Genomic DNA, 57671 nt, shown 5'->3' with positions numbered 1-57671 from the left:
GATGGAAAGACAGGTGTCCCTGAAATTGGAGCCGCTGTATACGTTGAGAACCCCCGAATCAGTACTTATACCAATCAATTTGGATATTATACCCTGGTTTTACCGCGCGGACCTCATATTCTTAATATTAAAGCCCTCGGCATTCAGGATACCAGGCGTAGTTTAATGATCTATTCAGACGGAAAGCTGGATGTTGAGATCCAAACACAGGTTCTTTCATTGAGGGAAGTTGTTATTTCTGCGGAAAAATCTGCCAATGTAAGGAATGTGCAGATGGGGGTTGAAAAGCTGAGTATAAGTTCCATTAAACAGGTACCTGTGGCCTTTGGGGAAGCAGATATTGTCAAAGTAATGCTGACTCTTCCGGGTGTAAAATCGGTCGGGGAGGCGAGTAATGGATTTAATGTCAGGGGAGGGGCAGTAGACCAGAACCTGATTCTGTTCGATGATTTGACTATTTACAATCCTTCTCATTTTTTTGGATTCTTTTCTGCATTTAACCCGGATGTGATCAAGGATGTGGAATTGTATAAAAGCAGTATTCCATCCCGCTATGGCGGCCGATTATCCTCTGTACTTGATGTAAACAGCAGGGATGGTAACACCAAAAAGCTAAGTGGAACTGCCGGAATAGGGCTTTTAACGGGACGCTTGAATATTGAGGGGCCAATTATTAAGGACAAAACTTCCTTTATTCTTGGTGGAAGAACAACATACTCCAACTGGTTACTCAAAATGCTGCCTGAAGAATCGGGATATAAAGATGCTAAGGCTTCATTCTCGGATTTAAATTTGAGAATCAGCCATGAAATCAACAATAAGAACAATTTATACTTATCAGGATATCTGAGTGATGATGATTCAAATCTTGGTAGTGATACCAGCTTTGCCTATGGCAATCAGAATTTATCTTTGAAATGGAAGCATCTTTTCAGCAATAAATTAACCGGGATTTTTGTTGGAGGCTTAAGCAGGTATCAATACAATAATAATAGTATTGCTAATCCTACAAATGCCTATAAAATGGCATTTGATATTCAACAAGCTAATTTTAAGTCAGACTTTAATTATTATCTCAATTCAAAACATACAATTGATTTCGGGATCAGTACGATTCGTTATGACCTCAATCCCGGAACGTTCCAGCCTATGGGTACTCAATCACTCGTAAAATTAGATGTATTAGCCCCTGAGCAGGCCTTTGAAAGTGCTATTTATATCGGTGATCGTTTTGACCTGAGTTCAAATTTATCATTGGATTTAGGTATTCGCTATTCCATGTTTAATTACATGGGCCCTCAAAGTGTTAATTTATATGCTCCAAATCTGCCAAAATCAGAAAGTAATGCCATCGGTACAGCATCCTATAAAAAGGGGGAACTAGCCAAAACTTACCACGGGCCTGAACTTCGTCTGTCAGCCAGGTATCAGCTTAGCGAAGACTTCTCAGTAAAAGCTGGTTATAATACCTTAAGGCAATATATTCATCTTTTGACCAATACTACCGCTATTTCTCCAACCGATATATGGAAACTCAGTGATCCGAATATCAGGCCTCAGTTTGGCGATCAGACCTCCCTGGGCTTTTACAAGAACTTTAAAGAAAATACTATTGAAACTTCCATTGAAGGTTATTTCAAGAACTTAAAGGACTATCTGGATTATAAAAGTGGTGCCAACCTGATATTAAACCATCATATTGAGACTGATGTAATTAACACGAAGGGTAAGGCTTATGGTGTGGAATTTCTGGTTAAGAAACTAAGCGGAAAGTTAAATGGCTGGATGGGATATACCTATTCACGAACCTTATTGAAAATGGATGACGCTAATGCCGGTCAAATCATCAATGGTGGAAATTTTTATCCTGCTAATCATGATAAGCCACATGATTTTAGTCTGGTGGCAAATTATCGTTTCTCTCATCGTTTTAGTGCATCGTTTAATACCGCTTACAGCACCGGAAGGCCAATTACAGTTCCTATCGGTAAATATTTTTATGCGGGTTCATTGCGGGCGAATTATTCGGACAGGAATGCGCTTCGTGCCCCTGATTATTTCAGGACTGACTTTTCAATAAATATTGATGGCAACCATAAAGTAAATCAGCTTACTCATAATTCATGGACTATTGGGATTTATAATTTGACGGGCAGGGACAATGCTTATTCAACTTATTTTGTGTCTGAAAAGGGACTAATCAAAGGGTACCAGCTTTCCATTTTTGGTTCTGCTATTCCATTTGTAAACTATAATATCAGGTTTTAATATGAAGACAAGGATATTTAAATTAATATTATGCATTTCAGTTCTGCTGTTTTCATTTTCATGTAAAAAGCCGTTTGAGCATGATGCAATAAGTGACTCACCGACCTTACTGGTTGTTGAGGGCATAATCAATCAGGGTGGTCAAACAAACATACTTATAAGCCGAACGCTGAAACTTTCAGATAAGAGTGTTGTGCAAATGGAGAAGGGGGCAAAAGTTCAGGTAGAAGGTTCCAATAATACCATTTTAGCCCTGACTGAAAGTTCTGCAGGTATTTATACTCTGCCAAGTACCACATTCAATACGAATCTGCAATATCGTCTCAGAATCAAGACAATTGCCGGTAAAGAATACCTATCTGACCTGATGTCTGTGCGTTCTACACCGGCAATTGATAGTCTGAACTGGAGAAGAGAGCGGGATGGAGTGGGACTTTATATAGATGCTCATGATAGCAATAACAATACAAAATATTATCAATGGGATTATCTGGAGACCTGGGAGCAGCACTCCGTTGGATATTCGGATTACGTTTATAAAAATAACATCGTTCAAAACAGGGACTATCTTGAATCTCTTAAAATTTTTACCTGCTGGAAGAACGAGGCATCAACTAATATTCTAATCAGCTCAACTGCCAAATTAAGTTCTGATGTTGTGGATGATTATCAACTGGCTTTGATTCCAAACCGTTCAGAAAGGTTGGGGGTTAGATATAGTATCCTGGTCAGACAATATGCTATTGGCAGGGAGGCTTATGAATACCTGACCTTAATGAAAAGAAATTCTGAACAGATGGGTTCAATTTTTGACAATCAACCCTCAGACCTTGTAGGTAATATTCAATGTGTCAGTAATCCGAATGAACGGGTAATCGGATTTATAAATATTTCTCAGATTGTTGAAAAGAGAATATTTATTAACAATAATCAGGTACCTGCATGGAATTTTAATCTCGCATGTGAGCCTATTGTGGTTCGCAATCATAAAGACAGTTTGTATGCGGCTTTTGTCACCGGTATGAACCTGATTACAACCTATAATTTAAGTGCAGCCGGTACTATAGAATCATATAATGGTAATACTTCAATATGCCTTGATTGCCGCACAAGAGGTGGAAGTAATGTTAAGCCTGCATTTTGGTAATCCCAACAAATAAACAGCTTTTAACTATGCAAAAATCAGTAGAAACAGTTAAGCAACACTTCTTCAAAATATTGGGGATGCTTTTACTGGTTGCATGTTTTTCTGATGCATTTTCACAGGATTTTAATCAGGATTCAATAACTAATCGGTTTGGCCAGTACTCGGGGAAGAACCTTCAGGAAAAAATTTATGTTCATACGGATCGGGAGCTTTATCTGGCTGGTGAAATACTTTGGTTTAAATTGTACAATGTAAATACAGCTTCCAATACATCGATTGACTTCAGTAAAGTTGCATATGTTGAGATTATTGATAAAAATCTAAAACCTGTTTTACAAGCCAAAATTGCAATTGATAAAGGGTCAGGTAGTGGATCTTTATATTTGCCGGTTTCATTATCCAGCGGGAATTATCAGTTAAGAGCCTATACAAACTGGATGAAAAATTTCAGTCCGGATTATTATTTTGAAAAGAATATCACACTTGTTAATACCCTGACAAAACCTGAGAAGAAACCGGCACTGAATGAAGTAGATCATGATATTCAGTTCTTCCCTGAAGGCGGAAATATGGTCGAATCTTTGCCAGCAAAGCTTGCTTTTCGTGCAATTGATAGTCAGGGTAAGGGCATAGATTTTCGGGGCACTCTTGTAGATGAAAACAATAATATACTCCTGAACTTTAAACCCTTGAAATTTGGTATCGGCTCTTTTGTTTTTACTCCTGAAAATGGTAAAACCTACAGAGCAGTCATAGAAATTCCAGGATCGAAAACAATAATTAAGGAATTGCCATCTGCTAAAACCGGTTATGTTTTGCAGCTTGAAAATACAAGTGCAGAACAAATTAAGGTTAAAATACATGCCAATGAAGGCTCCTCAAATCAGCAACTTATCTTGTTTGTACATACCAGGCAGGACAAAAAAATCAGTGAAAGTGTTACTTTAAACGGGGGTAAAGCAGAGTTTTTGATTGATAGGGATAAGCTGTCTGAAGGAATATCACATCTTACCCTATTCAATAATTCGGGTAGAGCTCTTGCTGAACGACTATACTTTACCCGTCCTGCCAGTCAATTAAATCTGGGTGTCAAAGCGGACAAGTCTACTTATGCAACCCGAAATAAAGTAAGTCTGGAATTGCTTTCAAAAGATGAAAAGGGTCTTGATATTGATGCGGATGCCTCTGTTTCGGTATTTGCTTCAAGTGCAGGCATTTCCAATGAAGCTGATATTTTCGATTATTTATGGCTGAAATCAGATTTAAAAGGAAATGTAGAATCGCCCGGCTATTATCTGAAAAATAAGGATGCGGTAGCTGATGAAGCGTTGGATAACCTGATGCTGACTCATGGTTGGAGAAGGTTTGTTTGGGAAAATGTGATTTCTAAAAATATTTCAGTATTTGGATTCATACCTGAAATCGACGGACATATTATTGAGGGAAAGATTATTGATACCAGGACTCAGGGCCCTGCAAATAATATTCTTGCCTATTTATCATTGCCCGGCAAAAAACTGCATCTCTATGGTGCAAGGAGTAATAGCTCCGGACTTGTTAATTTTTATACCCGTGATATTTATGGACCGTCAGAACTTGTGGCTCAAACCGATACCCAACAGGATTCCACATATAAAATTGAAATTCTGAGTCCGTTTTCAAAAGAATATTCAAGTACAAAACCTTCAGGATTTATTCTCGATGAAGATCTCCGAAATCAGTTGTCTACCCAAAGCCTGAGCAGTCAGGTTCAGAATGTGTATTCATCAACTAAACTAAGAACCTTTTATCCTGCTTTGGTTGATAGCAGTGCATTTTATCTAAAGCCCGATAAGACCTACCTATTGGATAATTTTGTGCGGTTCACTACAATGGAAGAAGTGTTAAGGGAATATGTTGTGGAGGTGCCGGTTACGCGGCAGAAGGATAACTTTTCAGTATGGGTTACAGTAAGACCTCATCTTACAGATATCCCTAAAAGTGTTAAACCCCTGATCATTTTAGACGGGGTTCCAATTTTTGACGCCGGTAATAAGATTATAAAATACGATCCTAAAAAAGTCCGTTCTCTGGATGTGGTTGCCCAAAAATATTTTCTCGGACCCATGAGTTTTGAAGGTATCTTGAATTTTACGACCTATAAAGGCGATTTGCCTGATTTTCAGTTTGATACCAGAGCTACCATTACGGATTATGAGGGTTTACAACTAAAACGGGAATTTTATTCACCGGTTTATGATTCTGCCATTCAGACTGAAAGCCGGCTACCGGATTTCCGAAATGTATTGTATTGGTCACCGGATATTAAGATCAATTCAGACGGCAAAAAGACCATCAGTTTCTATACTTCCGATCAGGAGAATAATTACACAATTATGTTTCAGGGAATTAGTTCTTCGGGAAAAGCTGGTTCTGCGAGTTTGACTATACAGGTTAAGAAATAGGTTGACAACATTTACTAAATGAACAGCGACCCCGGAGGTGGTCGAATGTTTATAGAAACGTAATAAAAAGTCTGTTTCCCGACCCTGAAGGGCAATGTCATTAAGTTAAGGAACTTTGTCATTCAGAGCGTAGCGAAGAATCTAATGTAGACTTCTAAATAGGAACTTCACTCCTCAGCATGACAGGCACCATCGGAAATACAAGTTTAAATAATGACATTGAGCGCACTCCTGTGGCACGCGATTCCTCTGTCGGGACCTCTGAATATGCAGCATTTTTTTTATTGATAACTTAATTTTCAGCAGACACTAATGTTTTTGTAATTTGTCTTTGCAATTATAAACCTTAATATGATAATTCTTAATCGATCCCTGAGCAGCAGGTTTTCTAATCTTATCCTAAGCTTAATTCTGCTATTTTCTTTCACTCAGATTCAGGCACAAAGTAAAACCAAAGATTTTAAGATCAGTGTGCAATGGCAGCCGATTCAGAATAATTCTGAAGGTAAAAGTCAATCACTTTCAGTTCTGAGTCTGAGAAATGAATCGGCTGAAGATTTACCTTCAAATGGATGGACTTTATATTTTAATTATTCAGGTGATTTTCCAAAACCTGATAGCAGGGGCTTAACAATTTCATTTGTCAATGGAGATCTTTATAAAATTGAGCCAAATGCAGCATCTGATGGCATATCTGCAGGAACAAGGCTAGATTTCCAGATGGTCAGATCTGGGAATATTGAAAATGTAACCCAATCTCCTCAGGGATTTTATCTCGTTCTTTCAGGCACACCTGAAAAGGTAATTCCTGTAAAATGTACTTATCCGGATCCATCTGCCGAATTTTTGAATTCCCTTCCGGCATCAAAAACCTGGATGGATCCTTCATATGTATATTCAAAGAATCAGGATGTTCAGGATATAGATGCATCGAAAATGCCGCTGATCTTCCCAAGTCCGCAAGAGTATAAATCAATGAATGCTGAATATATAATTAATGGAAATACAAGCATTTCTGCAGAAACTATATTTATCAGAGAGGCCGGGTATCTGAGTGAAGAACTTGCTAAAGTGCTTAATGCCAAACCTGCAATCAGACAGAATAGTACAAATGGTATTGTATTTAGAAAAGATCCTAAAATTGCAGCGGAAGGCTATGAATTAAGTGTTTCAGAAAAAGGAGTACTTATCTCTGCTTCCACACCAGCCGGAGCCTTTTACGGCATTCAGTCGCTCAAGAGTCTGTTGCCGCCATTAAGCTGGCGCGAAAAGCAGAATTCCATAGTTATTCAGACTGTAGAAGTGAAGGATGAGCCCCGTTTCGGCTATCGTAGTTTTATGCTGGATGTAGCAAGGAATTTTCAAACCAAAGAACAAATCCTTAAAGTACTGGATCTGATGAGTTTGTACAAGCTGAATGTATTTCATTTCCACTTTTCTGAAGATGAAGGCTGGCGGGTTGAAATCCCCTCGCTTCCTGAATTGACCCGGGTTGGAAGTGTTCGAGCACATACTATTGATCATAAAAATAATATCCAACCTGCATTTGCATCAGGAGGAGTTCCAAATCAATTGCCTGGCAGCGGATATTTAAGCCGGAAGGATTTTATTGAAGTTCTTAAATATGCAACTGTAAGGCATATTCAGGTAATTCCTGAAATTGAATCTCCGGGACATGCACGTGCGGCAATTAAAGCGATGGAAAGCCGGTATGAGAAGCTGATGAAAGCAGGGAAAGCGGCTGAAGCTGGCAGATACCGTTTGATCGATCCTCAGGATAAATCCCAGTACCGTTCTGTGCAGGGCTGGAATGATAATGTGATGGATGTAGCCTTACCTTCAGTTTACAATTTCATTGAAAAAGTAACTGATGATTTGATTCTGATGTATAAAGAAGCCGGAGCACCTTTAAAAACGATCCATTATGGTGGAGATGAAGTACCCGCCAAGGTATGGGAGAAATCTCCTGCCTACCTGAAACTTAAAAGCACGAATCCTGATATAAAATCCACAGATGATCTTTGGTATTACTATTTCGGGAAATTAAACGCGATGGCTAAAAAGCGTGGCCTGTTTGTTTCAGGCTGGGAAGAAGCAGGAATGCGCAAAACTACCCTCGATGGCAAACCTCATTATATCGCCAATCCTGATTTCGCAGATGATCATTTCCAATTACATGTATGGAATAATGTGATTGGCTGGGGAGCTGAAGATCTGGCTTACAAACTGGCAAACGGAGGCTATAAAGTAGTTCTTTCACCTGTTTCGAATCAATATTTTGACCTGGCTTATAATAGCTCTTATTATGAGCCCGGCTATAAATGGGGTGGTATGGTCGATATTGACAAGCCCTTTTATTTCATTCCTTATGATTTTTTGAAGAATGTGAAAGAAGACGGACAAGGCAGGCCGATCAAAGATCTGGATCAGACTAAAATGATCAGACTGACCGATTATGGTAAATCCAATATCGTCGGACTACAAGGATTGTTATGGTCAGAAAATAATATAACGAAAGAAAGACTGGAATACATGATGCTTCCAAAATTGCTCGGACTTGCTGAGCGGGCATGGGCAGTGGAGCCAGAATGGGCAATTGGGGAGTATTCAATTCTGAATGATCTTTACTATAAAAATTCCTGGTCTCAATTTGCCAATCGGGTTGGAAAGCGTGAATTGCCGCGCCTGACTTATTATAACGGAGGTTTTTCCTATCGCATTCCTGAACCGGGATTGAAGCTCAGGGATGGGAAAGTATATGCTAATATTCAGCTTCCCGGACTGGAGATCAGATACACCAGGGATGGTTCAGATCCGGTAGCCGGAAGTATGATTTATACAAGCCCCTTAACTGAAAAAGGGAAATTTCGTTTTGCCGCTTTTGATGTATCCGGTAGGAGAGGAAGGGTTGTGACGGTAGAGAATAAATGATTTCGATATAAAATCTTGTTGGGGGAAGTTTAGATTGACTGATTTTTTTAGTTTTTATTCGGTCCTGCCTTGCTGGTGCGCGCGCAGTGTCATTATTTAAGGATAAATTACGCGTTAATTACAAAGGAGGTTCTCGCTTTCGCCAGAATGACAACTCTTTGTGTGTCGAGAGGAATACGGCTCAAGGCCGGAATTAGAGTCTTATCGATAGCTGATTTATACATCGAAAAGGCCTTTTTTCGGTACTCACTCCGATCCTGACGAATACAGGATCTCACCTACTATTAAATATTGAACTGTCATCGTGGCGGAGGCCACGACCCCCTTTTCTTCTTAAATAATGACATTGAGCGCATGCGTGTCGCGTGTGCTTCTTTATTAATTCCTGGAACGCGCGCACAGCAGCACCGGGCAGCCCGTCCCAATGAAAAACAGCTCCGGGTAAAATAAACCTTGCCGGAGGAGGTAGCTTCCGGCTATTCGTAATTTGAAATAGAACGCGATTTCTTGCCGGAACTACTCCGGAGGAAAGGGCTGAACTAGCCTATAACACACAGGTATTGGTTTCAAAAATCAATTAATATGGCTCCAGAGCCGTATAGGACGAATTATAACCGTATTATTTTACCTTTCCTTTAGACAAAAGTCCTGAAACTCCTTTAATCCTATTAATAGTATTTATTTATTTGAGCCTATTATCAACAGAAAAACGTCCCGGTCCGCAAAGGAATATCACAATGAACATACCCAGAAAAAGGAGCGATTTTTCTTTAGTTCCGAAATCATCGGCGGCATGCACAATAAAAAATGCAACCGACATATTGATAATGAGCGGAATTAAAGATAAGCGGGTGTAAAGCCCCATAATCACGAGAATTGCACATAAAAACTCCGCAAAAGTTGAAAGGTAGAGCGATGGTATCTCGCCTAGCCCGACAGGATCGCCAAATTTAAGGTCCCCGTCAAGAATTTTCTGAAATTTAGGGTAACCATGGGTAAGCATTACAGCGCCCGCAACAATTCGAAGAATTAATAAGCCCAAATCGTTAGCTAATGGACCGCTTGACATAAATGGTGATTTCATGATCTTAAAATTTAGGTGAAAAGAATGATGCTTCTTTATCTAAGATAACAGGATTTTTTAATTTATTTGAAATTATACCTTTTAGTTTATTTTATCAATTGATTTTTTTTGAATCCCTTATACCCAAAAATTGATTCTCATCACTTTTTCTCTTTTTTTATTTGGATATGTATTTTTTATTTACCTTTGTAAGTGAACGCTTACTATTTTATTCATCAATGAAAATACCTGATACTAACATTTTTACCGAAAGACAGATTGAGATCATGCAGGCTGCTACTCAGCGGATTGATAAACATGGAATTCAGGATCTTACCATTAAGAATCTGGCCGCAGATCTGGAACTGTCTGAGGCAGCACTTTATCGCCACTTTAAAAGTAAGAATGACATTTTAATGGGATTGCTAAATTATTTCATTCTGGAAATGGAGAACAGACTCTCTGCAATCATCAACCAGGAAGAAATAGAAGCAGAAGGCCTTTTGAAGGAAGTTTTTGATTCACAGCTTGGAAGCTTCGTGAAAAATCCAGCAATTGTGAGTGTGATCTTCTCTGAAGGGATTTTTCAATTTAATAAGGATTTGAACAATAGGGTGATGGAAATGATGAAGCTAATGCAGATCAATATTCAATCAGTGATTGCAAAAGGTATTGAAGCAGGACAGATCAGAGGAATTGCCGATCCTTCTACCATCACTACAATCATTATGGGAAGCATGCGTTTGACCGTCTTGAAATGGAAATTATCCGGACATAAATCAAATCTCATTCATGATGGTACTACAGTTCTATCCGGAATTTTGAAAATGATTGCAAAGTAAATTATCGTATGATTCTGTTTATATCATTCTTAAATAAATATAAGCCATGAAGTTAGTAAGTATTTACAAACATTCCCTTCTGCTGATTTTGCTGGCCTTTGCATCCTGGAGCGTAAATGCTCAGCAATGGTCATTAGAGCAATGCATTGATACCGCTCAGGTGCACAATAAGAACCTGCAGATGAGCCGGAACAGTATGTTAATCCTTGAGCAAAAGGAGAAGGAAGCAAGGGCGAATTTGCTGCCCAAGCTTGCACTTAACGCTGATTACCGGTATTATACAGATCAGCCTACCCAGTTATTACCTCAGTCGGTTTTTGGCGGACCAGCCGGGCAGTTTAAAGAAACCCGTTTCGGCGTACCACATAATATCAATGCGAATATTCAACTCTCCATGCCTTTGTACAATGCTCAATTGCATAGTGCTGTTGATAACAGCAAAATTGCTTCTGAGTTGAGTGAGTTACAATATGAACGCACCGCAGAGCAGGTTATTTATGATATTTCTAATTTGTACTATAATGCTCAGATACTTCATCATCAGCTTAATTTTATTGACAGCAACCTCGTTAACACAAAGAAATTACAAAAGAATATAAGTCTTCTGAATGAGCAGTTAATGGCTAAAAGTTCTGATGTCAGCAAAGTGGATTTACAGCTTGAGCAATTGAATACTCAAAAGGAAATTGTGAGAAGCAGATATGTGCAGGTATTAAGTACGCTAAAATTTTTAATGGGACTTCCCCAGGAAAGTTCAATAAGTATTGATCCTGCAATAAAGTATCAGGTTAAGCAGGAATATGCAAGTTTAACCAGCCTTGATATTCGTCAGGCAAGGATTCAAAACCGTTTGATCAACGCTGAGCTTAACACAATCAAATATTCAAGGCTGCCTACACTCTCATTGTTTGGTTCTCAGGGTACCACAGGTTTGGGTTATGATAAAAGTCCTGATCAGTTTTTGAAATTTTTCCCTGTTGGCTTTGCAGGCATACAATTGTCTTATCCATTATTTCAGGGAACAGTAACGAAACACAAGATCAATCAGAAAAAGTATGAGCTCAAGAACAATGAGCTTCAGATAAGTCTGTTAAGCGAGCAGAATATAATGCAAGTTGATAATGCTAAAATGCTGCGTCAGGTCGCTCAGAAATCAACAGAAACTATTCTGCTTCAAATGAGACTTGCACAATCAATTTATAATCAAAATATCATACAACAAAAGGAGGGAACCGCAAGCTTAACAGATGTTCTGTTAGCAGATACTGCCTTGCGGGAATCGCAACAGTCGTATTTAAATGCGGTGGTCGATTATTTGAAAGCTGACCTCGATTATAAAAAGTTAACCGGAAATATTTCTGTCATTAAATAATACCAGCAATGAAAATCACCATTAAAAAAGCTCTGATTGTTTTTATCCCAATAGTTCTTGTAATGCTTGCAGTTATCAGGCTCAAAAGCAATAAAGAAAAGACTCAGAAGGGAGTTTATCAATATGATAAGGAACAGGTAATTTATGTTCAGGCGGATACTGTAAAGTTTGAGAATATCAATTCAACTATTAATTATACGGGTTCATTTGAACCAATCAAAGAGAGTCGGATTAGTTCTGAATTACAGGGCAAAATTAACCAGATAATGGTTGCTGAAGGAAATTTTGTAAAAAAAGGCCAGGCTATTATTCAATTGGATAATTCTCTGTTAAAGCTGTCTTTACAGTCTGTTCTTGTACAAAAGGATGGCCTTGAAGTGGATGTAAAGCGTTTTGGAATCCTCGTTAAAGCAGAGGCCATTCAGGGAGTACAGCTTGAAAAAGCAGAATTGGGCTTAAGATCTGCAAAGGTTCAGGTCGCATCACTCCAGGAGCAAATTAATAAATCTACTATTAGGGCGCCTTTTTCTGGTATCGTAACGGCCAAATTAAGTGAAGTGGGGGCATTTGCTTCACCGGGTATCCCATTAATGCAGATCTCAGATATATCTACCCTGAAGTTTATTGTCAATGTTCCTGAAGCGGATTTAAATCGATTTCGTTTGAATCAGACCTATTCTGTTAGCTCAGAGGCATACCCTGATCTTGATTTTTCAGCTAAAGTTGCCATGATTGGAAGTAAAGCCAATACAGGAAATAGCTTTCCGGTGCAGTTGATAGTCAATAATACATCAGATTTAAAGATAAAATCAGGCATGTTTGGTAAAGTAATTCTAAAAAACCCTGAAGCTGAGCAGGGAATTTTTGTTCCTTCATCTGCATTGCTTGGTACTTCAGAGCAGCCTCAAATATATTTGATCAGGAAAGGAAAGGCGGTTTTGCAAAAAATCATGATCGGGGCTAAAGTGAAGAATACCAGTAAGGTCTCTTCAGGTTTAAAACCGGGTGATGTCATTATTACCGGGGGTATGATCAATCTGTTTGATGGGGCTAATGTACAGGTACGATAAAATCGCTGAATTATGAATATTACAGAAATTTCAATCAAACGACCTTCACTCATCATTGTTCTATTCAGTGTATTTGCTCTGTTAGGCTTCATTGGATATAAGAATCTCAGCTATGAACTCATGCCTGATTTTAATCAGCCGGTTGTAGTTATAAAAACAGGCTATCCCGGTGCTGAGCCTGAGGAGGTTGAGACATCGGTTTCCAGAAAAATTGAAGATGCACTTTCTAATGTTGAAGGCGTGGATTATCTGGTAACCAAATCGCTCCCTAATGCATCTGTGATCATTGCAAACCTGAAATATGGAACCGATCTGGATAAGACGATGCAGGATGCGCAACGCTATATTGATAATATTAGAAAGGATCTCCCGGAAGATATTTTAAGTCCGGTAATGAGCAAGGTTTCGCCAAACGATCTTCCAATTATGTCAATTAGTGCCAGCAGTAAGATGCCTGACACGGAGTTCTATCAGAAAATGAAGGATGAGTATCTGCCTCAAATTCAGCAGATAAAAGGTGTTGCAGAGATCACGATACTCGGTGGTGAAGAACGGGAGATTCAGGTGAAAGTTGATGTCGATAAGCTCAAGTTTTATAAAATTTCATTAGCTCAGGTTGTAGAATCCATCAATCGATCAGGAATTGACTTGCCTTCAGGAAAGGTACAAACCAATAAGGAATCAAGCTCAGTAAGATTAAGCGGAAAGTTTAATTTTCCGGATGATATTAAAAACGTTCAGGTTGCGATGCCTCTGCCCGGTAGCCCGGTTTATGTAAGGGATGTTGCCGAAGTAACAGATGGCCTTAAGGAGGCGGTTTCCATTAATCGCTATAATGGACAAAATGGAATCGGGCTTCTGTTAAAAAAACAGGGAGATGCCAACGCGGTAGAGGTTTCAAAACTGGTTCGGGAGAAATTTAAGTTTATTGAGAAACAGGATGAAGCTCAGGGCATTAACTTTATCATTGCTTCTGATAGCACAGACAATACCATTGCAGCAGTTGATTCAGTAATTTTTGACCTGATCCTTGCAGTAATTTTGGTTTCGGTCGTGATGCTTTTATTCCTTCGCAGTTTCAGGAATGCACTGATTGTCCTGGTGGCGATTCCAACCTCTCTGATCACTGCATTTGCTGTGATGTGGTTATTGGGATATACCCTTAATCTGATGACTTTACTGGCCATGTCATTGATCATCGGTATTCTGGTCGATGATGCTACGGTGGTATTGGAAAATATTCAGAGGCATTTGGATATGGGCAAAGAAAAACGCAAGGCATCGATGGATGGCAGGATGGAGATCGGTTTTTCTGCATTGTCAATAACACTTGTCGACGTGGTGGTGTTTTTACCTATCCTTTTTTTGCAGGTTTTTGTAGCCGATATGCTTAAACAGTTTTCAGTAGTTGTAATCACTTCAACACTCACAAGTTTGCTGGTAGGATTCACACTGACACCATGGCTGGCCTCACGAATTGGTGTTAAGGAGGATCTTAAACCAAGCAATTTTTTTAATCGGTTTTTACTCTGGTTCGAGCACCAACTGGAGGGCTTTACCAATTGGTACGGAAGAGCACTTGAATGGGTATTAAATCACAAACTAATTTTTGCCGGGATTGTACTTCTGTTATTTGCAATGACTTTGGGAGTCATGAAGCAGGGAATTATTGGTAAGGAATTGATTTCTACAGGTGATCAGGGAAAATTCAGAATGAATCTGGAATTTGATAAATCAACATCTCTTGAACAAAATAATGAGGTTTCCTACAAAATAGAGTCTTACATTTTGAAAAACCCTGCCGTAGCAACGGTGTTTAGTAATGTGGGAGGACCGAGCACAGGAATTGGAAGTTTAGGGCAGGGATCTGCCAATAAAACTGAGCTTACTATTCAGTTGAAACCTGAATCCGACAGGGCCAGGCAGTCTACTGAGGAGTTTATGAAAAAGCTTCGGGAAGAGTTGCAGGTGAAATTCCCCGGACTCAACTATTCAATGGCCTCATTGGGTTTGATTCCCCGTTCAGCTCCAATTGAGCTTACTTTAAGCGGCAGTAATAAGGAAATGGTGATGAATGCCGGAGCCCAAATGCAATCGGCTATCGGGCAAATTCCCGGCGCTGATAATGTACGTCTCTCGGTTGAGGCTGGTAGTCCCGAATATATGGTTGTGCCTGATAAAGACAGGATGCAGCGTTTGGGTTTAAGTACTGCCTACGTGGGCATGGCATTGAGGACTGCCTTTACCGGAAATGACGATGCCACTTTAACCGAAAATGGCAATGAATACCCGGTCAGAATCTGGCTTGACCAGTTTAGCCGTCAAAATTATGATGATGTAAAGCGTTTAACGGTAATCAATCCGATGGGTATACCAGTAGAGGTTTCTCAGTTTGCAAGTATTGAGCAAAGCAGTTCATCATCGCTACTTGAACGGAAAGACAGACAACCTGCTGTTACGATTACTGCGGATGCATTGGGACGTCCCTCAGGTACAGTTGCTGACGATGTGCTGGCTTACCTAAAGGCAAACCCCTTAGCCGGAGATATACAAATGACCTGGGGGAGTGATATTAAAAGACAAAATGATAGTTTTGGTGCCTTAGGATCGGTTTTACTCATTTCCTTCCTGCTCATCTACCTGATTATGGTTGCACTTTATGACAGTTTTATTTATCCTTTCGTGGTCTTGTTCTCTATACCGGTAGCCTTAATCGGAGCATTTTTTGCCCTGAATCTTTCATTGAATAATCTGAGCTTGTTTGCTTTACTCGGTTTGATTATGCTGATGGGTCTGGTGGTTAAAAATGCAATTCTGATTGTCGATTTTACAAATCAGTTAAAAGCAGAAGGAATGCACTTCAGGCAAGCATTGATTACTGCCGGAAAAGGAAGGATGCGGCCGATTCTGATGACAACCTTATCCATGGTCATCGGGATGTTACCAATCGCTCTGGCATCGGGTACCGCATCAGAATGGAAGAATGGTCTGGCCTGGGTAATTATCGGCGGACTCTTATCCTCCCTTATTCTGACTGTTTTTCTGGTGCCGGTGATTTATTATCTGGCTGACAGGCTTAGGGAGAAAATGGCGAAATAAGTCTTATGAAATCCCCGTTTTCCGACCCGATTGCCATCGGGTTGCGAAATCACCTAAGCGTTTAGAAAGTCGATTTCGTCACCCGATGGCTATCGGGTCGCGAGTAATAAATGGCGACTGACAAATTTAACTTTCATATTGCCTGGGTAAATTCCTAAGTCAACCTACTTAGCCCGCATCGAAGTTGCCTTCAAATGCTCCGCCAATCTTCCAACCGCATTCGCTGCAATATTTATTTGCGCTTGCGCCTCTTTCCAGTCGCGCTGTTCAATGGCTTCACGCACGCCGGGCATGGTCTTGACTCCATATCCGGTGTAAAATCCCGGAGCATAGAGGGTGTGCTTATACCATGGGCGACGTGGCAGTCCCTGCTCTGTCAGCAAGCTTTGTTCAGCACGGTAAAGCGCCTTATTGATATCTTCAAGTGCTGATTTTGAAATTGTTCCCTTGCTCAGACTTTCAGATAATGCATTTGCCGACTGGTCCAGATGAACCAAAGAATTCTGAAGTGAAGAAAAATCAATAAAAGGAACTTCTGCTTTTGCTTCAGGCGCTTTAGTAGGCTTGGTCGGATCATCAGCCAGCTTATGGTTATTACCTTCCAGCATCTGGTTAAAAACCAGTGTTGATTCCCTCATTTGATCAGTCATGCTGATCATCTCTTCAGCATAAGTTGAAATTGTTTTATGAAGGTTTTTAAATTCAAAAGGAAGGGTGTCTGCATTTGCCATTCTCAGTACCGCACGTCCGATTGTTTGAGAAAGTGTGCGACCATAACTGAATCCCGGATCACCAAATCTGCTGTAATAATCGTAAGAGTCATAAGCGGTATGGTATTCACCTCCTGCATTCTCACCACCATAATAAATGTTCAGTGAAGGTATACCGGCATGCTGCAGGAATGCAGAATAATCGGAACCAGAGCCTAAGGCGCCGATACTCATTGATGTTTTTGCCATATTATCCTTTCTGGCTTTATCAGATCCGGAATTAACGATATTCCTGGCTTTTAAACGCTCAAAAACACTCACATTGGTTTGAGGATCAATTACATCCTTTGCTATTCCGTCAATCATAGCTTCCAGTCCATGAGAACCGGCTGCCGACAGAAAACCGCGGCCATTTCCATCAGAATTGATATAAACTACCGCTTTTTGCTTTAGTTCAGCCGCATGATCTTCCACCCATTCAGTAGAACCGATTAGTCCGGGTTCTTCTGCATCCCATGCACAATAAACCAGGGTGCGTTTAGGTTTAAAACCATTTTTAACTAATTCACCTATAGCCTTTGCTTCCTCCATCATCGCTGCGATACCACTTATCGGATCGTTAGCGCCGGTATTCCAGCCATCGTGGTGGTTACCGCGAATGACCCATTGGTCGGGATATTCTGATCCTTTGATCTTAGCAATTACATTATATGCAGGCACCATTTTCCAGTCGAATTCTACTTTCAACCTTACCGAGGTTTTTCCCGGGCCGATATGATAGGTAAAAGGTAATGCCCCGCGCCAGTCGGGTGGTGCTACAGGTCCGCCCAATGCTTGCAGCAATGGCTGTGCATCATGATAAGAGATTGGTAAAACCGGAATCTTCAAAAGATTTTCAGCATCTTCCTTTTTTAAGCGTTTTGCATTTTCAGTCGCCCCGATAAAAGGAGTTAAAGGATCGCCGGGATAAATAACCATATCCATGATCGAGCCACGCTGTACACCATGTTCGTTTTTAAAACTTCCTTTAGGATAAACATCCCCCTGGAAATAACCATCCTCCATTGGATCGGAATAAATGATACATCCAATTGCCCCATGCTCCTGTGCTACTTTTGGTTTAATTCCGCGCCAGGATCTTCCATACCTTGCAATCACTATTTTTCCTTTGACATCAATTCCGAGCTTATCCAGCGTTTCATAATCTTCAGGTAAACCAAAGTTTACAAAGACAAGTTCAGCACTTACATCCCCATCGGCACTCCAGGCATTATAGGATGGAAGCTGATCCGGGTGACCTGAGGTTGCATCTTCTTTCAGAGCCGGCTCTTTCAGTAAAGCCTTGAATTTTGTCGGAGCAGTCATCTCCAAAATCCGCACTTTAGGCGTTGGAAAAAGAACTTTATAGACTTCAAGTTCAGCATCCCAGCCATAGCTTTTGAATTTTGCAAGCAGATTTTCTGCGACTTCCTTACTGGCGGGAGAACCCAGATAATGTGGTTTCACAGTAAGTTCTTTAATAGTTTTACCGATATTTTCGCTGCTGATATAACTATCGAAACTTATTTCTAATTGTTTTTGATCTTGTGCAGACGCAGATCCTATAGAAATCAGAACTGCAGCAATAGGAAGAAAGTACTTTTTCATCTATGTATAAATTGTTTTTTAATCCTGCATCTGCGGGACGATTATTTTATGCGTATGGAAAGGTTAAATTACTGAATTTATGAATATGGAAAGAATGGGGGATAATTTTTGTTTTAGAATGCTAGTCGCATTAATATTAACGTATGATTCAGAATATTTGATCTTACAGTGTCAAATGATGGTCATTACTGTCCGATTAAATTAGGAATATTGAGAATAGCTCTATTTTGGCTTTTCAAATTGAAATTGTAACTAATTTCAAAGTAAGAAGTCCCTATTAAACATATGTCCCTCCATTGCCGGGGGGCGAATTCGTTATTCACCAGTTTTTGATGTTTATAAAGGTGTTTATGCTTTCACCGCTGAAGGGCGGCTCAGGTTTGAAGGCCAATCCCGATGGCAATCGGGACTTCAATCCCTAGGTGCCTTGGCCATCCCGCAAGTGCGGGACTGCTTTTGGGGGATATCTGATTATGAAAGCATTCCGGGTATGATCCCAAAATCTAATGCTCGGAAGTGCTATTCGAAAGAATCTACTTCATTTTTTTGATTTTGCTGGCACAGGTCCCGGTTTTAAACCGGGAGAATCGTCCTTCGCAAAGGCTTTTCTGATATGAACGGTTTTGGGACTGTGCTCCGGGTTTACAACCGTTCATTAATTACAGGTGTTGCCGATTGCAGGGACCGGCATTTCGGGATTTGGCAGGAAAGGCGCACTTTTTCCCAGCATTGACAGTCATAAATCACTGCAGTTAAGCAATCCGGAGAAGTGTTGCAGATTCATTCACCTTTTAGACTGCCAAAAACACGGCTTGGATTGCACCGATGGGAAAAAGTGTGGATTTACAACAAATACCGGGAAGCCGCGGCTCTTTTGCTTACTTTTCCAGCTGCAGGGAAATTAAGTGCCCTTCCGCCGCAAAGGCGGACTAATTTTATTTTGAGACAATATATTTTTTTTAGGCGGATACCTGTGATTGATGAGAATAAATTCATTCAAAACTTGCTCGAGGAAAATTTAACCAAGAATCACGATATTTGCACAAATACCAATTCCTCATGTCTGAACATCCACAATACAAATCCGATACAATAATTGCCCTCGCAACCCCTTCTGGAATAGGGGCGATAGGGGTAATCCGGCTTTCCGGGCCGGATGCAATCAGTCTGGTGAATGAAGTCTTTGGAGGAAAAGATCTGAGTATTCAGCATAGTCATACTATTCATTTTGGGACGATAAAAGATGGGAAACAGGTATTGGATGAAGTGCTGGTTTCAATTTTTATCGGCCCCAGATCATATACCCGCGAAAACGTAGTAGAGATTTCCACACATGGTTCTGCCTTTATCATTGAAAGTATCATCAAGTTATTAATCCGAAAGGGTGCAAGGCCGGCCAATCCGGGTGAATTTACCCTTAGGGCATTTTTAAATGGCCAGCTTGATCTTTCACAGGCCGAAGCCGTAGCCGATCTGATTGCCTCCAATTCTCAGGCATCGCATCAGGTGGCCATGCAACAGATGCGGGGTGGTTTTTCTTCCGAATTGCAGCACCTCCGTGATCAGCTGATTCATTTTGCATCCATGATTGAGCTTGAGCTTGATTTCGGGGAGGAAGATGTAGAATTTGCGAACCGGGATGATCTCAAGGGACTGATTTATCAGATTCAACGCATCTTGCACCGTCTGATTCAATCCTTTGAACAGGGGAATGTGATGAAGAACGGAGTTCCGGTGGTTATTGCCGGCAAGCCCAATGTGGGTAAATCAACCCTTTTGAATGCATTGTTGAATGAGGAACGTGCGATTGTTTCGGAGATAGCCGGTACTACACGTGATACAGTCGAAGATCACATGATCATTGGCGGTTTCAATTTCCGTTTCATTGATACAGCCGGAATCCGGGATACCGAAGATATCATTGAGGCAAAAGGAGTGGAGCGTACACATGAGAAGATCAAACAGGCGAAACTTATTATTTATCTTGTTGATCCTGAGCAGGAGGTGGAGGAAATAAAGTCGCAGATTAATTATTTGGAGCAGCTTAGTATCCCATTTCTGACAGTGGTTAATAAGAAAGATCTGGCTAACGATGATTTTCTGGAACAACTGGAGGGTATTGGCAGGAAGTCTGATGTCGGAGGTCGGAAGTCTGAGGTTGGAAGTCGGAATTCTGATGTCAGAAGTCAGAAGTCTGAAGGCGGAAGTCAGAAGTCTGAAATAGGAAGTCCGAAGTCTGATGCAGGAAGTCAGAACTCAGATAATCAGACCTCAGACCTCAGACCTCAGACCTCATACCTCATACCCCAGACCTCAGACCTCATACCTCATACCTCATACCTCCGACCTCAGTCCCCAGACCTCATTTTCATCTCCGCTCGTAATAAAGAAGGAATTGACTTACTAAAGCAAGAAATCCTCCGCAAAGTAAATCTTCATTCCATCAATACAGACGACGTTCTGATTTCCAACATCCGCCATCTTGAGGCCCTTAAAAAAACTGAAGAATCCCTGAACAGGGTTTTGCAAAATATCGATCAGCCAATCACCTCAGATTTTCTTGCAAGCGATATCAAGCAGGCGCTATATTACCTTGGTGAGATCACCGGGCAGGTAACTACTGATGATTTGCTGGAGACGATATTTAGTAAGTTTTGTATCGGTAAATAGCTTTTTTACTTCTTAGTCTATGATAGTAGTTTACCCCATTATTGCAGCTAATTTGTCATAACTGTACTTCTTCTTTTGACTCAGCAGCATGGTTTATTTTTTCTGACTCATAAATTATTATCTTTAAAAATAGTATCATGAAAACCTCAGTCTTAATCTTTTTTATTGTTTTAAGCAGCTTTGGCTTAATGGCCCGGTATCCAAAGGGTCAATCTCCGGAGCATCATGCAAAAGGAAAGGTCAATGCCTTAAAATCGATTCTGAATTTAACGAATCAGCAAACTGAAAAAGTAAGGCAGATTTATATGAATCATTATAATTCCAGAGATAGTCTTAAAAAAATCATTGTGAAACGGGGACCAAATCCAGAGGTCATTAATTCTAAACTGACACCAATGTTTCAAGCAAAAGAGCTTGAAACAGATAAAAAGATAAGCTCTGTTCTTGATACTAATCAGAAACTCGCCTATGCAAAATTTGTTAGTTCCCGGAAGCCGGGATATATCATGTCTGTAAGGTCGAACAATGAGTAACCTTTATTGAGATAATAGTAAATATTATATTTTTGATCTGAATTTTAAAATATCAGGATGTATAAAAGAATCAGTACACCTAAATTATTATCAATATTCTCCAGTGTAGCCTTCATTCTGTTTTGCCTTTTTTCTCACTTTACCGCCAATGCTCAGCAATTAAGCATTGCCTGCATAGGTAACAGCATCACAGCAGGAGCGAGGCTCACTCAGCCTAAAACTGAATCCTATCCTGCAGTATTATCTTCCATGTTAAAACAGGGAGAATACCTTAATTATGAAGTTAAAAATTTTGGTATTGGAGGTGCTACCATACTTAGATTTGGCACACCAAATCTTTGGCCAATCATCGATTCTTTGCAGAATCTCAGACCTGATATCGTGATCATTAAAGCCGGGACTAATGAAACTGTTGGTAGCCCACGACTTAACTGGGAACATATAAATGAATTCGAAAATGACTATTCCGGTTATATTTCCCTGATCAGAAAGATAAATCCTGAATGCAGAATCGTTATTTGCAGTCCTTTAGATATGGTAATTCAGACTGAAGGGCTAAGCTCCGAAAGGATTGCAGACCTCAATGGCAGGAGACCAAGGATATGGGAATTACGTAAAAGAATAAAAAAAATTGCCAGATCTGAGCAGGTATCATTTCTCGATCTGACCAGGCCCTTTGTTGGGAAAGCTAAGTTAATGACGAAAAGTGATGGGGTTCATCCCAATCTGGAAGGCTACCACTACCTTGCTTCCCTGGTTTATGACTATTTAGTTAAAAGTAAAATAGTTGTAAAGTAGATTTTTTAAGATATCGCAATTTCACATTCATCAACAGGCAAAATAGCCTTGTGCTTCTATGTGTCCTATGTGGTTAATTTATGCTGATTTCGAAGTACGCGTTGCGTAATTAATTCCTTAAAAGAGATTAGGATAAGTTCTATTCCGGCGGCAATTCACTTTCCACTGCATCAATAAGTTCATACAGGTCTAATGGTTTTCCAATAAGTTTATCGGCACAAATGGACTGAATTCTTTCAGCCTTAACATGAGTTGAAAGTGCAATAATTGGGATATCTTTAATTTCCTCTACAGATCTTATTTCGCAGCATAAACCGGTGCTTTCTTCTGAAGTTTCCAAAATGTCTATAACAAGAACATCTGGTTTTTCAGCGACAACTTTTTCAAGCGCATTCTTCTCTGAGGAAATTGGAATTACACAGTATCCTTCATCCACAAAAATCTGCGTTAAAATTTTAAGGATTTCATTATTCCTCTCAATAATCATCATATTTTTCCTCATCTGATAAAAGTAAATTATTTATTCAGTTTGCAAAAAATAAATAAAATTAATTATACATGAGCTTTATAAATCAAACCGATTTTCTAAAATATTATAGTTAATCGGGAGCGAGCTTCTTTAAATGCAATTCGCTCAGTGGTTGTTATGGCAAGGGGCAAAGGTTCTTGCTGAGAAATTGATTGATAGGAATTTATATAATTATCAATTCATGTACTCAATCCTGTATCAGTAAAGAACATTCTCCCTCACTTGATAGTTAACACTGTACTTTCTTTGTCAGTTCTCCCTGCGAGGCCATTCAGGTCATAAACTATTTTTCCGGAACGAATAGTTAATTCAGCTTCCAGTTTTTTTGTTCCTTTCAGCAGATAATTATGTGAGTCAATAAATCCGAATTTCCCTTTTCTCAAGGTAAATATTGCAATATCTGCAACTGATCCTTCAGACAGATTTCCAAGTTCTTCTCTTTTAATTTCTTTAGCAGGATTCCAGGTCGATCTTAAAATAACATCTTTGAGGGGCATTCCCATATTTAAAAATTTGGACATAATATTAGGCATGTCCTTCATTCCGGCATTCATACTTGCAATATGCAGGTCGGTACTTATCGAATAAGGTAAAAATCCTTGTTGTACCGATGGTATTGCACGGGCAAATGTAAAACCATTTCCTCCATGTCCTATATCGAAAAGTATTCCTCTTTCTTGTGCTGCAATTGCAAGAGGTGTAATTTTATCATTATTATAGAAAAACGGAAATGTCAGGCGATACATATGTGTAAAAATATCTCCGGGACGAAGATGTTTCATAAACAGATCTTCGACGGAACTGACAGGCGGCCTGGAAGGATAAGTTAAATCCAGCATCACTGGCATATTAGCAATATTTCCAGCTTTTACTGCACTATCCAAAGCTATGAATGGATTACCGCTAAAATGAGCAGATTTAAAACCGACAACATCCTTTTTATTTGCTATTGCAACTTCTGCGGCCTTATTTGGATCCATATCATCAACATTCTGCTGATACTGCCCCATTCCATCACCAACAATATTCAGAAATACAAGAACCCTTGTTTGCGATCTGTCAATAATATTCTTCTTGAATTCAGGAAAACTGCGCCATCCCGAACTGCCAGCATCGCCTACTGTTGTAACACCAGTGCGGAATGTGAAGCCATCAGGCCAAACTGAACTTGGGCCATTCATGTAATCCTGCTTTAAATTAGTACCGGAAAATACATGCACGTGAAGGTCAATAAGGCCCGGAGTTACATACATGCCTTTAGCATTAATTACTTTTAAACCCAGATTTGCATCAATATTCCTGGCTACCAGAGCAATTTTACCTTCTATTACAGGCATGCTTGTTCTGGATGTTTGATTTCCCTGAGGCGAGGTTATCGCAATATCCATTATCTCATCGATATTATTTTTTGGGTCAATTACATGACCTCCTTTGATGATAATGCTGTAGGGTTTTGTTGATTGTACCGCCTGGGATTGTTGAGCCCTAGTACTATTGCCCAATATTAAAAGTGCAATAAAAATTAATGAGTGTCTTTTCATTTGTTATATTCTTATTTATAAAATTAGAAAACTATTTGTATTGGGAGCTAAATTTTATACTCTATATTTGAGTTAATTTTACAATCTGTAAAATATTACTAATCAGGGTATTATATATCTAACTCAGAAAGGATAAACTCTGGATTTTATAGACTTTATACATGATTTATGAGTCTTTCGATTCCTTAATGAGTGTTCTTTTGTCTATGCCTGAAACGGCAATGGGATATCAAATCGTTAATCTAAAAACATATAAAACCCAAAGGCGAATTTTATTCATTAATTCTTTTTTGGGTTTTGACTTAAATGCATCTTGTAACATGGAGTATAAGGATGCAAAAACAATAGATTTTAAGATTGACCTGTCTAAATATAATAATTGATAAAAATGCAGGAGCAACAGACAATACTGTAGAGTTAGCGTCTGGTTCTGATATTCAAAATTTGTCCGATTTTAAAAACAGCATTACAGCAGGAGCGAGGCTCAAACAGCCTAAAACTGAATCCTATCCGGCAGTGTTATCGTCCATGTTGAAACAGGGAGAATACCTCAATTATGAAGTTAAAAATTTTGGTGTTGGGGGCAACCATGCTTAGATTCGGAAAGCCGAATCTTTGGCCAATCATAGATTCTTTGCAGATTTTTAGACCCGATATCGTGATCATTAAAGCCGGGACTAATGAAACTGTCGGCAGCCCACGGCTTAACTGGGAACATATCAATGAATTCGAAAAAGACTATTCCGATTATATTTCCCTGATCAGAAAGATAAATCCCGATTGCAGAATTGTTATTTGCAGTCCTTTAGATATGGTAATTCAAACTGATGGATTGAGTTCTGAAAGGATAGCAGACCTTAGCGGCAGGCGACCAAGGATTTGGGAATTGCGTAAGAGAATTAAAAGAATTGCGAGGTCTGAGCAGGTTTCATTTCTGGATCTGACCAAACCTTTCGATGGCAAAGCTAATTTAATGACTGAAAGTGATGGCGTTCATCCCAATCGTGATGGATATCAATATCTTGCCTCTCTTGTTTTTGATTATTTGCTTAAGAATAAGATACTTGCAAATACGAGTCACATAATTAAATCCTTAAGCTGAGCTTTGAATTAGTTCTATTGAGGCGGCATTTGGCTCTCAACTACATCAATTAGTTCATACAGGTCTATGGGCTTTCCAATAAGTTTATCGGCACAAATGGACTGAATTCTTTCAGCTTTGACATGAGTTGAAAGGGCAATGATTGGAATATCCTTAATTTCTTCTACAGTTCGGATTTCACAACATAAACCTGTACTTTCTTCCGAAGTCTCCAAAATATCAATAAGGATAACATCGGGCTTATCAGAAATGACTTTTTCAAGCATATCCTTGTCTGAGGAAAAAGGAGTGACAAAGTATCCTTCCTCTTCAAAAATTTGAGTCAGAATACTGAGAATATCATCATTCCGCTCAATAATCATCATTTTTTTCCTCATAAGATAAATTAGTTTTTTTATTCAAATCCATAGAATAAAAATTAATGTGCCTGATCTTCGTTAAAATCTTGCATCTCCAAATATGGGAATAGTTTAGCATTAGCTATCTAACTAATACCAGGATTTTAATACCGATTTTGAAGCTTATTAATCAGCCTGTAAAGAATTTAAAATATTAAGGCAATTTAAAGGTTTGCTTTAGGTTTTTTAAAATGTCAATTCTAAATGGCGAAGTAATCGTGAATAAAATATAACCCTGACAAAAACGTTCCGTATAAAGTGTTTAAACTTATTTGTTGTTGCTTATATGCTTAACAGTTTATTTGAATACTCTCTACTAACTACCTAAAAATTAGATAATAGGTTTAAAGGTCCTATTTTAATCTAACAGCAAATGAATATTCCAGGAAGATATATTAGCTTGGTGAAGCGTAATTGTACGAATCCGGGTGATAAAGAGCATGATTTAGTGTTTTGGCGTAATAAGTTGTTCGCAACAACTATTATTTACCTCCTTCCTTTAAGTCTGATTGCCATCTTGCCCGGATTTTACTGGATTTATAAAATTAATCGGTACGCTATTGGGGTAGTAGATCTTCTGGCTGTTTGCGGCATTGTTGTAGTTGGCTTTGTGCCAGGAATCAGTCTTATAAATCGTAAGATAATATTCATTTCCTGTGCTTACATCTTCAGTTTTGCATTTTTATATTATGTGGACTTAAACGGTCCCGGACTTATTTATCTTTATACTTCCAGTCTTTTCAGTATCCTTATTTTTTCTACCACCAATATTTTCTGGTCTGCCTGGATGAATACTTTTCTGTGCGCCTTTTTAGCTTTGCTAATCGGCTTAGGTCTCATGCCTGTGGAAGATGATCGCAGCCATAATATTGCTGAATGGATAGCTGTTTCTACCAATCTGATCTTTTTAAGTTTTTTGTGTTCGGCATTGATACCAAGGCTATTTCATGGTCTGCAGCGAACGATCAGCAAAGCTGTACAATTAAAAAATGAACTGGAAACCCAATCGCATATTCTATACGATACTTCAAATGCTTTGCGCGACTCTCTGAATGATACCAATAAGCTAATGGACTCATCCCGGGATGTGATTTGTGCGGTAGATGTTGAAGGCCGGTTTGTAAAGGTGAGTGCTGCCTCAAAAAGGGTTTGGGGCTACGCTCCGGAAGAACTTGTCGGGAAGAAAATTTTTGATATGGTTTATGAAGAGGATCGGGTAAAAACTATAAAATCTGCAGAAATAGTAATGGCCGGAATTAATTTAACCAATTTCGAGAACAGGTACATTCATAAAGATGGTTCAATTGTCCCTATATCCTGGTCAGTACGCTGGGATCCAATTGATCGGGTACGCTATGGGGTTGCAAGGGATATCAGTGAGATAAAGAAGCTTGAAAAAGACATTGAGACTCAGAAAAAGCATTTATACGATTTATTTCTGCAGTCACCGGTCAGTATGGGAGTTTTAAGGGGGGCGAATCATGTCTACGAAGTTGCAAACCCTTTATATCTTGAATTGATCCAAAAAACAGATATAATTGGAAAAACTGTACAAGAGGTACTACCAGAGGTGGTTGATCAGGGGTTTTTAGATATTTTAGATTCTGTTTACAAAACAGGTGAGTCGTTTTCGGCCAACGAAATGCTGATCAGGCTTGAAGAAGATGGGAACGTCTCAGAAAAGTATTTAAATTTTAGTTACCAGGCGCATAGAAATACTAATTTAGAAATTGATGGTATTTTCTTCTTTGCAGTAGATGTGACAGAGCAGGTTTTGTCCCGTAAAAGGATAGAAACAAGTGAATTGAGGTTAAAGGAGGCTCAGGCAATTGCTCTTATGGGCAATTGGGAGATTGATTTAGAGCATAATGTCCATTTCTGGTCAGATGAGGTATATAAGATCCTGGGTATTTGTCCCGGGGACCTTACTCCCGGAGAGGAATCTTTTAAGGCTTTTGTTCATCCGGAAGATTTGGAGTATGGTGATTACCTTCTCAATAAAGGCTTTGAAACAAATGAAAATATGTCGTTCTATTTCAGAATTATAAGAAAAGACGGATCGATCAAACATTGTTATAATGAATGGAAGTTCAAATTTGATGAATCCGGAAATCCTATATTTATCTCCGGAATTTTACAAGACGTTACTGAGAGGAAAGAGGCAGAACGCCAGTTGGAAGACAGTGAGGCATTTAGCAGGGGAGTACTTAATTCACTGGCCTCAAATATTGCTGTAATTGATTTTTCAGGGAATATCATTGCAGTGAATGAGTCATGGGATGCATTTGCCCTTGACAATGGAGCGCAGAGCTTGCAGAAAACAGGCATTGGAAGTAATTATTTTGAGGTTTGTGGGAAAGCCCAAAAGCACGGACTTGGATATGCTGATGAAGCCTATAAGGGTATAAATGATGTACTCGAAGACAAAAGGAAAGTTTTTTACATGGAATATCCTTGCCACTCTTCTCAGGAGAATAGATGGTTTGGTATGCGGGTAAAGAAGTTCGAGGGTAATCAATCATTACTTGTACTTTCACATCAGGATATAAGCGAACTTAAGTCCGCAGAATTCAAACTTACCAAGCTGGCAGCCGATCTGACTTCAAGAAATAAAGACCTGGAACAATTCACATATATTATTTCTCATAATCTGCGTGCGCCTGTTGCCAATATTCTTGGCCTTGCAAGTCTCTGGGATGAGCCTCGATTAACCAAAACAGAGAATGGAGAATTGAATAGGGCACTACTTGAATCAGTTCATAATCTTGACACCATAGTAAAGGATCTTAACCAGATTTTACAGATAAGGGGTGCAATAATTGAATATAATGAACAAATCCAATTTTCTGGTTTAGTTGAAGATATAAAAATCAGTATCAAAAATTTAATTGATTCGGATGGTGTAGACATAAAATATGATTTTTCTGAAATCAATATCTTTTCGAGCCTTAAAAGCTATATGTATAGTATATTCTATAATCTGATTAGTAATAGCATAAAATATCGCCAAAATGGGGTTCCTTGTTTAATTAAGATTGAAAGCCATCTTACTGGCAACAAGCTCGAGTTGATCTTTTCAGACAACGGCTTAGGAATTGACCTTGAGAAGAAGGGAGAGCAGGTGTTCGGATTATATAAAAGATTTCATTCTCATGTAGAGGGTAAAGGCTTGGGCTTATTTATGGTAAAGACACAAGTTGAGAAACTAGGCGGAAAAATAAGAGTCCAGAGTGAAGTTAACAAAGGAACATCATTTAAAATTGAGTTTGAGATCTGAAGTTTTTGAGACTCTGATTTTCTGTAAAAATGTTCCGTCCTGAAATAGCTATACAGGCGAACCAGCTACTGCATTTTTTATCATGATATACTCAAGAATGTTTTCCATGTCAATTACTCCATAAAGCAAATTGTTTTTTGACACTACCAGCAAAGGGTACTTATTGCCCTGCATCAGTACAAAGGCATCCTCTATGGGCTTTGCGACATCAATACTTATAATGTCTCTTTCAATAACATCCTCTACAAGAGCATCTTTTGAATGGTTCTGCAATGCTTTGATAATTCCTTCCCTGCTTAAGGTACCATAAGGGGTATCTTCATCCATCACAAGGAAATTTTTAGCCTGTCCGTTCAATAACCTTTCTACAGCTATTCCAACTGTATCCTTTCTTTTTAATACCGGTATATCCGTCATTGTAATTTCTGCTACGGTATGGCCTTTCAAAATAGACCCTGTTTTCACCTGTTCGTATTCTATCGTAGCCCCAAAAAAAATAAATATTCCGATAAAAAGGAGGAAGGGATTGTTGAAAAAACCGATAAATACAAAAACAACAGCTAATGCCTGGCCAATGTTTGCGGCAATTTTTGTTGCTAATATCCTGTTTAAGCGTAATGACAGTAATGCCCTGAGTACCCTGCCACCATCCATTGGAAAAGCGGGAATAAGATTAAATACAGCCAGCCATAAATTGATTATTGCAAGACTTAGTAAAAAATTGTCTGCTGAAACATGAGTTATGACAGAAAAATCGGTGGGTAATTTTGTTAATCGTAAAAAAATAAAGAGGATAATCACAATAACAAAATTAACAGCCGGCCCGGCGAGGGCAACCACTAATTCCTGCATCGGTTTTTCCGGCATTTTTTCTAACCTTGCCAGTCCACCAATGGGCAACAGTGTAATGTCCTGGGTTTTTATATTGTACCGCTTTGCTGCAAGGGCATGACCAAGTTCATGCAAGGTTACGCATACAAATAAGGCCAAAATAAATACAACAGACCATGTTATTTGCTCTGCATTTAAACCCATTCTTAAATTAGAAAAGATAATCCAGAAGATGATGATGGGGAAAGTCCAGTGTATAAATATTTTTATTCCTGCTATTTTACCAATAAAGAGAGAATTCTTCATTACGATACAAATTGTTTTTTAAACTCCGTTTAAGAATAGCATGAAGTGAAGTAATTCATTTCATGGAAGGTAATTAGTTTTTCAATACTTTTTTTATCCTATCCAGCACTTTCTGTTCGGTCTTATTTTTACCATGGTAAGCAGATGCAATGGCTTCACAGGTTTGTAAAATATTATTGATAATAACAGGGTTGAACTTGGTTTTATTTTCAAGATAAAAACTCTCAAATGATTCAATGCCGTTCTCTTCTTTACCTTCTGCTTCTTCATAATCAAAAGCAAAATCAATCAGGTTGGCCTGGTCAGTACCAAAACTATCAGTAGAATCTTCTAATGGCTTCCATTTATTGTGAATAAGTTGCTGCAGCGATTCCTTTTCGGAAGGTTTTACTTGACCATCGATTGCTGCAATGTGGTAAAATAACTTGCCAAGTTCATTATATAATTCTTCGTAAAACATAATATATTTTTTTATTTTGATAATTGTTTTAATTCATTTTCAGAATGTTGTCATTTGTCCAGAATGCTCTATCTGTTTAATTTAAAGATATAATTTCCTTTTCAATTTATAATTTAAGGATACTATTGCGCTACCCATCCTCCATCTACTGCCATCGCATGTCCTGTTACAAAGGATGCTTCATCAGAGGAAAGCCATATCACTGCATTAGCAACTTCATCAGGTATACCAAGTCGTCCAATAGGCTCCATTCCTGCAAACTGCTCCTCTGCTTCTTTTTTGTTTCCGGTGAGCCTGTCAATCATTGGCGTTTTTATTGCTCCGGGGCAGACAGCATTTACCCTGATCCCTAGTTTAGCACATTCCAATGCGGTTGTTTTAGTTAATCCTATTATGCCGTGTTTGGATGCCACGTAAGCAGGCAAACCAGGAAAACCCACCAATCCCGCAATAGAAGCGCAATTGATGATAACACCTTTTCCTTGTTTGAGTATCTCAGGAATCTCATATTTCATGCAGAGCCAGACACCTTTCATGTTAACTCCAATGGTTTTGTCCCAATTTTCTTCCGTACAATCTTGTGTTGAAGCCGATATCCCTTCAATACCTGCATTGTTGAAGGCATAATCCAATCGCCCAAAAGTGGAAATGGTTTTGTCAACCATCGCCTTTACATCATCAGATTGTGACACATCACATTTTACAAAAATAGCTTCACCTCCTGATGCTTTAATTTCATTTAATGTTTCATTGTCCTCCACCCAGTCAGCAATGGCAACCCTTGCCCCTTTTTTTGCATAGGCAATGGCAGTAGCCCTTCCGATACCAAAGGAGCCGCCTGTTACAAGGGCAACTTTGTTTTTAAATTGTGTTTCCATAAATTAATTAATATCTACCATAGACTTCTGTATAAATGCCCGAATAAATTTTATTTTAATGGCATCACACCAGCCATTTCACCTATAACATTCACTAATTCTGTTCCTGATGGCACAACAATTTTTGCATTGGATTTAAGAGATGCCTCAACAGTTTCCAGTTTTTTTAATAATTGTGCATTGCCTGTAAAATATTTATCAGCAGCTTCATTTACCAGTTTAATGGCTTCGGCTTCGCCTTCGGCATTCAAAATTTTTGATTGTTTAATTCCTTCAGCTTCTTTTATTTTGCCCCGTTTTACCCCATCGGCAACCGTTTCGGCAGCTGTGGCAAAATCAACGGCTGCAATTTTTTCATTCTCTGCTTTTACCACCTTATTCATAGTTTCCTGTACGTCTTTAGGAGGGTCTATTTGTTCCAGTTCTGTACGCGCAATGGTAATGCCCCAGTTTTTTGTTTCTTCGGAAAGTATCCTATGGAACTCCATATTAATTTTTTTTCTTTCGCTATTGGCAGATTTTAAAGTAAGTGTTCCTATAATGTTTCTGAGTGTGGTACGGGAAAGATTTACAATCTGCGATTTGTAATCGTTTACATAGTATTGGGATAGTTTTACGTTTTTTTCTTCCTCTTTTACCTTAAAATATACCACAGCATCTACGCTGGCATTCAGATTGTCATTGGTGATGATTTCCTGCGGTTCTGCATCGACCATCTGTTCGGTGATGTTTACCAGGAATAATCTGTCAATCAGAGGTATAATCCAGTGAAAGCCCGGCTGTGCAAATTTGCGGTATCTTCCCAACCGTTCTATCAAGCCTCTTTGGGTTGGCCTTACTATTCTTACTCCGCTGAAGAATATAAAAAGTAAAGAAGAGATTATAAATAAGATCCATATGTTCATTTGTATTGAAGTTTCCATTTGTATCTCCTTTCTTAGATTTTACTTTAATGGCATCACACCGGCCATTTCTCCTATAACATTCACTAATTCTGTTCCTGTTGGCACAACAATTTTTGCATTGGATTTAAGTGATGCCTCAACGGTTTCCAGTTTTTTTAATAATTGTGCATTGCCTGTAAAATATTTATCCGCAGCTTCATTTACCAGTTTAATGGCTTCAGCCTCGCCTTCGGCATTCAAAATTTTTGATTGTTTTGTGCCTTCCGCTTCTTTTATTTTTGCCCGTTTTACACCATCAGCAACTGTTTCAGCAGCAGTGGCGTAATCAACGGCCGCTATTTTTTCATTTTCTGCTTTTACTACCTTGTTCATGGTTTCCTGCACATCTTTTGGTGGGTCAATCTGTTTCAGTTCAGTCCGTACAATGGTAATTCCCCAGTTCTTTGTTTCATCAGATAGTGTTTTGTGAAACTCAGAATTAATTTTATTCCTTTCGCTGTTGGCAGACTTTAAAGTGAGCGTTCCAATAATATTCCTGAGTGTAGTACGGGAAAGGTTTATTATCTGCGATTTATAATCGTTAACATAATATTGGGAGTTTTTTACGTTCTCTTCTTCTTCCAGTACTTTAAAATAAACCACAGCATCTACGCTGGCATTCAGGTTATCGTTGGTGATGATTTCCTGTGGCTCGGCATCGACCATCTGCTCGGTAACATTTACCAAAAACATCCTGTCAATTACCGGTATAATCCAGTGAAACCCGGGGAGTGCAAACTTTCGGTATTTCCCAAGGCGTTCTATCAGCCCCCTTTGTGTGGGTCTTACTATTTTAATACCGCTAAAAAAAATCAATAATACAGCGCCTGCGATGTATAAGATAATGTTGTTCATTTCAGTTGGGGTGTCCATTTGTGCCTCCTTTTTTTAAACTGTATAAAAATTATTTTATTAAATTCATTTTCAATTCAGCTTTTGAAATATTTTCTATTCCCTTTAATAGTGCATCTGGAGTAAAGGAAATGGAATCAATACCCTGCTCTACCAGAAATTGTGAAAACTCAGGAAAATCGCTCGGTGCCTGGCCACACAAACCAATTTTGATGCCTGCATTTTTAGCTGCTGCAATGGCCTGTGCAATCATGGTAGTTACTGCTTCATCATTCTCATTAAATAGATGACTTACTATTTCTGAATCCCTGTCGAGCCCCAGGGTTAACTGTGTCAGGTCGTTAGAGCCAATGGAAAAGCCATCAAACAATTTTGCAAACTTATCAGCCAGTATCACATTGCTGGGTATCTCAATCATTACAAATATTTCCAGTCCGTTTTCACCTCGTTTTAATCCGAATGTTTCCATTGTTTGTAAAACTTTCTCTGCTTCTTTTACAGTACGGCAAAAAGGAATCATCACTTTTACATTACTGAGTCCCATTTCATTTCTTACTCTTAATACCGCCTCACATTCCAATCCAAAGCCAGGCAAATACCGTTGGTCGTAGTAACGTGATGCACCACGGAAACCTATCATGGGGTTTTCTTCTTTCGGCTCATAAAATTGCCCGCCGATAAGTGATGCATATTCATTGGTTTTAAAATCACTCATCCGAAGAATAACCTGGTTTGGATAAAATGCTGCGGCAACTTTTGCAATTGACTCGGCCAATTGATGAACAAAATATTCCGTTTTGCTTTTATATCCACTTGTAATTTGTGCTATGGTACTTTTTACCGGGCTTTCCGGAAGCTGATCGAACTGTACCAATGCCATCGGGTGAATAAGGATACTGTTGTTAATAATAAATTCCATTCTTAATAAGCCAACACCTTTCGCAGGATAGTGTGAGAGTTCAAAGGCCCTGTCTGGATCAGCCAGTATAAATAACGGTGTAGTATCTGTTTTTGGAACTTTTGATAAATCATCTGTCATGACTTCAAACGGCACCATACCCTCAAATACATTTCCTTCGTCGCCTTCAATATTGGCTACTGTGATTATCTGTCCGTCATTGATTAATTGTGTTGCATTGCCCGTACCAACAATTGCTGCTATGCCTAATTCACGTGCTACAATTGCTGAATGACTTGTACGGCCACCCTTATTGGTTACAATGCTAACCGCTTTTCGTAAAAGTGAATTCCAGTCGGGGTTGGTAATGTCAGCAATTAAAATATCTCCCTGTTGCAATTTATGTGCTTCACTGAGGGAATGAATGATACAAGCACGACCACTGATTATTTTTTTACCTACTGCTTTTCCTTTACAAATAAGCTTGCCTTTTTCCTTCAATTTATAGGTATAAACTTTACCATGTTCCCTTTGCGAATGAACGGTTTCTGGTCTTGCCTGAAGTATGTATATTTTATTGGTGATGCCATCTTTGCCCCATTCAATATCCATTGCCAGAGCATAATGTTTTTCTATTTCATAACTCCAAAGAGCCAACTGCAATACCTCACTGTCCGACAAAATCCAGGAGCTGCGTTTATGTAAAGGCGTATCAATATTTTTAACCGGTCTACCTGTTTCACCTGTTTCATCATATACCATTGTGTGCTCCTTTTCTCCTTTTTTTCGGCTGATGATGGCGTTCTTTCCTTCTGCAAGTGTTGGCTTGAACACCCAGTATTCATCAGGTGTTACAGCTCCCTGCACCACATTTTCACCAAGGCCCCAGGCTCCTGTTAAATAAATGGCATTTTCAAATCCGCTCTCTGGGTCAATAGTAAAAATTACACCGGCACAACCTTCATCTGAACGCACCATGTACTGCACACCTACAGATAAACCTACCTGCATATGTTCAAAGCCATTATCAATCCGGTACTTTATTGCACGGTCGTTAAACAGAGATACATAACACTTATGTACTGCACTTAATAAATTTTCTTCGCCACGAATATTGAGAAAAGAATCATGTTGCCCGGCAAAGCTGGCAGTTGGTAAATCTTCTGCCGTTGCACTGCTGCGTACTGCAACTGATAAATTGTGTTGATTGCCCGATAATTGACGGTAGGCATTCAGAATTTCTTTCTTCACTTCATCAGGAATCACTGCTTTAATTACAAGGGTTCTGCACTGCAAAGCAATCTGAGGAAGATTGGACAGTGACTTACTATCAATCAACTTTAATAACTGACTGAGTGTAGATTCAATCTTATTATGCGAAAGGAAATGACGGTAGCTTTCAACTGTAACAGCAAAGCCATCCGGCACTTCAATCCCCAATGGATGAAGTTTATTGAACATTTCACCAAGTGACGCATTCTTGCCACCTACTTCGGGCAGGTGGGTGAGATTGATTTTATTAAAGGGAATGATATATGCGCTCATTCTTTTGTCTTTTAGAAGCCTCCGCAATCCCAACTCCGAAGGAGTGGCTTTTGGATTCTTTGTTTATTATTAATCCTTACCATTTTACAACTCTTTGATTTTACCTCTTTCGGTATAATTAAACAAGGTTTTATACTTCCCAGACCATTCCTTTTGCCAAAGGGTTGCTTTCCATCCTTGTAAAAACATGAAAAAGGATAGCCCTTTGTTGCAAAATCAAGCCAAAAGTGTAATGCTATTTCAGGAGTGTATGAAATTTGGCCGGTACTTCTATCCCTTTTATAAATATACAGTTAATTTAATGGGGGTATTTATGCATAGGTTATTCCAACTCTTTTCCCTAATGCTGTCTTGGCCTTCGTGTCTCTTCTTTTTTATACTGTGATTTTATTATTTTTTTTCATAAAGCGGCATAATAGGTGCATGAAAGGTAATTTCTTTTTCAGGCAACTGTTTTATTTTGCCGGAATTGCCAGTACAGGAATCTTTGAATGAAAAGCCATTTTCTTTGTCATACTTTTTTTCACTAGCCTTTCCCAAAAACTCTTGGGATAGGTTATCATTGCAATAATATCCACTTCGTTTTTTGTATTGTAATTTTCTATAATCTCCTCAAATACACTTCCTTCCAGGAGTTCAGCTTTAAAGGTAATGCCCGGAAAGGCCGTCTTTAAAAAAACCAGGTAATTAGTTAATTGCCTTGTGTTTTGGATATAATCAGCGGCTTCTGCAGTATCGGTATCTACAAATACAACTACATGAATGCTTGCAGAAAAAAGGTTTGCTATTTCAACAATCTTATTCAGCAACTCAGTGTTTTCTTCAAAGCGATTGGTGGCAAATAATATGCCATCGGGCACTTCAAAAATATAGTCATGCGGTATAGTCAATACCGGTATTTTGCTTTGGCCAATAGTGCCTGCAGAAACACTGCCCATAAAAATTTCCTGCAACCCCGTGGCACCTTTGGTTCCCATTACAATCAAATCAACCTGCTTGCTCTCTGCAAAATCAAGAACAGAAGTGATGATTGTCCCTCTAACTACTTCAGATTCTATTTTTATATCCGGGTATTGTTGGACAATGGATTTCTGCAATGCATTGAGTTCACTAAGCCTGTTGTTAACAATTTCTTTTTCCAGTTTTTCAAGCCCTGCATAAGGTTGCCTGATGCTGTTAGGGATGGGTTCAATAACATTCAATAAATAAATAGTTGTCTCAGAAATTTTTGCAATCTCCATAACATACTCTACCGCCTTCAGGGCGTTGTCAGAGAAATCGGTTGGGATGAGTAGCTTTATCATATTTTTAGGGTTTTTTTACTTTTGTTTGTAACTGGAACCTATTAAAATGCTTTTATCCATGTTAAATGAAAATTTCGGATGAACTTACCTTTAACACACAATCAGCAAAATGTAACTTTTTATAGTTAAAAGAAATGACCAATGTCATATAAGACTATGATTCATAGCAGTATTGCTATCATTCATCATGATTTGCTTTAGATTATAAGGATTAAAAATAGGTCGCCTGACTCTCATACAACTGATGAGCAACGAAATTGGGATTCGAAGGCAAAAGAAATGATGCTTTGATGTAGAACCAGACTGCGGGAATATTAAAATTTAGGATTATTAATTAATGCACAAAAACACCTCATAAATTACAGGTAATTTATGAGTGTGGCTATCAATCAGAATCAATACCCAATATCCTTATGGATATAGTTATTTCTTGATTTTGATTGTTTCTATTTCCAGAACATTTTTAGTCATGCTGCCAGTAATGCTTACCTCGTCGCCGATAAAATTTTCAACTTTTTTAGGATTACTGATTGCATAAACTTTGTCGCCAACTACAAATACGGCTTTAGATCCACCACTTACACAGCTTTTGGCACAGGAAGCATGACCTTTATTATTTCCCTTAATTCCACAGTGTTCATCACTGATAAAGCCAGTCCATTTACCTTTGTCAATTACATTGGCAGCAGCTGTCAAACATAAAACAACTCCAAGAAACATGAGGTACTTTTTCATAAGCTTATTTTTTGTTATACTCTAATTTAATATTTTTTTTTGATAATATAATGCAACTAAAACTTGAAAAATAAATGTTGCAATGCGATATCAAACAATAAGAAAGGTCTATTAATCGTGAAGTCCTATAATTCAATTAATGAAATTTGAAGGTTATAAGTTATATCAGACCCATTGAGTCAGGATTTTCCAGATTATAAAAACTGCTTAATATTATTTTTCCCTAATCACTTTTGCACTGTTCAAATAAATATATTTTCCCAGGATTGATTGCTCAAGAATTAACCTGTATTTACCTCCAGGAATATCTGTACGGGCTTCAATTGTGTTGATTTTGGCTCGTTCAGGAGCTGAAGCCGGAGTTTTTTCGTTTAAAAGTTCATACATTACCCTTCCATCCATTTGTTTGGGAATATCGATGTTGTGCAGATGCAGGATAGTTGGCACCAGATCGACATTTGAACTAGGTAAATCAGTTTCAATTGCTTTTTTGAAGCTTGGACCATAAGCCATTAGGGCGATATGTACTTCATAAGGACTGAATCCACCGTGACCCGCCACACCCCTTGCAAAGCTTGATCCGGCGTAACCCGCAGCATTTTTATCATCATTCCAGTTTACATCCACCAGGATATCACCGGATCGCTCCGGGTGGGCCCAATGAATAGCATCGAATGATAAAGTTCCTGGAACCCATCCTTGTGTATCCCCGGTTTTTTTAGAACGGGTAAAAATTCCGCCAACCCATTCCTCTTGCTGCAATGCTGCTACAATTTTTTTGATCAATTCCTCATCATGATCCTTTACATATACAGCTCCCCCGGCAAGTATAACATCATCCGAAGTTTCATCTTTCTTTAATCCTTTTTCAATTAAAAAATCAGCCAGTCCTATCTTGCCAATATCTGTAACAAAGCCATGGTCTGAGGAAATTAGAATATTGAAATTCTTATCAAGGCCTTTGCTTTCCAGATCTTTAAGGATTCTTCCGAATTGCTCATCTACAGTCTTAATTGCAGCCATGGAAGTTGCTGCCCCGATACCATCACGGTGTGCGGTTCCATCCGGATCACCAAACCATATCGCACTCACTTTCGGCCCATCTAATCGTAAGCCATATTTCATTAAGGCATTAGCGATCCACACATGTTTTCCACCCAGAGACTCAACAGTACCAATTTCAGTCATGACCTTTTCTTTCATTGATTCAGGTCTGATCATTGATGGGTTTATTACAGCGCCCCCACTGATTTTATGATTTTGCATGAGTGCCTGTCCGCTTGTGCCAGAACTAAAGACCATCATACTGGATCCGCTCTGCTGCATCAGTTCTCCCAATGAAACTGCAGTTAAGACCTGATCATTGGTTGCTTTGCTTATTTCATCAATTTCTGATGCATTTCCCGTATTCAGGGCCTTTGTTTTGTCTGCCTGCGGGATGTAAACACTATTTCCCATCAAACCATGTGTGCCCGGGTAACTTCCTGTAGCATAAGAAGATGCATTGACCCGGGTAACTGTAGGGAAAACACTATGGTGGTTTTTGCCATAAACTGCCTTCTGTTTAAATGCATAAAGATTGGGCATATTTTCAGCCGTAATGTAATCAGGTCGCAAGCCATCAAAGAATACAATTAGTGTTCTGAGATCAGTTGTTTTGGTCTGCCCATTTGAAATGACCGGTATTTGCAGGGCCATTATCAGGAAAATATAATTTGTGAAAACGAAGGGGCGAGAGGCATTAACCGCTGGAAGAAGCAGAAGGATTGCGTGTTTAATCTGGGTTATAAATTTTTTCATAGCAAGACAAAGCTATTTGTTTAATATCTATTTATAGTTAAGACGACTTTACCTAATTATTAAATATTGTCTTTGATACGAAAATTTTAGTTTCATTTCTTTATTTGAAATCGATTAAAATATTTTAACTTATGTATACCTTAACGATACAAGCTTTTAGAAATGAATAATAATCGTAGAAATTTTATTAAGGAGAGCCTGACTGTAGGAGCCGGACTCGTAATAGGTGGTGCCGCATCTTATGCATCAAAACTTGATGCCAACAGCCACATCGATTCTGATTCAGGCTTAAATATAAAAGAATCAGCAATGAAATTTGGTCTGGTTACCTATCAGTGGGGTAAGGATTGGGATTTGCCCACTGTTATTTCCAACTGCGAGAAGACAGGTTTTCTGGGGGTAGAGCTTCGTACCCAGCATGCACATGGTGTTGAGGCCAGTCTTAACGCTACACAGCGAATCGAGGTGAAAAAAAGATTTGCTGATAGTCCGGTGACTTGTGTTGGATACGGATCGAATTTTGAATACCATAACCCTGATCAGACCATACTCCGTCAGAATATTGAACAGACTAAGGAATATATTAAGCTTTGTAAAGACATCGGGGCAAGCGGGATTAAAGTGAAGCCTAATAACCTCCCTGCCGGGGTGCCAAGAGAAAGGACCATTGCCCAGATTGCTGATTCATTGAATGAGGTTGGAAAATTTGCCGGAGATTATGGTTTAATAGTTAGAGTTGAAGCGCATGGACTAATTACACAGGAATTACCCAATATGAAAGCAATTTTTGATCAGGTAATTCAGCCCAATGTTAAAATCTGCTGGAACAGTAATCCTGTCGACCTGAATCCTCCCGGCATTGAGGGCAACTTTAATATGGTAAAACAATGGATCGGTGATACGGTACATGTTCGTGAATTAAATGCGAATGATTACCCCTATCAGAAACTTTTTAACCTTTTTGCAGGGATAAACTATAAAGGATGGATACTACTCGAAGCAAGTTCTACACCGACCGACAGGCTAAGCGCTATGAAAGAACAATTGACTGCTTTCAAAGATTTGGTTGCCAAAATATGAGATATGAGATATGAGACATGAGATAGCCATTAACATCATTCATTTAAACATAAATCAATTTAAAAATTTATAAAAATGACTCAAAGAAGAGATTTTATTAAGAAAACCCTGATAGGAAGTGCAGGCATAGCAGTTACTGGCATAGGTCTCAGTGCAAAATCCTATGGATCAATCATTGGTGCTAACGATCGGATTAATGTAGCAGTTATTGGTATTCGGGGCAGGGGTGTTTCCCATATCGATGCATGGTGTAATCTTAAAGACAGCCATAATGTACGCATCAAAACGCTGTGTGATACTGATGAGCAGTTTTTTGACCCACGTTCTAAAACCGTTTTCGATAGGACCGGGGCCACACCTTTAACCGAATGGGACATGCGTAGAGTATTGGATGATAAAGAAATTGATGCTGTATCATTTGCAACTCCGAACCATTGGCATGCACTCGGCACCATCTGGGCTTGTCAGGCAGGTAAACACGTTTATGTTGAGAAGCCATCTTCCCATAATATCTGGGAAGGTAGAAAAATGATTGAAGCTTCCCGTAAATATAATAAGCGTATTCAGGTTGGCTTTCAGAATCGCTCAATACCCAATGTGATAGAGGCAATGAAATTCCTGCATGAAGGAGGGATCGGGGAAGTTTACATGGCGCGTGGGCTTTGCATCAAACCCAGGGATTCATTTGGTATATCACCAGACAGTACTCCGCCGGCAAGCCTCCATTATGATCGTTGGTTAGGTCCGGCTCCTTCCCGTCCTTATAACGAAAAACGAGGACATTATAATTGGCATTGGTTCTGGGATACCGGTAATGGTGATACCGGAAATCAGGGTCCTCATCAATTTGATGTGGCTCGCTGGGGTCTTAATAAAAATGAACATCCTGTATCGATTTTTTCTACCGGTGGTATTTACGGTATTAATCCGGCAGAATGTGCTCAGGAAACTCCGAATACACAAATTTCTGTAGCGAAATACAAGGACGGAAAAATCCTGGAGTTTGAAACCAGGGGCAGACATTCAAATGCTGAATCAAGTTTGGGTATCAAGATCGGTAATGTATTTTATGGTAGCGAGGGATATCTTGAAATTAATGGGGGTACCTGGAAAGCTTTCAGGAAACAGGATAAGGAACCATTTGCAGGCTCAAAAGTAGCAACTGCTGAGGTCGCTTCTCTCACTGGCTCAAGTGATACAGAGCATTATATAAATTTTCTCGATGCGATCAAATCGGGTAAAGACGAGACTCTTCACTGCGATATTCTCGATGGCCATTACTCATCCGCAGTACCCTTTTTAGCCAATATTTCATATCGGCTGGGTGGACGTGAATTGAAGTTTATTGGTGATTCTGAAAGGTTTGAAAATGATCGGGAAGCTGATAAGATGCTGACCAGAGTATACCGTAGTCCTTATGTAGTCCCGTCTAAGGTTTAATTCAAACAAAATTTTTATAGTATTTATTAAAAAATAGTATAATGAAAGTAAAGTTAGCTTCAATTATAATATTCACCCTCATAATAGCCTTATCGGATAGTTCCACAGCTCAAAACCGGATTCAGAATAACAAATCACCGGTCATTAAATTCGTTAAAAATGAAGCTAAGAAGAAGGTTGATGTACTAATTGATGGAAAACTATTTTCCTCATATTGGTGGCCCGATACAGTATATAAGCCTATACTTTATCCATTGCTCAGTGCTGCCGGAACCCCGGTAACCCGTGGTTTCCCAATAAAAGCCAGAGAGGGTGAACGTCGTGATCATATACATCAGGTAGGTAACTGGTTAAATTATGGGAATGTCAATGGGATTGATTTCTGGGGGAATGGCTCTGAAGGGAAAAGAAATGTAAAAGGCGGGCAAATAAAACATATCAGTATTGAGAAGCTTTCGGGCGGTATTGGTGAAGGGACCATGCTTACTACTGCTGGCTGGATAGCTCCGGATGGTAATCAACTTATTGCAGAGCGGACTGAGTTACATTTTATTGCAAAAGGCTCAACGCGTATTATCGACCGGATCACTACCCTGACTGCCGGTGCTTTACCAGTCATTATGAAAGACACTAAAGAGGGTAGTTTTGGCATTCGTGTCGCACGACAGTTGGAATTACCATCAAAAGAAGTTGTTACTCTGACTGATGCTAATGGCCAACCAACCACTTTAAAGAAAATGTCAAATGAGGGTGTAACAGGGAACTACAGAAGCAGCGAGGGCGTAACCGGTGAGGCAGTCTGGGGTAAACGCGCAAAATGGATGGATTTGTATGGAAATATCGGTGAAGAAAAAATATCTATGGTCATTTGTGACCATCCTGAAAATCTGACTTATCCAACATACTGGCACGCCCGTGGTTATGGATTATTTGCGGCAAATCCATTTGGAGTAAAGGATTTTACCAATGGTAAAGAGGAATTAAACTATACTATCCCTGCTGGAGGATCCCTTACACTAAAATACCGGATTGTTATTAGTTCGGGATCTCATCTAAGTGATGCTGAGATCAATGCTTTTGCAGATAATTTCGCGTCTAAATATTAAGTTGTAAAAAGAACAAGGAATAAAGAACAAGGAACAAAGAATAAGGAACAAGGAACAAAGAATAAGGAACAAAGAATAAAGACTATTAACAGTTCATTTGACATTTAGTAGTATATCACTGACAACAGATAACTGACAACCAAATCAATGAGAAACTGGAATTTTGGAATAATTGGAACCGGAATGATTGCAGATATTCATGTAAAAGCAATTCAGAATATAGAAAATGCTACTCTGGTAGGCGTTTGTAGCTCTGATCCGCTTAAAGCCAGGAAGTTTGCTGAAAAATATAAATTAAAGGCATTTGCAAATTATGAAGAAATGCTTCATTCTGAAGATATTGATATTGTAACAGTTGCAACACCCAGTGGACGCCACATGGAGCCTGCCATAGAAGCCGCACGCTGTGGCAAGCATGTAATTTGCGAAAAACCCCTTGAAATTTCTTTGGAACGAATTGAGAAAATGATTGAAGCCCACAAAAAAGCCGGGACTTCTTTAGGAGGGATTTTCAATTATCGGTTTAATGATGCGGTTGCACATTTAAAGAACGCAATTGATCAGGGTCGCTTTGGTAAAATAAGCTATGCATCTGTGCATGTACCCTGGTGGAGAACTGATGAATATTACAAGAGTAGCTGGCGTGGAACCTGGAAGCTTGATGGCGGCGGGGCCTTAATGAACCAGAGTATTCATATGATCGATCTCCTTCAGTACTTGATGGGGCCTGTAGATTCTTTACATGCTTATATAGCAACAAGAGGCCATGATATAGAAGTTGAGGACACAGCAACAGCCATTGTGAAATTCAGGAATCAGGCTTTGGGCGGAATTTATGGTTCTACAGCCTCTTTCCCGGGGCAGTTTCGTCGTATAGAAATTACCGGTACCCGGGGGACTGCAATCATGGTTGAAAATGCTTTTGCTGTTTGGCAATTTGCTGATCAAACAGAAGAAGATATTAGAATTTTAAAAAGCTTTAAGGAAATTGAAGGCGGCGGCGGAGTGTCTGACCCGGCGGCAATTTCGTATCAATCACATCAAAAAAATATTGAGGCTTTTATTGCATCTGTTGAGTCAGGCCGACCTTTTGAAATCAGCGGAGATGAAGCCCGCAAAGCCGTTGAGATTATATTGGCTATTTATGAATCAGCTAAAGAAGGGAAACAAATTCATTTAAAGCATGATTAAAATATTGCAGATTGAAATTATTCTAATTAATTCACACAATTCTTATGAAGATTATAACAAATACTTTTCTAATTGTATGCGGACTGCTTTTTTCTATCGAATCTTCTGTCTCGCAGGATAAAATTTCTCAAAGGACCTCTGAGTCAATGTTATGTGTAGGGAATCATTGGACTCCTGAAGAAGGTAAATCTTTTCTCAACAGGATGGAACAGTCATATACTACATCTGCAGCCTGGAAAAATCGTGCAAAACAGATCCGGGAGCATATTTTAAAAGGAGCTGGTTTAGAGAAATATCCTAAAAAGGGGCCTCTTAATCCTGTTTTCGGCGAAAAGCGAGTTTTCGATGGTTATCAGGTGCAAAATGTCGCTTTTGAAAGTCTGCCGGGAGTATATGTCACCGGTAGTTTATATACTCCGACGAATTCAAATGGAAAGCTTCCGGGAATATTAAATGCGCATGGACATTGGACAGAACCTGGTGATGTGGGTCGGTATCGCCCCGATGCACAAAAACGTTTTGCATCTCAGGCAAGAATGGGTGCAATGGTATGGGCTTATGATGCGGTTGGATATGGGCAAATGGAGGAATTAGGGTGGATACATCAGCATCCCGAAGCATTAAAGCTGCAATTATGGAATAGTATACGTGGCATTGATTTCCTTCTTATGATGGGTGCAGACCCTGAAAAAATTGGTATGACCGGTGCATCAGGCGGAGGTACTCAGACTTTTCTGCTCGCAGCAGTTGATGATCGTATAGCTGTTTCTGCGCCGGTCGTGATGGTGTCGGCTCATTTCTTTGGCGGATGTGTTTGTGAAAGTGGTATGCCCATTCATAAAGGCCGGAATTTTCAAACCAATAATGTAGAAATTGCCGCTCTAGCAGCTCCAAGGCCAATGTTATTGGTTTCTGTTGGTGGCGATTGGACAAAGAATAATCCGGAAGTGGAATATCCGCACACAAAATATATTTATAATTTGCTGGATAAACCCGGTTTGGTAGAAAATGTGCATCTTCCAAAAGAATTTCATGGTTATGATGAAAATAAACGCGCTGCAGTTTATCCTTTCCTTGCAAAACATCTCGGACTTGATCTGACTAAGGCTATGAATCCGGATGGAACGCTGAATGAAAAGATGATTGTGATTGAAGATCAGAAAGCTCTGTATCCCTTTACTGATAAACATCCTTTCCCTGCCTCTGGTATCAGAAATAATAATGATGTTGTTTGGAAATAGCAACTGGATCAAGGAGCAACGAACAAGGAAAAAAGCCTATTTACAGTTCATTTGACATCTTTAGTATATCACAGACAACTGACAACAGACAACAGAATCAAGAATCAAGAATCAAGAGCCAAGAGCCAGGAACCAAGACTAAATCGCGTTTCATTGAGAACTAATGTTATAGAATAAATAGCAGAGAATAATGGCTATTACCAATTGATTTAACATTTAGCAGAATATCCCTGACAACAGACAACAGAACAAACCATGAAAAACAATCGCAGAAATTTTATAAAACTCGCAGGTATGGCGGGCATAGGTTTAACTGGTGCAGGCATTCTGCCTGCCTATGCCGATAAAAGGGAAGGGCCTGTTCAGAATCCGGTTCAGAAATTCAACATGTCGGGCTATGCAGCACCTAAAATAGATACCGTTCGTATTGGTATTATTGGTACAGGTAACCGGGGAACAGGAGCTGTAGTAAGGATCAGTAAGATCGGTAATGTAGAAATCAAGGCCCTATGCGATATAAGGCCCGAAAAAGTCAATGCTGCTAAAAAACGACTCGAGGGTACTGGCCAGAATCCGGCTGTTTACGTTGGTAATTCAGAGGAGTGGAAGAAAATATGCGAACGGGATGATATTGATCTGATATACGTCACCACTCCATGGCACCTGCATACCCCAATGGCGGTTTATGCAATGGATCATGGAAAACATGTATGTGTAGAGGTGCCCGCAGCCACTACAGTTGAAGAATGCTGGCAATTAGTAGAAACCTCAGAAAGAACCCGCAAGCATTGCATGATGCTGGAAAACACATGTTATGATTTTTTTGAGATGTTGACACTGAATATGGCTCGCCAGGGATTCTTTGGAGAAATTATTCATGCTGAAGGGGCATATATTCATGATCTGCTGGCTTCTAATTTTAACAAAAATGCATACTGGGATATGTGGCGTCTCAAACAGAATGCTAGCAGGAATGGCTCTCTTTATCCAACGCATGGTTTAGGCCCTGTCTGTCAGGTAATGAACATCAACAGGGGTGATAAAATGGATTACCTGGTATCGGTATCAGGGAAGGATTTCATGATGGGTGATATGGCTAAAAAACTGGCGTCAAAAGACGATTTTTTTAAACCCTTTGTTGATAAACCATTCCGGGGTAATATGAATACGACCACTATCCGTACCAATCAGGGCCGGACAATCATGATTCAGCATGATGTAACCTCTCCCCGTCCATATTCGCGAATTCACCTGGTAAGCGGAACTAAAGGTACAGCACTAAAATATCCTGAACCCGGCCGGATCTCTACCAGTCATGAAGGATGGCTTTCTGAGCAGGAGTTTAAATCACTGGAAGAGAAATACAAACCCGCAATTGTCCGGAAAATAGGAGAGCTGGCTAAGCGGGTTGGGGGGCATGGTGGTATGGACTTCTTAATGGATTGGCGTACCATAGACTGCCTTCGGAATGGTTTGCCGCTCGATCAGGATGTGTATGATGCAGCACTCTGGAGCTCCATTTTCCCCTTGAGTGAACTCTCTGTCAACAACCGTTCAAATTCAATTGATGTGCCTGATTTTACTTCCGGGGCCTGGAAAAATAATAAGCCAATTGACATATCACTATTAAAGGGAGGAAATACTAAGGTTAAAATTTAACCGTATTAGCTCAGTCACGTAACAATAGTTTTAAATATCGAATTTTCTGATATGAATTTACAGAAATTAAAAATCTTCAATGGTAAAATCCTTACTCCTTACCGAATGATCCCTCAGGGAACAGTACTGATAACTGATGGTATTATCACGGAGGTAAAAGAAGGAGATATTGAAGTAAGTGATGCAATTGAAATCAATGCAAACGGAAATTATATTTCTCCGGGTTTTATTGATATTCATGTGCATGGGGGTGGAGGGCATGATTTCATGGATGGAAGCGAAACAGCCTTTCTCAAGGCAGCAGAAACACATGCCAGATATGGAACCACAGCCATGTCGCCAACTACATTGACGAGTGAGAAAAAAGATCTGCTTCATACCCTTGAGTTATACGACAAGGCAAATAAAAAGAATATCAATGGTTCACAATTCCTGGGAATGCATTTGGAGGGGCCTTATTTTGCTATGAATCAACGCGGAGCTCAGGATCCCCGATATATTCGTGATCCTGATCCTGAGGAATATATGGACGTGATAGCAAGTTCAAATTCGATCAAACGCTGGAGCGCAGCACCCGAACTTAAAGGGGCTATACCATTTGCCAGGTACCTCATTTCAAAAGGTATCCTTCCCGCATTAGCACATACTGACGCGATTTATGAGGAAGTACTTGAAGGATTCGAAAACGGTTATACTCTGGCAACCCATCTTTATTCGGGGATGTCGGGGGTGAGCAGAAGAAATGCTTTCCGTTATGCAGGTGCAATAGAGAGTGCATTTTTGATTGATGAAATGGATGTAGAAATTATTGCGGATGGAATCCATCTCCCTGCACCGCTGCTGAAACTTATTTATAAGATCAAGGGCCCGGATAGAATTGCGCTGATCACCGATGCAATTCGCGGGGCAAGTATGCCCGAAGGTGACAGTATAATAGGTAATTTGTACACGGGTTTAAAGGTCATCATAGAGGATGGAGTAGCTAAATTACCTGATCGTACTTGTTTCGCCGGGAGCGTTGCCACTACCGATCGTCTGGTAAGAAATATGATCAATATGGCGGATGTTCCGCTTCTTGAGGCAGTCAGAATGATGAGCAGTACACCCGCAAGAATTATGAATGTAGCTGATAAAAAAGGCTCACTTGTAAAAGGGAAAGATGCAGATATCGTCATCTTTGACAAAGATATTAATGTTCAGACCACCATTATACAAGGTAGGGTAGTATACGGGCCGTGAGCTATCGGCCATAGGCGAAATTCTGAATAAAATCAATAATTTGATCACATGTCTCATATCTCACATCCCATATCTCCTGTCTAGATTAATGCTATCTGATGTTTGACTTAACAGTTAATTGTGTGAGAAATATAAAATACTATGAAATTAAATAAAGAGAATCTGGGGAAGATAGATGCTTCTCTAAATACAGAGATAAACCGTATTCAGCTTCCCGAAAAAGTCCTTCAGTTTGGAACCGGTGTATTGCTGCGCGCATTGCCAGACTACTTTATAGATAAAGCTAATCGAAGGGGGATATTTAATGGCCGGGTGGTTCTAATTAAATCAACTGACAGGGGTGATACCAATGATTTTAATGAACAGGATTCCCTTTACACCATCGGAATCCGTGGAGTAGATGGAGATAATAAAGTAGAACTGAATATTATTAATTCTGCGATTAGCAGGGTACTAAGTGCTAAAACTGAATGGCAGAAAATACTTGATGTGGCTGCTTCAGAAACATTGGAAATAATTATTTCAAATACAACTGAACTAGGTATTGAACTTATCCGGGAGGATATTCAAAAGGGCACGCCGGTATCTTATCCCGGAAAACTTCTGGCTATTTTGTATCACAGGTACAAAGTATTTAATGCTGACGAGAATAAGGGCTTGATCATTCTTCCTACTGAATTAATCACAGATAATGGCATAAAACTCAGGAACATCCTGTTCGAACTGGCAGAGCACAATAAGCTGGAACCGGAATTTATAAAATGGCTGGGATTTAATACTTTTTGCAATACGCTGGTCGACAGGATTGTTCCCGGAAAGCCGGATGAAAATACCCTGAAAAGGTTGGAGCAGGAGCTTGGATATCGGGATGAGTTGTTTGTTTTTTCTGAGGTATACTCCTTATGGGCAATCGAAGGTGATGAGCGTATCAGGAAGATCCTGTCTTTTGAACAGGCTGATGAAGGGGTAATTATTGCTTCGGACATAACTATGTATAAGGAATTGAAGCTGAGGCTGCTTAACGGGACACATACATTGAGCTGTGCTGCTGCATTTCTTTCCGGACTTGGGACAGTATGTGATGCTATGGAAGATTCAGTGATGTCGGGATTTATCTCTTCCCTTATGCAGGATGAGTTGGCACGGGCCATACCATATCCTGTTGCAAGAGAACAGGCGCTGCAGTTTTCGGCTAAGGTTCTCGATAGATTTCGTAATCCGCACATCAGGCATCAGTGGCTTAGCATCAGCGTAAATTATTCAATGAAGTTAAAAATGCGTGTAATCCCTGTGCTACTAAACTATTATAAGAATTATCAGAGTGTTCCTAAATTTATCGCTGTTGGTTTCGCAGCCTACCTGCGTTTTATGCAGACAGAAGAATTGAATGGGGCATATTACGGAAGCTCTAATAATATGCGCTACCAGGTAGATGATGAATGGGCTTCATACTACTCCGGTCTATGGAAAGAATACGATGTCAATGAAATGGTACTACGTGCACTCTCAAATACTGAACTATGGGATGTTGATTTATCCCAATTGCCTGCATTTGTTGAGACAGTACAAGACAGTCTTCGGAATATTATGGAGGTCGGAACCAGGAAAACAATTGAAATGATGAATAGGGATTATACGGAGACGAACCCTGCATAATTAAACTATATAAAGCAGGTCGAAATAATGCGGTTGGAATCTAATGGAAAAACTACGGCAGAACATGGAACTGCGACGACCGAAGAGGCAATGACCTTGCTTTTTAAAGCAAGAGAAAATTATTCAACTTAAACGTTCTCTTGAGTTCCACTTATTAATTGACGGATAAAGTTTCGATAATTTCACACTCTTATCGTCACAGGTAAACCGCCATTTTATTTTAGCCTTTTTAGTATTTCAATGCGTTAGTCAAAGTATTATGAAATTACGATAGCACGGTCGCTCAATAGGCTCCAGCTTTAGCTGGAGCTAATAAGTTTGTTCGTTTTCGGGCTTCAGCCCAAAATTCAGCAATAGGTGAGGAAAATTAGATTGGGCTTCAGCCCGATTGATAGAACATTAAGCTCCTCTGATTTGATTGAACCCCGGTTTTTTAATAAAAGCCTTGTATTCTTCTTCAAATGATTTTTTCTGATGATGCCATTCCTGATTTTTAATATATTCTCTTACCATAAAATTCGGATTATGGAATAGTAGATAAGGCGTATTTATTGACATTTTGGCGCTGAAGCACCAGGATTTGTTCCGTTCTGTTCGCTTAGGTTTTGGGCTGAAGCCCGTCCCGAAAACCGGATCAATATCCGGAGCTAAAGCACCGGGCTATTCAGTTATACGGTAAAGTATTTATGACAAGACACTAATAAGATTTTATATCAAACTCGCCTTATCTTGATTTGAATTGTAAAGGCCTTGATTTATACATTCTGAATTAGTTTCCTTATTAGTTAAGAATGAATTGATATTCCATAAAAAAGCCCCACAAACAAATTGTGGGGCTTTTAAAATATTCAATTGTATTTATAATGCAAATCTTAGCGTTAGTCCATAGGTTCTGGGATCACCCAGTACACCTGCATAATGACCAGCGTTACCACCAGCAGGCAGCAATTGTTCGAAATAGTCCTTATTCAACAAGTTTCGTCCCCATACATAGGCAGAGAAGCCCTTGGTGGCTTTATATCCAATTCTCCCATTGATAAGTGCATAGCCATCAATATTCAGAAATGCAGAAGGTGATGGACTTGAAGAGAAGGAGGACCGGAAATACCCATCCAATGCGGTAAAGAATTTCGATTCTTTATTAAAAAACTTTGCAGGTGTCGCGTACTCGCCACCTAATGATCCTGCCCATTTTGAAATTCCCGGAAGATCGCCTCCTGAAATATCCTTAAATGCGACCTGAACTCCATTCAAAGTTAAACCTGTTTCTTCTAGTGGAAGTGGTGCATTTGTGAACTTAACATAAGTTGCCTCAGTATAGGCAGCTGCGCCATAAAAGGAGAAATAATTGCTGGCTTTTAAACTGAGGTCCAGTTCTGCACCTTTTACATTCACTTTCTCGGCATTGGCGATATAGCCACGGTTTACACCTAATTGAGGTGATTGAACATTCGTCTGGTAATCTTTGATATCTGAATTATGGAAAGTTAGATTCAAGGTTAAATTGTCTGCCGGTGTGCTTTTTAAGCCAAGTTCATAATGTTTTGTGTCTTCCGGTTTAATTACAGCAAGATCAGTTGCGGCTGCCCCATTAACAGTAGGCAGACCGGCTACGTTAACCCCAACCGGTTTAAAGCTTGTTGAATAAGTAGCAAAAGCATTAAGACGTCTGTTTGGTCTGTATGATGCGGTAAGTGAATAGGTAAAATTCCGTTCATCTGCGCTGGCAAGGTATGACTGATCACTATAAACTCCGGTTTTAATCGCTAATAATGCGGCATCCGTAGTTTGTAATCCACCTCTGGCAACCCGTTTGTAGTCTACATCTTTATTGTCGTAATTAAAACGAATCCCCGGTAATATATGGAAGCCATTTGCAATCTCCCAGTCGATACTTGCAAATGCTGCAGCACTTTGGGATTTAATAGAAGCATTAGTATAGATTCCATAACCTTCCAAAAGTCCAGGTGTTCTCCATAAGGCACTGGTTGAGCTTTGGGAAAAACGCCATTGAGCCGTTCCTGACTCTTCTGTTCCATTGATTTTTACTTCCTGATCTATGTAAAATAGGCCTACCACGCCGCTTAGTTTTTCAGTCAGCTGACCCGCATAACGAACTTCCTGCGACCAGTTACTATGTTCTGCTGGATTTTGAGATTTTGCCAATGCCTGCAATCCGGTAAAATCCCTGTCATTTGACGGATCCCAGTTCCAATACCGCCATGCAGTAGTAGAAGTTAGTGTTCCGGGACCTAGTTTTGTCTCGGCATTTAATGAAACACCACCCAATTCATTGCCGGAATTCCATGGAGTATCATGATCAATCTTACGGTCGAATGCCTTCCTGCTTGGAAGTGTATAATTAAGATCAGAAATGATTGCATCGAACTGTCGATAAGCCGGACGTTTTGTTGTCACTACTCCGGCAATTACCTGAGCATAACCATCGGGCTGCTGATCGGATGCGTCCGCTGCAAGGGTGATGAAGGTGTTGTCATTCGGTTTAAACAACAATTGTCCCCGAAAGCCAAGGTTGTTGATATCATTAGTGAATTTACCTGTACGTACGTTCTCAATAACCCCATTACGCTGAGTGCCTGAAAAGGAGAGACGTGCTGCAAGTTTCTTACTTAAAGGTCCTGTAACAGAAGCCTTGGCCTGGATAAATCCATAATTTCCGAAGCTGGTTTCAAAGCTATAATCTGGGGTAAAGCTAGGTTTACGGGTCACGATATTAAAGGCACCAGCACTGGTATTCTTGCCGAATAAAGTTCCTTGAGGACCGCGTAATACTTCGATACGATCAATATCTATAAAATCAAGGGTGGCTGCTGCCGGACGTGCATAATATACCCCGTCAACATAATACCCCACACCAGGGTCGAGGCCATCATTTGTAAGACCAAAGGGTGAACCAATCCCCCGAATGTTCACTCCTGTATTTCTTGGATTGGAAGTATACATCTGAACGGACGGAATTAGTTCTTTTACTCTGCCTACGTTGAATGAACCCGATTCTTCAATCTGGGCCCTGCCTACTACCGAAATCGGAATTGGGACATCCTGCAAAACCTCTGAACGGCGTCTGGAAGTAACTACTATTTCTTCCAGAAGCGCATCATCTACAAGAGTTAGCTGCAGTGGTGTGCTTTCAAATTTCAAAATCTGAAAATCTTGTGGCTTAAAACCAACGAAAGAAGCTCTGATAAAAAATGGTGGCTCCTGGTTTACACTCAGCCTGAACTGACCAATAGAATCTGCTTTAGTCAAAATGCTGGTTCCTCTAATTGCTATAGTTGCTCCAGCCAAAGGCTGGCCTTGAGTGTCTTTTACTAAACCTACAACTACATGCTGGGCATATGTAGATAGGCTTTGAATCAGAAAAATTGTTAAAAAAAAAAATTTAATTTATACGAAAAATGTTTCATTTTATGATAATTTATAGGATTTGATAAAGGGTTAAATAGAGAATAGTGGAGATGTTTTTATCAGCAGCAACATCGGTTCACCTGGATGTTTGATAAGGAAGGAAAGATTGAATGGGCAATTCGGTTAATGATTACTGTTTTTTTCATTTCACTTTTTGTAAAAGCTTTGGTTATTATTTTGAATTCAAAGTGCAATGATAATTAAATTCTACTAAATCCATAGACTTTATATATTTAATTTAATAATTTATTTTAATGAGCTGCAGTTTAGATAGTAAATGTGATAGTTATTGAGGCCAGTGATCCGGGAGGGGACTTTATGGAACATCTGGTTCTTAATGTGCAGTTTTAAGATATCTCTGTTAAGGCCACAAAAAAATTAATGATGCCCGCGGCACTGAGTTCGGCTATAGATTATTTTAGGCAGAATTACCATTATATCAATCAGGCAGGAGAACTAGCCTTTCTCAGAATTGTGCGTGCTCAGCTGCATCAGCTTACAAGCCAGACTTATCTCAATATGGAATCTTCCAGGGAGCGTTATAAGAATTTGCAGGAACAAAGGGAAGCTTTCGCTGAATCCTTCAGAACTATGGAGAATACGATTTAATGCCTGAGGTATAAACCCGGTGGATATCTGCTGTCGAAAAATAAATTGACGGGCGAATCAGCATCTGGTAAAAAGACTTTATAATTTTAATTGGAGAAAGAAAATTCCCGATTTCTAAAAGGGCAAATCAATTTATGAAGCCGGTTTAATTGATTTTGGCAGAAAACACGCCTTCTCATACCTGATACCTAACACCTCATACTTCATACCTCTTACCTCATACTTCTACCTCACCCTTCCCACCACCTCAATGGCAGCTCAATCTTATCAATAGAACTGCTTATTAAATCAGGTTTGAAGGCATAGTTGGATAAATCCTCCTTTTGGGCGATACCTGAGAGCACCAGAATTGTTTTGTATCCCATTTGAACACCTCCCTGTATATCGGTTTCCATGGTATCACCTATCACCGTTGTGCCACCGGTTTCCAGGCCTAAATATTTTCGGGCTGATCGCATCATCACCGGACTCGGTTTTCCGGTAACGAAAGCTTTCCTGCCCGTTGCCTCTTCAATCATTGCTGTGGTAGCTGCGATGCCCAAATTATTCCATCCCGGTTTTTTGGGTGAAGGATCGCGGTTAGTCGTAATAAATTTAGCACCTGCCAGAATCATATCTACGGCACGCTGGACCATTTCTAATGTAAAATTCCGGCCTTCACCCAATACCACAAATTCCGGATCAGTGTTTACCAGGGTAATTCCGTTTTCATGTAAACTTGCCAGTAGTCCTCCTTCGCCCAATACATAGGCTGTTCCATGGGAACCCTGATCACCAAGGAATTTACCGGTCGCCATTGCACTGGTATAAACATGATCTACAGTTACATCAATTCCTAGATGTTTTAGCTTACGTACAACCTCAAGCCTGGTACGCTGGCTGTTATTGGTCATAAATGTAAACGGGATATCGTTCTTTATTAAATTATTTATAAATTTGTCGGCTCCTTCTATTAGTAATTCACCACTGTAAATTACTCCGTCCATATCTATTAAAAGGCCCTGTTTCATAAGAATTGATTTTGATTCAAATTTGCATAAAGTATTTGTTAATGGGGGGATTAATTTGAAGAAGGGGGGTTGGAATCTGGTTCTGGTAATTTGGAACTGCTATACTTTTGTGCCAGGAAATCATCGTGAGAATCGTTCTACGAGAGAAACCCTTTTATTATCTTAGCTGAGTAAGTTCTTTGGATACAGAGATATAAACTTAAAAAAATTGATTTGTCAAATCATAATTTATAAATGTCAGTTCTGTACTTGCCTAATAGTTTTTCAGATAATTTTGGAGACCCAATACAAAAGGTTTTCAATCTCGTAAACGATATAAACAGTATATCTTCAGATGAACCAATTATCCTGAATTACGATAATGCCCGTTTTACCCATCCATTTTTTTCGATGGCAATACCCTTGATCATTAAACAAAATGAACGAATTGGAAGGGCAGTTGAGTTACAGCATAATTTTTCCCGACAACTTACGAAAGAGTATATGAAGCATATAAATTTCCCAAAGGGAATTGATCCCGGTATTTTACCCCAGGGTCGATTTCCTGAGTATTTAGCTGCTTTTAGAGCAAAAACTTATCTGCCAATAATAAATTTTCCAACAGGCGATGGCTATGAGATAACCCAGGTTCGTGATCATTTTCTTAGTGCTATTAATCAATTACTGATGGAAATTTGTGGTTTAAAGTCACATATGACAACCGCATTAATGTACTTAATTGATGAGGCCGTCAATAATGTATTACATCATGCTCACGATGATAAAGGCTATCTTCTGGCACAATTTTATCAGTCAAAAGGATACATTGATATCGTTATTGCGGATATAGGACGAACACTTTTAGAATCTTATCAAAGTTTAGAAAGATATCAGATGATTCTTAGTAACAAAGATGCAATGGAGGCTGCCCTGGCTGGTAAATCTACCAAGAGTGGGAATGTTGACAGGGGGTTTGGAATAAGTACTTCAAAGGATATGCTTACAAAAGGGCTAAACGGGAAGTACTTTTTGTGGTCTGGCAACGTTATTAATATTCATACCTCAGAAAGAAATGAAGTAGTTGACCTTTCTGAAACAATTAACTGGCAGGGAGTGTATTTATGTTTGAGAATCCCGGTTGTTTCAAAACCAGGATTTAATCCTTACGATTACATTAGCTAATTGTCAAAAGATATTTATATTTATTACCTTTGCATTTAAGAAGGGAGATGTTATGATTACATCAGAAATAAGAGTAAACACTATTTTTCCATCTACACTTGACACCAGAGAGGGTGCAACTCAACTCGCTCAACTCATCAGAGAACAATTAGCTGATAATACCAGAGTGGATGTAGATTTCAAAGACATCATATTTATGTCAAGATCTTTTGCGGATCAGTTCCACAAAGATATTATGGCAGGTGATTCGGTGGATATAGTAATAAAGAATGCCGATTTAGGCATTATTGAGATGCTCAAGGCAGTGTCTCAAACTCAAAATAAAAGAAAGCCGGTTAAAAAATCTTACCAGGTGCTTTCATTTAATAATTTAGATATGCTAAGCGATTATTCGTTTGCATGGTAATTAGCTTTAGCTAAAATATCAGCCCCTGATTTAATCCGGGACTTTTTTTATGCCCGAAAAATTTCTTGCCCTTAAATGTTAATTTAATAACAAGCCTAATATATTACTGTTCGCGATATTAGGCCTATTACATCTTCTGCCCCAATAAAAGCCAATCTAAACCTGCATCATCTAATGGTAGTGTCAGCAATAAAGGCAAAGTACTTTGGTGATGACAATGAATTATAGTAATTCCTTTTTTTTTGTAAAACAAACTTTCGTCATGCACATCATATTTTCACATATCGGTAAGCAATTAGCCACCCGCAGTGGAGATTCCGGAGATGCTGACCCCGTACCGGGGATACTGACCCCCTTTAATATGACTTTGGCCTTATGATCTGAAGGCCTGACAATTTTACCTTTTTTTTCTTAGACTTTCACCCATAAGTTCTATTCTGTGTGCGGTAT

Annotated in this window: 40 protein-coding genes (1 of these 40 running past the window's edge); 24 read left to right on the top strand and 16 right to left on the bottom strand. The window is 39.3% G+C overall.

Annotated elements, in window-relative coordinates; genetic code table 11:
• From Q8S11_RS03300 to Q8S11_RS03285, 4 genes are all read left to right on the top strand, one after another.
• Positions 1 to 2268, top strand: partial view of a TonB-dependent receptor gene (locus Q8S11_RS03300; RefSeq protein ID WP_305660661.1) — the 3' portion only. The gene continues 516 nt to the left of window position 1, outside the view; only the last 2268 of its 2784 coding nucleotides appear in the window; the start codon falls outside the window, past its left edge; its stop codon occupies positions 2266 to 2268.
• A 1-nt stretch (position 2269) separates the two neighbouring features.
• A complete protein-coding gene (locus Q8S11_RS03295; protein ID WP_305660660.1) occupies positions 2270 to 3415 on the top strand; it encodes a DUF4249 domain-containing protein in 1146 nt (381 codons plus the stop codon).
• A gap of 26 nt (positions 3416 to 3441) precedes the next feature.
• Positions 3442 to 5859, top strand: a complete 2418-nt coding sequence (locus Q8S11_RS03290; RefSeq protein ID WP_305660659.1) for a hypothetical protein — start codon at positions 3442 to 3444, stop codon at positions 5857 to 5859.
• A gap of 351 nt (positions 5860 to 6210) precedes the next feature.
• Complete coding sequence (locus Q8S11_RS03285; RefSeq protein WP_305660658.1) at positions 6211 to 8790, top strand: family 20 glycosylhydrolase; 2580 nt, start codon at positions 6211 to 6213, stop codon at positions 8788 to 8790.
• A gap of 682 nt (positions 8791 to 9472) precedes the next feature.
• On the opposite strand, the gene Q8S11_RS03280 is transcribed toward Q8S11_RS03285, so the two are convergent.
• Positions 9473 to 9874 (bottom strand): DoxX family protein, encoded by a 402-nt coding sequence (locus Q8S11_RS03280; protein ID WP_305660657.1) that lies wholly within the window; start codon positions 9872 to 9874, stop codon positions 9473 to 9475.
• A gap of 218 nt (positions 9875 to 10092) precedes the next feature.
• Here Q8S11_RS03280 and Q8S11_RS03275 point away from each other — a divergent pair, with 218 nt between their 5' ends.
• Genes Q8S11_RS03275 through Q8S11_RS03260 form a run of 4 tightly spaced genes read left to right on the top strand, consistent with a single transcriptional unit; the run spans position 10093 to position 16236 of the window.
• On the top strand, positions 10093 to 10695 hold the full coding sequence (locus Q8S11_RS03275) for a TetR/AcrR family transcriptional regulator (protein WP_305660656.1): 603 nt from the start codon (positions 10093 to 10095) through the stop codon (positions 10693 to 10695).
• A 46-nt stretch (positions 10696 to 10741) separates the two neighbouring features.
• On the top strand, positions 10742 to 12067 hold the full coding sequence (locus Q8S11_RS03270) for a TolC family protein (protein WP_305660655.1): 1326 nt from the start codon (positions 10742 to 10744) through the stop codon (positions 12065 to 12067).
• 8 nt (positions 12068 to 12075) lie between these two features.
• Entirely contained in the window at positions 12076 to 13137 is a 1062-nt protein-coding gene (locus Q8S11_RS03265; RefSeq protein ID WP_305660654.1) for an efflux RND transporter periplasmic adaptor subunit, read from the top strand.
• Between the two features lie 12 nt (positions 13138 to 13149).
• Positions 13150 to 16236, top strand: a complete 3087-nt coding sequence (locus Q8S11_RS03260) for an efflux RND transporter permease subunit (RefSeq protein ID WP_305660653.1) — start codon at positions 13150 to 13152, stop codon at positions 16234 to 16236.
• 164 nt (positions 16237 to 16400) lie between these two features.
• Here Q8S11_RS03260 and Q8S11_RS03255 read toward each other — a convergent pair whose 3' ends face one another.
• Positions 16401 to 18593: a M28 family metallopeptidase gene (locus Q8S11_RS03255; RefSeq protein ID WP_305660652.1), complete on the bottom strand. Its 2193-nt coding sequence runs from the start codon at positions 18591 to 18593 to the stop codon at positions 16401 to 16403.
• Between the two features lie 1059 nt (positions 18594 to 19652).
• Here Q8S11_RS03255 and mnmE point away from each other — a divergent pair.
• The 3 genes from mnmE to Q8S11_RS03240 all read left to right on the top strand — a co-directional run bounded on the left by mnmE (position 19653) and on the right by Q8S11_RS03240 (position 22594).
• The gene (gene mnmE, locus Q8S11_RS03250; RefSeq protein WP_305660651.1) at positions 19653 to 21263 is read left to right on the top strand and encodes a tRNA uridine-5-carboxymethylaminomethyl(34) synthesis GTPase MnmE; all 1611 of its coding nucleotides are present in this window, start codon (positions 19653 to 19655) and stop codon (positions 21261 to 21263) included.
• Positions 21264 to 21400: 137 nt separating this feature from the next.
• On the top strand, positions 21401 to 21796 hold the full coding sequence (locus Q8S11_RS03245) for a hypothetical protein (RefSeq protein ID WP_305660650.1): 396 nt from the start codon (positions 21401 to 21403) through the stop codon (positions 21794 to 21796).
• Between the two features lie 57 nt (positions 21797 to 21853).
• Positions 21854 to 22594, top strand: a complete 741-nt coding sequence (locus Q8S11_RS03240; protein WP_305660649.1) for a GDSL-type esterase/lipase family protein — start codon at positions 21854 to 21856, stop codon at positions 22592 to 22594.
• A gap of 139 nt (positions 22595 to 22733) precedes the next feature.
• Here Q8S11_RS03240 and Q8S11_RS03235 read toward each other — a convergent pair whose 3' ends face one another.
• Positions 22734 to 23096, bottom strand: coding sequence for a response regulator (locus tag Q8S11_RS03235; RefSeq protein WP_305660648.1), 363 nt, complete (start codon positions 23094 to 23096; stop codon positions 22734 to 22736).
• A gap of 245 nt (positions 23097 to 23341) precedes the next feature.
• Positions 23342 to 24664: an amidohydrolase/deacetylase family metallohydrolase gene (locus Q8S11_RS03230; protein WP_305660647.1), complete on the bottom strand. Its 1323-nt coding sequence runs from the start codon at positions 24662 to 24664 to the stop codon at positions 23342 to 23344.
• Between the two features lie 556 nt (positions 24665 to 25220).
• Here Q8S11_RS03230 and Q8S11_RS03225 point away from each other — a divergent pair.
• A complete protein-coding gene (locus tag Q8S11_RS03225) occupies positions 25221 to 25766 on the top strand; it encodes a GDSL-type esterase/lipase family protein (RefSeq protein ID WP_305660646.1) in 546 nt (181 codons plus the stop codon).
• 14 nt (positions 25767 to 25780) lie between these two features.
• Here the strand turns inward: Q8S11_RS03225 and Q8S11_RS03220 are convergent, their stop codons facing one another.
• Complete coding sequence (locus Q8S11_RS03220; RefSeq protein WP_305660645.1) at positions 25781 to 26143, bottom strand: response regulator; 363 nt, start codon at positions 26141 to 26143, stop codon at positions 25781 to 25783.
• Positions 26144 to 26537: 394 nt separating this feature from the next.
• Between Q8S11_RS03220 and Q8S11_RS03215 the strand changes: the two genes are divergently transcribed.
• Entirely contained in the window at positions 26538 to 29441 is a 2904-nt protein-coding gene (locus tag Q8S11_RS03215) for a PAS domain S-box protein (protein ID WP_305660644.1), read from the top strand.
• Between the two features lie 48 nt (positions 29442 to 29489).
• Here Q8S11_RS03215 and Q8S11_RS03210 read toward each other — a convergent pair whose 3' ends face one another.
• The 9 genes from Q8S11_RS03210 to Q8S11_RS03170 form a co-directional block, all read right to left on the bottom strand.
• Entirely contained in the window at positions 29490 to 30578 is a 1089-nt protein-coding gene (locus tag Q8S11_RS03210) for a site-2 protease family protein (RefSeq protein ID WP_305660643.1), read from the bottom strand.
• Positions 30579 to 30651: 73 nt separating this feature from the next.
• Positions 30652 to 31038, bottom strand: a complete 387-nt coding sequence (locus tag Q8S11_RS03205) for a TerB family tellurite resistance protein (RefSeq protein ID WP_305660642.1) — start codon at positions 31036 to 31038, stop codon at positions 30652 to 30654.
• A gap of 122 nt (positions 31039 to 31160) precedes the next feature.
• Positions 31161 to 31916: an SDR family oxidoreductase gene (locus Q8S11_RS03200; RefSeq protein WP_305660641.1), complete on the bottom strand. Its 756-nt coding sequence runs from the start codon at positions 31914 to 31916 to the stop codon at positions 31161 to 31163.
• A gap of 50 nt (positions 31917 to 31966) precedes the next feature.
• Positions 31967 to 32821, bottom strand: coding sequence for an SPFH domain-containing protein (locus Q8S11_RS03195; protein WP_305660640.1), 855 nt, complete (start codon positions 32819 to 32821; stop codon positions 31967 to 31969).
• A gap of 39 nt (positions 32822 to 32860) precedes the next feature.
• Positions 32861 to 33733, bottom strand: a complete 873-nt coding sequence (locus Q8S11_RS03190; protein ID WP_305660639.1) for an SPFH domain-containing protein — start codon at positions 33731 to 33733, stop codon at positions 32861 to 32863.
• A 31-nt stretch (positions 33734 to 33764) separates the two neighbouring features.
• On the bottom strand, positions 33765 to 36155 hold the full coding sequence (gene ppsA, locus Q8S11_RS03185) for a phosphoenolpyruvate synthase (protein WP_305660638.1): 2391 nt from the start codon (positions 36153 to 36155) through the stop codon (positions 33765 to 33767).
• Positions 36156 to 36610: 455 nt separating this feature from the next.
• Positions 36611 to 37459: a universal stress protein gene (locus Q8S11_RS03180; protein ID WP_305660637.1), complete on the bottom strand. Its 849-nt coding sequence runs from the start codon at positions 37457 to 37459 to the stop codon at positions 36611 to 36613.
• A 423-nt stretch (positions 37460 to 37882) separates the two neighbouring features.
• A complete protein-coding gene (locus tag Q8S11_RS03175) occupies positions 37883 to 38194 on the bottom strand; it encodes a hypothetical protein (protein ID WP_305660636.1) in 312 nt (103 codons plus the stop codon).
• Between the two features lie 213 nt (positions 38195 to 38407).
• A complete protein-coding gene (locus Q8S11_RS03170) occupies positions 38408 to 39994 on the bottom strand; it encodes an alkaline phosphatase family protein (RefSeq protein WP_305660635.1) in 1587 nt (528 codons plus the stop codon).
• A gap of 162 nt (positions 39995 to 40156) precedes the next feature.
• Here Q8S11_RS03170 and Q8S11_RS03165 point away from each other — a divergent pair, with 162 nt between their 5' ends.
• The 8 genes from Q8S11_RS03165 (at position 40157) to Q8S11_RS03130 (ending at position 50606) form a co-directional block, all read left to right on the top strand.
• Complete coding sequence (locus Q8S11_RS03165) at positions 40157 to 41074, top strand: sugar phosphate isomerase/epimerase (RefSeq protein ID WP_305660634.1); 918 nt, start codon at positions 40157 to 40159, stop codon at positions 41072 to 41074.
• Positions 41075 to 41149: 75 nt separating this feature from the next.
• Positions 41150 to 42514 (top strand): Gfo/Idh/MocA family protein, encoded by a 1365-nt coding sequence (locus Q8S11_RS03160; protein ID WP_305660633.1) that lies wholly within the window; start codon positions 41150 to 41152, stop codon positions 42512 to 42514.
• A 41-nt stretch (positions 42515 to 42555) separates the two neighbouring features.
• Positions 42556 to 43620, top strand: coding sequence for a PmoA family protein (locus tag Q8S11_RS03155; RefSeq protein ID WP_305660632.1), 1065 nt, complete (start codon positions 42556 to 42558; stop codon positions 43618 to 43620).
• Positions 43621 to 43767: 147 nt separating this feature from the next.
• Positions 43768 to 44811, top strand: coding sequence for a Gfo/Idh/MocA family protein (locus tag Q8S11_RS03150; protein ID WP_305660631.1), 1044 nt, complete (start codon positions 43768 to 43770; stop codon positions 44809 to 44811).
• Between the two features lie 44 nt (positions 44812 to 44855).
• Positions 44856 to 46052: a S9 family peptidase gene (locus tag Q8S11_RS03145; protein WP_305660630.1), complete on the top strand. Its 1197-nt coding sequence runs from the start codon at positions 44856 to 44858 to the stop codon at positions 46050 to 46052.
• Positions 46053 to 46307: 255 nt separating this feature from the next.
• Positions 46308 to 47711 carry a Gfo/Idh/MocA family protein gene (locus tag Q8S11_RS03140; RefSeq protein WP_305660629.1) on the top strand — a complete coding sequence of 468 codons (1404 nt, stop codon included), beginning with the start codon at positions 46308 to 46310 and terminating at the stop codon, positions 47709 to 47711.
• Positions 47712 to 47762: 51 nt separating this feature from the next.
• On the top strand, positions 47763 to 48950 hold the full coding sequence (gene nagA, locus Q8S11_RS03135; RefSeq protein WP_305660628.1) for an N-acetylglucosamine-6-phosphate deacetylase: 1188 nt from the start codon (positions 47763 to 47765) through the stop codon (positions 48948 to 48950).
• Between the two features lie 141 nt (positions 48951 to 49091).
• Entirely contained in the window at positions 49092 to 50606 is a 1515-nt protein-coding gene (locus Q8S11_RS03130) for a tagaturonate reductase (protein ID WP_305660627.1), read from the top strand.
• 858 nt (positions 50607 to 51464) lie between these two features.
• Here the strand turns inward: Q8S11_RS03130 and Q8S11_RS03125 are convergent.
• Entirely contained in the window at positions 51465 to 53984 is a 2520-nt protein-coding gene (locus tag Q8S11_RS03125; RefSeq protein WP_305660666.1) for a TonB-dependent receptor, read from the bottom strand.
• A 432-nt stretch (positions 53985 to 54416) separates the two neighbouring features.
• Here Q8S11_RS03125 and Q8S11_RS03120 point away from each other — a divergent pair, with 432 nt between their 5' ends.
• Positions 54417 to 54644 (top strand): hypothetical protein, encoded by a 228-nt coding sequence (locus Q8S11_RS03120; protein ID WP_305660626.1) that lies wholly within the window; start codon positions 54417 to 54419, stop codon positions 54642 to 54644.
• A 230-nt stretch (positions 54645 to 54874) separates the two neighbouring features.
• Here the strand turns inward: Q8S11_RS03120 and Q8S11_RS03115 are convergent, their stop codons facing one another.
• A complete protein-coding gene (locus tag Q8S11_RS03115; protein ID WP_305660625.1) occupies positions 54875 to 55654 on the bottom strand; it encodes an HAD-IIA family hydrolase in 780 nt (259 codons plus the stop codon).
• A 234-nt stretch (positions 55655 to 55888) separates the two neighbouring features.
• On the opposite strand from Q8S11_RS03115, the gene Q8S11_RS03110 reads away from it, so the two are divergent.
• Both Q8S11_RS03110 and Q8S11_RS03105 read left to right on the top strand, forming a co-directional pair.
• Entirely contained in the window at positions 55889 to 56815 is a 927-nt protein-coding gene (locus tag Q8S11_RS03110) for a hypothetical protein (protein ID WP_305660624.1), read from the top strand.
• A 52-nt stretch (positions 56816 to 56867) separates the two neighbouring features.
• Positions 56868 to 57221, top strand: coding sequence for a hypothetical protein (locus Q8S11_RS03105; protein ID WP_305660623.1), 354 nt, complete (start codon positions 56868 to 56870; stop codon positions 57219 to 57221).
• The last annotated feature ends 450 nt before the right edge of the window (positions 57222 to 57671 follow it).

Origin of the sequence: Daejeonella sp., from assembly GCF_030695525.1 — a bacterium.
Lineage (GTDB): Bacteria > Bacteroidota > Bacteroidia > Sphingobacteriales > Sphingobacteriaceae > Daejeonella.
The sequence above is the reverse complement of the archived record's forward strand: the minus strand, read 5'-3'. Positions and strand labels throughout refer to the sequence as shown.

Excerpts from the sequence above, each read along its gene's own strand:
- Q8S11_RS03295 (WP_305660660.1), top strand. The coding sequence starts at position 2,270 with ATGAAGACAAGGATATTTAAATTAATATTATGCATTTCAGTTCTGCTG.
- Q8S11_RS03290 (WP_305660659.1), top strand. The coding sequence starts at position 3,442 with ATGCAAAAATCAGTAGAAACAGTTAAGCAACACTTCTTCAAAATATTG.
- Q8S11_RS03285 (WP_305660658.1), top strand. The coding sequence starts at position 6,211 with ATGATAATTCTTAATCGATCCCTGAGCAGCAGGTTTTCTAATCTTATC.
- Q8S11_RS03280 (WP_305660657.1), bottom strand. The coding sequence starts at position 9,874 with ATGAAATCACCATTTATGTCAAGCGGTCCATTAGCTAACGATTTGGGC.
- Q8S11_RS03275 (WP_305660656.1), top strand. The coding sequence starts at position 10,093 with ATGAAAATACCTGATACTAACATTTTTACCGAAAGACAGATTGAGATC.
- Q8S11_RS03270 (WP_305660655.1), top strand. The coding sequence starts at position 10,742 with ATGAAGTTAGTAAGTATTTACAAACATTCCCTTCTGCTGATTTTGCTG.
- Q8S11_RS03265 (WP_305660654.1), top strand. The coding sequence starts at position 12,076 with ATGAAAATCACCATTAAAAAAGCTCTGATTGTTTTTATCCCAATAGTT.
- Q8S11_RS03260 (WP_305660653.1), top strand. The coding sequence starts at position 13,150 with ATGAATATTACAGAAATTTCAATCAAACGACCTTCACTCATCATTGTT.
- Q8S11_RS03255 (WP_305660652.1), bottom strand. The coding sequence starts at position 18,593 with ATGAAAAAGTACTTTCTTCCTATTGCTGCAGTTCTGATTTCTATAGGA.
- mnmE (WP_305660651.1), top strand. The coding sequence starts at position 19,653 with ATGTCTGAACATCCACAATACAAATCCGATACAATAATTGCCCTCGCA.
- Q8S11_RS03245 (WP_305660650.1), top strand. The coding sequence starts at position 21,401 with ATGAAAACCTCAGTCTTAATCTTTTTTATTGTTTTAAGCAGCTTTGGC.
- Q8S11_RS03240 (WP_305660649.1), top strand. The coding sequence starts at position 21,854 with ATGTATAAAAGAATCAGTACACCTAAATTATTATCAATATTCTCCAGT.
- Q8S11_RS03235 (WP_305660648.1), bottom strand. The coding sequence starts at position 23,096 with ATGAGGAAAAATATGATGATTATTGAGAGGAATAATGAAATCCTTAAA.
- Q8S11_RS03230 (WP_305660647.1), bottom strand. The coding sequence starts at position 24,664 with ATGAAAAGACACTCATTAATTTTTATTGCACTTTTAATATTGGGCAAT.
- Q8S11_RS03225 (WP_305660646.1), top strand. The coding sequence starts at position 25,221 with ATGAAGTTAAAAATTTTGGTGTTGGGGGCAACCATGCTTAGATTCGGA.
- Q8S11_RS03220 (WP_305660645.1), bottom strand. The coding sequence starts at position 26,143 with ATGAGGAAAAAAATGATGATTATTGAGCGGAATGATGATATTCTCAGT.
- Q8S11_RS03215 (WP_305660644.1), top strand. The coding sequence starts at position 26,538 with ATGAATATTCCAGGAAGATATATTAGCTTGGTGAAGCGTAATTGTACG.
- Q8S11_RS03210 (WP_305660643.1), bottom strand. The coding sequence starts at position 30,578 with ATGAAGAATTCTCTCTTTATTGGTAAAATAGCAGGAATAAAAATATTT.
- Q8S11_RS03205 (WP_305660642.1), bottom strand. The coding sequence starts at position 31,038 with ATGTTTTACGAAGAATTATATAATGAACTTGGCAAGTTATTTTACCAC.
- Q8S11_RS03200 (WP_305660641.1), bottom strand. The coding sequence starts at position 31,916 with ATGGAAACACAATTTAAAAACAAAGTTGCCCTTGTAACAGGCGGCTCC.
- Q8S11_RS03195 (WP_305660640.1), bottom strand. The coding sequence starts at position 32,821 with ATGAACATATGGATCTTATTTATAATCTCTTCTTTACTTTTTATATTC.
- Q8S11_RS03190 (WP_305660639.1), bottom strand. The coding sequence starts at position 33,733 with ATGGACACCCCAACTGAAATGAACAACATTATCTTATACATCGCAGGC.
- ppsA (WP_305660638.1), bottom strand. The coding sequence starts at position 36,155 with ATGAGCGCATATATCATTCCCTTTAATAAAATCAATCTCACCCACCTG.
- Q8S11_RS03180 (WP_305660637.1), bottom strand. The coding sequence starts at position 37,459 with ATGATAAAGCTACTCATCCCAACCGATTTCTCTGACAACGCCCTGAAG.
- Q8S11_RS03175 (WP_305660636.1), bottom strand. The coding sequence starts at position 38,194 with ATGAAAAAGTACCTCATGTTTCTTGGAGTTGTTTTATGTTTGACAGCT.
- Q8S11_RS03170 (WP_305660635.1), bottom strand. The coding sequence starts at position 39,994 with ATGAAAAAATTTATAACCCAGATTAAACACGCAATCCTTCTGCTTCTT.
- Q8S11_RS03165 (WP_305660634.1), top strand. The coding sequence starts at position 40,157 with ATGAATAATAATCGTAGAAATTTTATTAAGGAGAGCCTGACTGTAGGA.
- Q8S11_RS03160 (WP_305660633.1), top strand. The coding sequence starts at position 41,150 with ATGACTCAAAGAAGAGATTTTATTAAGAAAACCCTGATAGGAAGTGCA.
- Q8S11_RS03155 (WP_305660632.1), top strand. The coding sequence starts at position 42,556 with ATGAAAGTAAAGTTAGCTTCAATTATAATATTCACCCTCATAATAGCC.
- Q8S11_RS03150 (WP_305660631.1), top strand. The coding sequence starts at position 43,768 with ATGAGAAACTGGAATTTTGGAATAATTGGAACCGGAATGATTGCAGAT.
- Q8S11_RS03145 (WP_305660630.1), top strand. The coding sequence starts at position 44,856 with ATGAAGATTATAACAAATACTTTTCTAATTGTATGCGGACTGCTTTTT.
- Q8S11_RS03140 (WP_305660629.1), top strand. The coding sequence starts at position 46,308 with ATGAAAAACAATCGCAGAAATTTTATAAAACTCGCAGGTATGGCGGGC.
- nagA (WP_305660628.1), top strand. The coding sequence starts at position 47,763 with ATGAATTTACAGAAATTAAAAATCTTCAATGGTAAAATCCTTACTCCT.
- Q8S11_RS03130 (WP_305660627.1), top strand. The coding sequence starts at position 49,092 with ATGAAATTAAATAAAGAGAATCTGGGGAAGATAGATGCTTCTCTAAAT.
- Q8S11_RS03120 (WP_305660626.1), top strand. The coding sequence starts at position 54,417 with ATGATGCCCGCGGCACTGAGTTCGGCTATAGATTATTTTAGGCAGAAT.
- Q8S11_RS03115 (WP_305660625.1), bottom strand. The coding sequence starts at position 55,654 with ATGAAACAGGGCCTTTTAATAGATATGGACGGAGTAATTTACAGTGGT.
- Q8S11_RS03110 (WP_305660624.1), top strand. The coding sequence starts at position 55,889 with ATGTCAGTTCTGTACTTGCCTAATAGTTTTTCAGATAATTTTGGAGAC.
- Q8S11_RS03105 (WP_305660623.1), top strand. The coding sequence starts at position 56,868 with ATGATTACATCAGAAATAAGAGTAAACACTATTTTTCCATCTACACTT.